Here is a 46,436-nt window from a genome sequence, read left to right as displayed (position 1 = left end):
CCGGTGGGTTGCTGGTGGGTGCGATTGGCCCTTTCTCGATCTGGCGCACCCGCACGGGACGTGGTTGGACCTGGAAAGGCAGGGCTTTGAATTAGGTGTGGTGTCCCTTTTCGCGGGCATCTTCAGCCCGCCGCCGGATTGCCGCATGCCGGAATGCCTTTTCCAGCTTGGTCAATTTGGGTTGTTTGTCTTGCAGGGCAGCTTCGCCGCGGGCTTTGGCTGCGTTGATGAAATCGTCCGATTTGGTACCGCTGAGTCCACCCATTTCCATGCCTCAACTGAATCAAGCCTGGTTCCGTTGCGGCTTCGTTGGGCTCGAAGCAAAGGCTTTCTATCGAATTCAGGTTTGAACGGAATTGTTTGGTAGTCCTTGATCCCATTGATGAGCCATCCCCTCTGAAGGCTCGGCATCAGGCCGCTGTGTGCGAAGGTAAGCAGTCTTGATCAATTCTTTTTTTGACGATCTTTATCGGAAATCTCTCCTGGGACGCTGAGCGGGAGGATCTCATTCATCTGTTCGGTCAGTACGGCGAAGTGAGCAAGTGCTCCTTGCCCCTCGACCGGGAGACGGGCCGCAAGCGTGGTTTCGCTTTTGTTGACCTCAGCAGCGAAGCCGATGAGCAGTCGGCAATCGACGACCTGCAGAACGTTGAGTGGATGGGTCGCGCCATCTCCGTTCGCAAGGCCGAACCCCGCCGCTGAGCTTCACAACAGCTTCGCTTCACCTCACTTTCCAAAACCACGGTCGGTTGTGGATGGTGAGGTTTTGTCGTGCGTTGCGTTGGGCTGTGGCTGTTGAGAGGCCTGCTGTTGAGAGGCCTGGTTGAACCGACTGTCGAGCCAACGCGAAACGATGTAGATCCCAATGAACATCGGGATGTAGATCTGATAGGCACTTTGTTGTTCAATCTCGAGCTGATTGACGACGGTGACAGCAGCGGTGCTGAGCACGAGGTAGATCCCGACGCGCCGAAACAGGGGTGATTTGAACAACGTTGTGAGAGCTCAAGCGTTTGATCATGTTCTCCTGCCGTTGAACTCCCTCAACTGGGGGATGTGCCGGACGTGCCATACCTGCTGAATGGGGAGGCAATGCAACGCTCCGATGCCACCCGCCTATGACCTGATCATTGAGCGTGGAGGCTCGATCGTGGTGGAAACCATCGAGGCCTGTGACGAAGATGCTGCCTGGCGCGCTGGCCTGATGTTGCACATCGAGGCGCTGATGGCCGTGGTCTGCAGGGACGAACACGACCCCGAATCGACGCGGGCTTAGGGTTTTCTTAAGAGTTGGTGCGATGTTGTGATCGGTTTGATCGCCTCAGGTTTGTTCCTGGTGTTTCCCTCAATTCCCGGAGCGGATCTATCCCTGTTCCAACAGCTGAACAGGGAACTCGGTGCCCTCTGTCAGGAGCCACTCGCTCAGGCCATCAGGGTCTGTCGCCTCCATGCCCGCCTGGTGAACGGCTGAGTCAGCGCTCGTCCGGCACTACACCACAGGCAACCCGTGCTCCACCTCCACCGAGGGGGGGCTCGTCCCTGTAGGTGTCGCCGCCTGCATGAACAATCAGGGCTTTCCCCTTCAGGTCAGCGGTGCTGAGCCGAGGCGCCACCACGCTGGTGTTGGTCTTGCCGTCGTCATCCACCACCAGCCTGCTGAGATCGCCCCGGTGACCGTTTCCGAAGGGGCCGAGGTGTTGCCCCGTTTCGTCAGGGTCCCAGTGACCTCCGGCAGCCAAGCCGGCAACAGGTGTGCCTTCGGCGGTTAGGCCCACGTCACAGCTTCCCGTGCTGTGGAGATGGAAGCCGTGTTCACCAGGGCTCAGCCCCGCCAGATCGGGATAAATCACCAGGCCTTGGTCAGTGTCTTGCGCGGTGATGCTGCCGATCGATTCGCCAATGCCGTTGGCATCAATGCGTTGCAGGCTCACCTCCAGGGCTCCGCACCAGCCCGGTGTGAGCGTGAGCAGGCCGATGAGCAGAACGAGCTGGGCGAGCAGGCGACGCATCACAGAACAGCGTGTTCTTGAATTGTCGCTCCCGGTTGGTGCCGTCTGCGGTGAAGATGGTGCGTCGTTCAGCTGATGCTTGGTGATGCGTTGGGAGTACACCCAGTTGCGCTTCGTGCCCCGGGGGAAGTCGTGGACCGGGGAAATCGAGGAGCTCTGGCTGGATGATCGCCAGCTGATCTCCAGAAGTCATCCGCAGCGTGACGTCACCCTGGTGGGCTTGATGAATGAATTGGGAGAGCAGGGGTGGGAATTGGTGACCTACGCCCAACCCTTCACGGGCTACCACGGTGGTTGCTATACATTCAAACGTCAGAAGTGAGCAGCTGCTTCAGAGCGGGTTGGTGCTGATGTGCTGGGCCATGCCCATAAAACCGATCACGAGAAGCGCAACAGCAACGGTTGAGGCAATGGATGCCAAGCCCATTTGTGTTTGATAGCTCAGGCTTTTCATGCATCAACCTCGTTTTTCAGATGCACCAGAATGCATTGCTCGTAACAACTGCCATCATCAAGATTGCAGAGGGTCAGGCATTCAAAATAGGCATTCACCTGTGATTCAGTGACGCAAGCTTGGGAAGGATTCGGTGACTCCAGGTTTGTATTCAGCACGTCTTTCTCAATTCGCAGAGCGACACTATGCCGTTTTTCTTTTTTGGTCAATGAAATTATTGCGGCGGGTAAATACCTAGATAAAATTACCTATATCAGATCAACTTTGATGGTCAGTCTTTGTTTTTGGGTTGATCCCTTGCTTCTTATGGTGAGCCGATGAGCAAGGGCAACCCCGCTGAACGGCTCGAGGACGAGCTCGATCGTGCCAAGGCTCGTGGCCGTTGGCTCAGTGACGATGAGCAGGCTGCGCTTGATCGTGAAGCTGATGCCGAGGTCCTTCTGGTGGAGGCCAAGCAACAGCGTGATCGCAAGCTCATGATCCTCACCGGGGTCTGCTTGTTGATTCCGCCGTTGTGGCCTGTGGCCCTGGGGCTGACCCTGTTTCTTCTTTATCCAGACACCATGGCCAGGATCGGGCTGGCCGCTGCCATCACCTTTCTGGTGGGCGGATTGCTGTTGGCCGGCGTGCTCGGTTTGGCGATGGTTTGGTTGATTCAGTGGCTGTTCTGATCAGATGCTGTTCTGATCAGCTCTGCTGGATCAGTTGCGTGATTTCACCACCGTCATGCCGACGGGAGCCAGAGCAATCAAAGCCAGTTTGATGTGCTGAATGCCGAATGGAATGCCGATGATCGTGACAAAACAGGCCAGGGCACTGCTGAGGTGACCCAGGGCCAGCCACCAGCCGGCCACAAGGAACCAAACACATTGCCGAGCGCACCCAGCGGGCCCGTCCCCAGATCACCTCGTCCTCTCAACTGACGACGGCTCACAGCTTCGGAGCCGAAGGGCCAGAGCGAGAAACAACCGACCACCCAGCACGACCGTGCCCATGGCAGGCCAACGATGGTGATGACGCAGATCAACGCGGCCAGCCACCAGGCCAGAGCCATGGGAAGTCCGCCGAGAACAACCCAGAGCAGGTCGAGGACCATCGAGATCATGTCTCCATTGTCACGGCAGTCTTAAAGCTCGTTCGTTAAATTCTGTAAAAGGTGTTTGACCGGGCATGGCGGGCAGTTTCGGGATTGTGGGTTGTGGATTTGTGGGATCCGCTGTTGCCACTCACCTCAGGCGACAGGGCCATGAGGTTGTCGGCACCACCACCAGCCCCGGACGGTTGGCTGAACTCTGCGATCTGGTCGACCACCCCCGCCTCTACAGCGCTGGCGATCCGATGGCGGATGCCAGTTTCCTGGATCGGCTGGATGGAGTTCTGATTGCAATGGCGCCCACCACCGCCACCTTTGAAGAAGATCAGTACGAGAAGGTTTACGGCCAGGCGGTACCAGCTCTTGTTGAGGCGCTCCGTCAGCGCCAGGGGCGTCGACCGCTGCATGTGACCTACCTGAGTAGTGCAGGGGTGTATGGCGATCAGGCTGGCGCGATCTGCAATGAGCTGACGCCTCCGGATTGTTCCAACAACGCCAACGCTCTTCTGGCCAGCGCCGAGATGTCTGTTCTTTCCTTGAACGACGCTTCAACCCAGGCCTGTGTGTTGCGGCTGGGTGGTATCTACGGCCCTGGCAAGGACATCCCGTCGTACATCCGCAGTGCTGCTGGGCAGCCGGTTCGCAAGAACGGCAACCACATCAATGCCTGGGTTCATCTTCACGACATCATTCGCGGTGTGGATTTCGCCTTCGGCCGGCGGCTCCAAGGCATCTACAACCTTGTGGATGATCTCCAGTTCACCCGGCGTCAGCTTTCCAACGCCTTGTGTGATGACTTCGGATTGCCCCCAGTGATCTGGGACAACCACGATCGCCCCGGCGCACGCATCTTCAATGCCCGTGTCAGCAACGCCCGGTTGCGTGAAATCGGATTCCAGCCCAGCGTCAGCTCCATGCTGGAACCTGTTGCGGCCTGAGGCTCCAGCCCCTCTTAGCGAAGCGGTTCAACGTTCGCGGCGGATTTGATTTTTCGATACAGATTGCGCACCGATTTCTCATTTTTCGTTGTTGATGTAAAGCAGGATTGCGGAATCCACGTTCAACTTGCTGCGTTGATTAGACCCTGCACATTCAACGCGGCGGCGCTGTGAAAGACGAATCGTTCTGCATCGAATTTGCGTCCTCCTTGGCCTTGATGTTGCTGGAGCTCAACGCAGAACTTCTTGAGCTTTCAGACGAAGCCTCCAACGTCACAGCAGAGCTTTCTGTTGTTGAGCTTGAGCGTGCCTGCTGATGCTGGATCGCATTCGTGCCGTCTTTGCTGAAGCCCAAGCCGAGGGCATGGATCAGTTGTACGACGTCATTAATGCGGCGCGTGATCTTGCACCGGATTCAGATTTTCAGGCCTGTTACGACCTTGTGATGGCATCCGGCGGCCCTGAAGTGGAAACCTGGATCAATTTCACGGTGACCACAGCCACCCGCTTCGATCTTGACGATCAACCGGAGCCGGAACAGTTTCTTTCCGTTCTCGAGGAGTGTTGTGATGCCCGTCGGGAAGAGCAGCGGGCTCAGCCTTCGGAATAACGAAGGGCCTTGAGGCCCATCACCAGATGGGTGCGAAAACTTCCCAGCGCCATCACCTGCTTAGGCGATCGCGTGTCGCTCACGGCATCGCCCTGTCCTTCAATCCAGCGCAGCAACTCCTGGGTTTGGTCGGCCCATGCACTCAGTGCTGCGCGGAGCAATTCGTCATCGCTGAGTCGCCCTTCAGGAACGGCGGATGTGTCCATCGCCGCTTTCAGCAAGGCGTTGAGTTGCTGATGGCTCAGCGCGTCAGGAACAAAGGGATCAGGATCGATGCTTAAGAGAATCTTTAGGCTTGCTTCGACCGTAGTTCAGGGGTATCGGTTGCGACCACCCGTGTTTTGGCTCATTGCGTCAGCGTGATCGAGCTTGATCCGGGTCAACGCTCAGCCCGCGGGTGGCAAGGGCCAGGCGCCGAACTGCCAACAGGGCTGGATAAGCCAGTGCTGAACGTTGGTTGTCACTGAACAACTTGGCCAGCAGTCCGAGCAGGGGATCGCTGGGGTTCATGCGCCGGCTGAGTTCCGCAATGGCTTCGCTGCCATGCCACGTCTGCTCTCCTTCGATCAGCACGGCGCCATTGCGCAGAGGCAGGCCGAGGGCATTGAGTTCGCGACGGATCGTGTGATCGGCGCGTCCGTCAACAATGCGCAGGTTGGGAACACCCGCCTGGAGCTCACTGCGGAGGGCGAACTCTCGACAGAATGGGCATCCGCCGTCGTAGATGAGGGTCAACAGCATTGCTTAATTCTGTCGCGAAGGGCCTGGGCCTGGCGTTGTTGATGCTTTGTCTGCTCTTGGCTCCCCAGCCGTCATGGGCCGATTGGATCTGCGATGGGGATCGGCTCAGTGTTGAGATCACGCGGGGAGCCGTTGATCTCACCGGCCTGGCGGAAGGCATTCCCAACACGTTGGAGGGAACCTTGCCGGGGGACGGAGTTCTGCTGCGCTGGCGTGATCTGGAGTTGCAACTACCGCGCACCAACAATGCAGGTGCTCCCAGTTACACCGATGGCCGTTGGTGGTGGCGGGTCGTTGATGAATCAGCGCCGGAATTTTGGGAACGCCGCGGCACGGTGATTCGCCACCAATGTGAACTGATCTGAGCCTTCCTCCAGCTAACGCCGTTTTCGCTTGCGGCGGTTGGCCTTGCGGGTTCCTCCATAGCGATAACCAGCTTGTTCGCGAAAGTTCGGCCAGCAGGTTTCGCACACCAGGATCCAGTCCGCGAGTCGGGCGGTGATCACCCGGAAATGCACGTCCCCCGGCTGTCTGCAGTGATCACAACAGAATCTTTTGTTTTTCCACAGTTTTTCAACCGACTCCTCTGGCGGATCGGTGCCCTGAAGCTTTTCCTGAGGATTGCTTGCTTCGTTCACAGCAGGGAGCGCTTCGTTGCTACTTGAGGCGTGTTCGAAATCACTGATGCATTTATTGCTTGAAATCAATTGCCAGCACAGCATTTTTTACATTGAGCGGAAGGATGTGCCGGGGACTGCCGAGCATCTGAAGCTTGTTTTCCACGCCGATGGCCAAAACCACTGTGCTCGCCAGGATCAGCTGTTTTGGCCCTGTGGAAAAGCTGTGTATAACTCTACGAATCGCTTGGAACTTGGGCGTTGATGGAGGCTTTTAGGGCGGCCATCTCGTGGGCGGTGAGGTGAGCCTCGACGGCCTCAGGGGTGTTGTTCAGATAGTGGATCCATGCCTCGTAGCACTGTTCCTGCGTTGCTGATGGGTTCTGACCTTCACCAGCTCCCGTGCTGACCAGAAGCTCTTCAATCCTGGCCAGCCGAGCTTCGATCCGGCTCAAGCGGCTGCCGATGGCATCGTCCTGTTGCGTCACCTGCGGATGGGCGGTGGTTCCCGTGATTGTTGCGGAGAGCCCCTGGGTTGACGCTGTAGTACATGCGCACTAAAACAGATGTACTGCTCCGAAACCCATGGCTGCGAGTTCTCCATACGCCACCTTCCGCGCTGACGAGTGGATGCGTCATTCCTTGATTCGACCCCGCAAGGCGTTTCCGGCGGCCGCCTCGGCGGTGGCGAAGCCACGTGCCAGGCCCACCGCCCCTGTTCGAGCCTGTGATGCCGTGCAGGGGGAGCTTTTTCTCTTTCCCGTCGTGATCTGCTGAGCCTTGGTCTCTGCGACAAACATTTGCAGGAGTCGCTGTTTGCTCCCTGTTCTGCCAGGGTGATCAGTGGTTTTTATTGCCAGACCATGCTGTTGTTCGCTTCCCAGACAGCTCCAGGCGGCCCGACTGTCATTCTTCCGGCCCTGTTGATCACCGGACTTCTCGTTGCAGCATCACAGGCGTTCGTTCCCAAGGGCGGCGACAAGAACTGAGCCCTGCCGTTTGCCTTATCGAAGGGCTGAGAGAACATCAGCCCCGAAAGCATTGGCATCAAATCCCGGCTTTTTGGGTGTATGTCCCAGTCGCACGATCACCGCGCGCTGGGATGGAGCCACCAGAAGAAGTTGTCCCTGATAGCCCTCAGCTGAAAAGCTGTCATAGGGCAGATCCGGCCTTGATTTGCGGCGGCTGAGCCACCAATGCGCGCCATAGGCCTGTTTTGATCCCCGCGACGCCGTCTGTGCCTGCCGAACCCAGGTTGCGGGCAGAAGTTGCTTGCCATCCCAGCGGCCCTGATCCAAGTACAACTGGCCAAACCGGGCCCAATCGCGGCCGCTGGCCCACACCAGGGATGAGCCCACCAAGGTTCCACTGTTGTCGTTTTCGAGCACGGCAGTTGCCATCCCGAGAGGCCCGAACAATGCCTGCTTGGGAAAGCTCCAGTAGCGCTGATCGTCATCGATGGCATGTCTGAGGATCCGGCTGAGGATGTTGGTGGTTCCGGATGAATAGCTCCACTTTTTTCCCGGTTTTTTGCTGAGGGGTTGGCTGGCGGCGAACCCGGCCATGTCGGCTTCCTGGGTCAGCATCCGCACCAGGTCCGAGTTCAGTGTTCCCGTCGATTCCTCGAACGCCAGTCCGCTGTTCATGCGCAGCAGCTGATCCAGGCTGATCCTTTGGCGTGGATCCTGCGGATCACTCCATTCGGGCACCTTCGGTGGCTTGCCTGGATCCAGAAGCCCTTCTTGGATGGCCCGTCCGATCAGGGCATGGGTGATGCTTTTGCTCATCGACCAGCCAATCAATGGCATGTCGGGCTGGATGCCTTGGGCGTAGCGCTCGGCGATCACCCAGCCGTTCTGCACCACCACAACGGCGCGGGTGCGTTTGGGTGTGAGCGGCTCGTTCTCTTCAAAGGCGCGATCGAGAGCGTCCTTCAGTGCCTGCTCATCGATCTCCGGCGGTTCTGCGGCGGCTGTGTCGCTCAGGGGCCAGGCAGAGCCAATGGGCTGGGGCGTCGCGGAGCCAGGCTGTTTTGGCTTGGGCAGCCGGGGTTTTGGATGCCCATTGATCTGCCAGGTGCAGCCCCGTTCGCCGTTCTGAACCGCTTCAGCACGAATCAGCCCGAACAGGGCGCTGGCTTCAACGCGTCCAGCGTTTGGTTTGATCCGGGTGTGGATCATCCCCTGGCCGGCGGCCAGATCTTCGTTGAGCACCTGCTCTGGATCCATTCCAGCCATCAGCACGCTGCTGCAGAGCTGCTTGGCGCTGAAACTCGCCCCCGCCCTGGCGAATGTGATCAGGTTGCGCAGCGGAGGCTCCAGGCCTGCTGTGGCGCTGAAGGTCACGGCCGCCACGGAGATCACCACCGTCCGCCAGTGCTGCTTTGTCACCCTTGCTTTGTCACCCTCAATGGCCATGAAAAAAGCGGGGGTGTCCCCGCTTCAATCATGGATGGAACGTTGGCTTCAGTAAACGTCGTAGCTGACGCCGCGGTAACGCAGTTCCCGCCCACCGCTTGGGTGCTGTTGTGGGTCGATCGGTTCGTAGGCGACGCCCCGATAGCGCAGCACCTTGGTTTTGCTCCCCACCGGGGTGTGCACCCGGTCGGTGTGGCCCTGGTGGCGGTAGGCCCGTGCCATCTGTGTTCTGGCCGTTTCGATGGCCTGATTGCGCACAGTCCGTGCCTTGATCAGTTGAAGGGTGTTCATCTCTCTCTTGCGCGGTGCCCACGCCCCCGTTGCCTGGCGCGGATCTGACTGCGGCCTGTTGATGAGGCTCAACGTGACCACACTCTAGTCCCAATTGGTATCAACGGCTACTGTTTTTTCTGCTCCCTTTGGGAGGCGTTGTCAGCATGGTTCTGGATGAAGGCGGCGCTTGTCTGGGGCAGTTCCTCTGGTGTGCATCTGCGGGCCGTCTGCGGCCGGCAAGACCACCCTGGCCGCCCGTCTGGCCGAGCAGCTGCGTGCCACGGGGCGTCATCCCCTGCTGATCGCCTGCGACGACTACTACCGCTGTGGTTGGTCGCCCAGCTCGCGCTATGGCTTCGACACGGTGGATGCCATTGACGCGGATCAGCTGAGGTTGCAGCTCAGCGCTGTTCGCTACCGCCAGTTGAACGCGCTGCGCAGCTACGACATGCGCAGCCGCAGGGTGAGCTCCAGGTTGTTGCAGCAGCCCTATGACCTGGTTCTGGTGGAAGGCTCCTACGGGCCACAGCATCTGTTGGAGGCTGTGCCCATCTCGCTGGTTGTGTACGTCGAAACCCCACTGCTTCAGAGGTTGATCAAGCGCCTCTGGCGTGATGTTCGCGACAGGCAGAGGCCGGCTTCCTATGTGATTCGCCAGATGCTGCGCGAAATGCTGCCGGGTGAGCGTCGCTTCATTCACCCTTTGAAGCGTCGCGCAGATCTTGTTGTTCGGGGCTACAACTTCGATCTGGAGCCGATTCTCAGCAGAATTGGGTAGCTGCTTAAGCCTTGATCAGTCTCAGTGGCTTGTTTCTGCGTAGGCCTGTGCGTCTGGAGGCTGATTGATTGATGGTTTAGGTGGTTTGCCCTGGCTGATTCGATCAGCGGGTCTGCTTTTTAGGGCGAGACATCTTCTTTTTAGGGCGAGACAGCAGGCGCGAGATTTTCGCCATCCATCGACCCTGTGCAGCTTGTTGCGTCGAAACAACCGCTGCTCTTTGCTTGGCTGACGCAGGGTTAGGGCCTGAAGGTTCTGATAGCGCCCAGCGAAAATCCATCAAGGATCGTGGCTTGCCTGCCGGGGACTGCGCCAGCACCTGCTGGCGAAGCTGACGTTGAGTGCGCAACAGCCTTCAAAGGCACCTGCTTGCACCATGGCTCAAGCAGGTCCTGTTCCGCCAGCAGTTCTGTCGTTCATCAGAGGCTTCCGATAGTGCCTGCCCAGGGGCGACAGATTCAGACCTTGTTTCCTTCGTCGTCCCAATACTCGATTCTGTTCACTTCAAGATCGTCTTGTTTGAGTTTGGCGGCGATCTCCTTGGCCCTCGCCCTCAGATACAGCTCATCGGTCACCAGGCTTTGGTAAACGATCTCCTCCAGGGTTTCTGCGGGAGCTTCTGAGACGATCTGCTTCACGTCGTCCTTGCTCAGCTTCACGTCAGTTCGAATGCTGACGGTCTGCTCGAAGTTGAACTCGATTTCGTTGATGACCGATTCCATGGGCTCCCTGGCAGACAAAAAGAAACCCCCGCCAAAGGCAGGGGTTCCAAAACGGCTCACAGGAGTGTGTCCTTGTTTCCACCCTGTGAGGCGTTTTTCCTCACAGGTCCAACATGCCAATCCGATGCGTTTGCTGGGATTGCTGATGGACAGCCTCGCGGTTGGCCCCAGCGACCTGTCTCAAAGTTCAACCGCGTCGCCCCAGGCCGGAGATGCAAGGCGTTTCCAGCCCTGGGTCTGCAAGGACGCCCAGAGTTGTTCTGCTTCGGCCTTTCGCAGGTGTCGGCGTTCCTTCAGCAGGGGAGGGCCGTCAGGCAGGCGCCGGCCTCTGTCGATGAAGACCTTTGGCTCGTGGATCCATCCCTTCTGATCGCGATGGAATCGCCAGATCCAGCGGTCGTCGCTGTCGATTAGCCAGCCCTCTCCCATCATAATGCCGCAAGTACATCTGTACTAGCAATGATGGGTCTGGCTGGTCAAGTGGTCTTCTGGATCAGGCCCAGACCAAAAAAAGGAGCAGGCCCCTCAGCCCGCCCCCTCCGTGACGCATGGAAAGCACCACTGCTTTCGTGATGCACTGTCCAAGACGATGGCGCTTTGGCGGGTATCGATCCGCACGTTTTTAGGCATTACTGCTTAGTAAGAACTGTTCTCATCCGCGTGATGATTCCGGAGACGCGAGCATCACTGCCAACGCTTCGGGGAGTTGAACGAGCGCAGGTTCCCTCGCCTGCGCCTCCTCCAAACATTCATGGGAGCAGGGTGAGGATTCAGCTGCTTTGGCGCCGATGGGCTGATCCAGCTACCAACCCTTCAGGATCTTCCGCGTCATGGCCTCTTTCAACATCAGCATCGAGGGTGGTGCCAGCTTTTCGTGCCCTGATGACACATACATCCTCGATGCAGCCGAGGAGGCCGGAGTTGATATGCCTTATTCCTGCCGGGCCGGCGCCTGTTCCACCTGCGCCGGCCGTTTGGAGAGTGGTTCGGTGGATCAGACCGATCAGAGCTTTCTCGATGATGATCAGATCGGCCAGGGGTTTGCCCTTCTTTGTGTGAGCTACCCCACCGCTGATTGCGTGATCAAGGCCAACGCTGAAGAGCTGCTGTCTTGATCAGGGCTTGCGGGTGATCACAGGACGGCGCCGTTTCGGATAGAGCTCACGGCACATGGGGCAGACGGTTCCGTCGCAGCCCCGTGCTGTGCAGAACTCACGGCCCCAGAAGATGATCTGCAGGTGCAGGCGGTTCCAGTGCTCCTTGGGGAAGAGGCGCTTGAGGTCCTGTTCCGTGCGCGCCACACTGCTGCCGTCGCTCAATCCCCAGCGTTGGGCCAGCCGGTGGATGTGGGTGTCGACGGGGAAGGCGGGCACGCCGAAGGCCTGGGCCATCACCACGCTCGCTGTCTTGTGCCCCACGCCGGGTAATGCTTCGAGCTCTTCAAAGCTCTGGGGAACATCGCCGTCGTAGGCCGTCATCAGAATCTGGGCAAGGCGGCGCACGTTTCTGGCCTTGGTTTTGGCCAGCCCGAGCTGCCGGATGAACGCCAGGATCTGCTCCTCCTCGAGTTCTGCCATGGCGGCGGGTGTTGGCCCAGCGGCAAACAGCGCCGGCGTCACCTCATTCACCTTCTTGTCGGTGCATTGGGCACTCAGCAGAACAGCGATCAGCAGGGTGAACGGATCACTGTGATCTAGGGGGATCGGTGTTTCCGGGTACTGCTTGTGGAGGCGCTGCAGAATCACCTCCACCCGCTCAGACCTGCGCACGGGTGTTCAGTGGGTGAGGTGATCTTGGCGCTTCGGTGATTGCATCGCTTCGTTGCAGCCTTTCCCTGCCATTGCCGAGATTGTTTTATGACCAACTGATGCGATCCTTGATCAGGCCGCGTCGGCACGCATTGCCCCTGTTGAATTGGAACCGTTCGGCAGCGTTGCTGCTGGTTGTGGTGGCCGTGATGCTGGCTTCCTGCCGCAGTCGAGATCAGGACGTCAGCACTGATTCACGCCCCCAGGTGCTCACCACCTTCACGGTTTTGGCTGATCTGGCCAGCAATGTGGCGGGTGATCGGTTGCAGGTGGCTTCGATCGTCAAGCCCGGTGCCGAGATTCACGGGTACCAACCCACCCCCAGTGACATCGAGCGCGCCAGCAAGGCGGATCTGATTGTTGAGAACGGGTTGGGGCTGGAGTTGTGGGCCCGGCGTTTCACGGCTGCAGCGGGGGATGTGCCCACCATCACCCTGTCGGAAGGTATGAAGCCTCTGCTGATCACAGAGGACGCCTATTCAGGCAAGCCCAATCCCCATGCCTGGATGTCCCCCCAGCGCACGATGGGCTACGTGGACCATCTGGAGCGGGCCTTCAGCCAACTCGATCCAGCCGGGACCGAGGACTTTGCCGCTAACGCGTCGGCCTACAAAGCCAAGCTCCAGGCCCTCGATCAGGAGCTGCGCACGGCGATTGCCGTGCTGCCGGCTCAGCAACGGCTGCTGGTGAGTTGCGAGGGAGCCTTCTCTTATCTGGCAGCGGATTACGGACTCGAGGAGGCCTACCTCTGGCCGGTGAATGCCGAAAGCGAGATCACACCCAAACGCATGGCACGGTTGATCGACACGGTGCGGGAGCGCGAGGTGCCAGCCATTTTTTGTGAAAGCACCGTGAGCGATAAAGCCCAACGGGAGGTGGCAGCGGCGGCAGGGGCGCGATTCGGTGGAACCTTTTACGTGGATTCCCTCTCGCCTCCGGACGGGCCTGCCCCCACCCTGTTGGAATTGCAGCGGCACAATGTGGGTCTGATCCGCAAGGGCCTGGACCTGTCCAAGAGCAACCGCTGATGCGCATTCAGGCCGACCAGCTCTGTGTGGACTACAACGGCACCGTTGCCCTGTACGACGCCAGCCTGCACCTGCCAGCCGGTTGCATCTGCGGTTTGGTGGGCATGAACGGTGCCGGTAAATCGACTTTCTTCAAGGCTCTCACTGGGTTTGTTCGCCCTTCGCGCGGCAGAATCCGGATCAACGGCAGCAGCGTTGCCGAAGCGCAGCGTCATCAAGCGGTTGCCTATGTGCCCCAGAGCGAAGGGGTGGATGCCCAGTTCCCCGTGTCGGTGTGGGATGTGGTGATGATGGGCCGCTACGGCGCGATGAATGCGTTGCGGATTCCCCGCAGCTCGGATCGTGTGGCTGTGCGGGACGCCTTGACGCGGGTTGATCTGCTGGAGCTGGCCGATCGTCCCCTTGGGACTCTCTCCGGTGGTCAGCGCAAGCGCACGTTCCTGGCTCGAGCCATCGCCCAGCGCGCTGATGTGCTGCTGCTGGATGAGCCCTTCAATGGGGTTGATGTGCGCACGGAGCAGCTGATGGCCCAGCTGTTTCTTCAGTTCCGCGACGAGGGCCGCACGATCCTGATCTCCACCCACGACCTGGGCCACGTTCGTGATTTTTGCGATCTGGTGGTTCTGATCAACAAGACCGTGCTCGCCTACGGGGAAACCTCAGAAGTGTTCACCCCCGAGAACCTCGCCATGACTTTCGGTGGCGTGCCGCCCGATCTGCTGACGGGCAACAGCTCCCCGGAGGAGACGTTCTAATCAGAGCTCTCCCTCGTCCGTTGTCATGGCCCGAGAGGCGTCGGGCATCAGGGCAACGAGAGCCTGCTCCAGGTCTTGCATGAACACCTGCATCGCCTCGCGACGGTTGCTGCGGTACTGATTCAGGCGAGGCCGGACGGGCAAGGCTCGTCCGAGCTGCACCTCCACCCGTTGTGGGCCAAGGCTGGGCAGACCCTTCCAGGGCCTGTCTTCGATCCAGCCGATCGCTTCCTCCACCAGCAGCAACATCTCGGCAAAGCAGTCAAAGTCGGGTCGATCACTGATGTAATGACCACTCACGCTGGTGAAATGCTCCACCAGTCGCATGCGGGTGAGTTGGAGGTCGGCTTCCCGTGCCTCCCAGTCCGCCAGGCTCCGCTCCAGCGGCGGGAGCTGATCAACACTCTCCCTGTAGATCCGATCCCAGGCGGTCTGCTCGATTCGGCGGCAGCGCTCCTGAAGATTGCCGACGGCACGCAGGCCGAAATGGGTCTCGGCTTTGGCCAGGCCATGCCGGCGGTAGGCATCAATCCGTTCGTTGAAGGTCTGAGCTGGATCGGGCTTCAGCCGTTCGAGCCGCTCAAGGGCTTTGAGCAGATTCATGCCGATCTGGATCAGCCGGTCGTGGCTGGTGGTCTCGGGATTGTCCGGGCCGGAGTCGGGGGAGGAGATGCCGAGATGGCGTTCGAGGCAAGCCAACCGCGCTTCGAGAGCGATCCAGTTGGGGTGTCTCCAGCTGTAGTGAATGCCGATAGGTAACACCTCCAGCGGCCGCTCATCGTTGGCTTTCTCCAGATCCTCAGCGGCCCAGAACGCCAGCTGGGCCACCCCCGGCTCCAAAGGAGCCATCTCGCCGGAGAGGTTGTTGGTGGCTCCTTCCGGTGCCACCACCAGCGGGTAGCGCCCCTGGGCCAGAGCCCCGCGGGCCTGGGCCAACGCTGGGCGATCCAAGCGGCCGCGGTGGATGGCGATGCCGCCACTGCGTTGCAACAGCCAGCCGATCACCGGGCCCGCCCAGATCGGAATGCCACGGTCGTAGAGAAACCGCAGCTGGATGGGTCGTGGCAGCTTCAGCTTGAGCCGCCGTGCTGCAAGGGGAATGCCGTTCCAGAACAGATCCGCCATCACCACCGGATCACGGGTGCTGGGGTGACGAAAGGCGATAAGCAGATTGCAGCCCCCCGACTGCTGGGCTGCAAACGCCTTGGCCAGGGCTTCTGCTGCATCACGATGGCTCAGCTCAAGGCCCTGACTGCGGAAGAGCAGCGGAAGCAGACGGCTCACCACGGCCTGAACCATCCGGCTGGGACGGGTGGGCAGCCGGCGCAGTGCGGGACGAGCGTTCTGGGTGGAGGCGCGGGGCATCCAACCGACTGCAGCGCGCCCATACTGGTCCGATGGAGCTTTTGCTGGAACCCCTCAGTCACGCCTTCATGGTGAAGGCGTTGATGATCAGTGCCCTGGTTGGGGGTGTTTGCGGGCTGTTGTCCTGCTTCATGACCCTGAAGGGATGGGCGTTGATGGGTGATGCCGTCTCCCATGCGGTCCTCCCTGGCGTGGTGGTTGCCTATGCCCTGGGCCTTCCCTTCTCCCTGGGGGCGTTCGTCTTCGGTGTGGGCTCCGTTGCCGCCATCGGCTTTGTGAAGCAGAAGTCGAGGGTGAAGGAAGACACCGTCATCGGGCTTGTCTTCACCGGTTTCTTCGCTCTGGGGCTCGTGCTCGTCTCCAAGACGCGCAGCAACATCGATCTCACCCACATCCTCTTCGGCAATGTGCTGGGGATCTCAGCGGGGGATGTGCAGCAGACCCTGGTGATTTCGGTGCTGGTGCTGGTGCTGCTGCTGCTGTTCCGGCGGGACCTGATGCTCTTCTGCTTCGATCCCACCCACGCCCGATCGATCGGGATCAACACCGGCCTCCTGCACTACATGCTGTTGGGACTCCTCTCCCTGGCCGCCGTTGCCGGTCTGCAGACCGTGGGAATCATCCTGGTGGTGTCGATGCTCGTCACCCCCGGTGCCACGGCCTATCTGCTCACCGATCGGTTCGACCGGATGACGCTGCTGGCCGTCACCAGCAGCGTGCTCTCCAGTGTGCTGGGGGTGTTCATCAGCTACTGGACCGACAGCTCCACCGCCGGTTGCATCGTGCTGGCGCAAACCGCGCAATTCGTGCTCGCCTTCCTTCTTGCACCTGGGCAGGGGGTGCTGCGGCGTCTCTGACCAGTTGATGCGTGGATCAGTGGATCAGCGCTCGTCGTCGTCCCAGTCGTAGGTGTCGTTGAAGCGCTGAACGCCTGCTTCTCGAAAGTGAAAGTCCTTGGCGGAACGACCCTGATCAGATGCCGTTTGCTTGGAACCGTCCTGGTCCCACGGCTCGCGGTAATCAAGATCGTCCCGCATGTTCTGGAACGCCTCAGGAGGCTTCGCTGTCATCCCACTTGGCTTTGCCATCCAGCAGTTCGATCAGCTCCTGGAGCTTGCCCATGGTGACGCGCACATCGGCACCATCGGGCAGAACACCATCGGCCACCACGTTGTAGTGGTCACGGCACTGGTTGCGCAGCTCCTGCAGGCGCTTCTTGGTGATGGTCTTTTTCTGTTCTGCCGTTGCCATGGCGATTGCGTGGTCTGGCCCTCATCCCTAGCAGAGCAGGGTGCTGCCTACCGATCTACCCCGGAAGAACCTGGCGAAAGCCATGGGCTTCCACCACGTTGAGCGGGGTGTTGAACAGTTCACTCAGTTCGGCGGGCCGCAGCATCTCCCGTGGGCTTCCATCCCCAACAAGACGTCCCTCTGCCAGAAACAGCACCCGTTCCATCTCCGGAACGATCGTGTCCACCCGATGGGTGACCTGCACCACGGTGGTTCCCGCCTGGATCAAGCGCCGCAGGATCGCCAGCAACTGATGGCAGGCCTGGAGGTCGAGGGCACGGCTCGGCTCATCCAGCACCAGCACCTCGGGTTGGTGAACCAGGGCGCGAGCGATCAACAGGCGGCGCCGCTGTCCGTCCGACAGCTCTCCGCAGCAGCGTTCGCGGATGCTGTGGAGGTGCAGTTGATCGAGCAGATCCCGCGCCTGCTCCCATTGCCGCGCGCTGGGCTTCTGATCCCGGCCCAGTCGGGTGGCCCCAAAAAAATTGCTCACCACCGCCTCTTCAACAGCTGTTTTGGGATGAAGCCGCTGTTCCATGTCGCTCGACACCACCCCAAGGCGGCTGCGCAGCGCCCAGAGGTTCACCGTCTCGCTGCCAAACAACCGCAGATGAGCGTCGGGGCGAACGATGGGATACAGGCTGCGGTCGATCAGTTTCACCAGGCTGCTTTTGCCTGCGCCATTGGGCCCCAACACCGTTGTGGACTGCCGCAGTTTCAGTTGCAGGTTGAGCTTGTGCAGCACTGGGCGATCGCCCAGCCATGCCTCCACATTGCGGAGATCGAGCCAGGTTTCAGTGGTCATGGCCCTCCTTCAGCAACCGATCGATCACGATCGACAGGCGCGGAGCGACAGGCCGGAGCTCCTGCTGCCGGTCACTCCAGATGGCGTCACGCACCAGATCACTGAGAGGGACCAACTTCATCTCCTGGCCCTCCTTCAACTGCAGTTGGCTCACGGGCACGCTGAGCGTTCCGCGGAACACGTGGGCCACCCGGTTGCCGCTGTCATCGCTGAACCATGGTTCGAGCGGCACGCTGGGTGACCAATCGATCTCTTCCTGCAATTCGCGGTGCACGGCTTCGCTGGCTGTTTCTCCCGGATCGAGATGGCCGCCAAACAACCCCCAGTGGCCCGGATAAATGATCGAGTCGATGTCGTCGCGCAGTTGGAGCAGCCATCGGCCTTCCCGCTCGAGCATGGCCAGGGCGACGGCGGGCTTCATGACGCCTCCGGTGTCTTGCGGGACCACTGGGCCAGTCCACCGCCCCGCCCCCGCGCTGTGAGTTTTCCCTGCTGCTCGTTCAGTTCAATCAGGGCAAAGAAGGGCAAGCGTTGGGGTTCCGGTGACGGCAGGCTTCGCTGCAGCAGCACCTGATCGGACCAGCTCAGCTCCAACGACGTGAAGCTGAACATCAGCAGTGGTCTGGAACCCTTCAGCTGGGCCTGGCCGCTGAACCGCAACCGGAAACCGGCCAGGCAGACCTGATTCACGATGCTCAGGCCCTGGTCGCCGTGGCTCAAGGTCAGGCTGGCCTGCAGCCAACGCAGCAGCGTTGCGGTGCCGGGCGCCGGTGGATCCCCGCTGCGCGTCCAGGTCTGCTGCAACATCCAGCAGCCCGACAGCTGCTCGATCTGAATGCCGCTGCCCTCACGGCGGCTCTGGTCTTCCCTCGCCAGAAGAGCTGCGGCAGGAGAACCAGGCAAGGCTGAGATCATGGGGCTCTGCAACACCCCCATCTTTTCGGAGTCGGCCCATGCAGCGCGACAAGCGCCGGACACCTCCCATAACGGACCTGCTTCTACGGGGACTGCGCATCGGGGCCAGCACCGTTGCCCTGGTGGAACTGCTGCGCAGTGATTGGATCGGAGGGGGGCTCGCCAGCTTGGCCTGGCTGGTCTTCGTTCAGGTGGAGCGTCGCCGGGCGCCGCTCAAGCCTCCGTCCTGAGAATCGAATCGATGCAGTTCGGGTGCTGTCGGATATAGGCGTTGAACTCCATGGCCAGCAGACGGGCCTCAAAGGCATCGGTGGCGTAGAAGCAGGATTCCAGCTTTTCTCCATTGGATGTCTTGTGTCGGACGGTGTAGGCAGCCCGTCCCTGAGCAATGCTGGCCATGGACTGATGAAGCAGTGGTTTCAAGCTGGCACTCCTGCCCTGAGGAATTCCATAACCATTCATTCATGTTTGCGTTTCAACGCTTCGTAAAGCTGTTTGAAGCGACCGACAGTCCGTCTCACCTCTCTGCCCGCATCCCGCTGCCCATGGCCTCCCCTGCTCTGGCCTTCAACGTTGCTCTCGCGTCATTCCTGTCCCTGATCGCAGGGCCTGTTCAGGCGGAATGGCAGCCGATGCAGGAGCCGGCGGTTTGGCAATCCCGCCGCGGCGATCTGCTGCCGGGCGACGGCTGGATCTTCATGGAAGCCCTCGACACCCCCGCGATCAAGGCGGCTGAATACATCCGGGCCCCCCAGAGCGTGGACGGTTCCGTTGAGGTGGAAGCAGGCCTGCTGATTCAGCGCGCTGGCCAGGACCGGTGGACCCAACGGGTTCTGCCGATGCGTGCCAACTGTGCCAAAGGGCAGCTGGAGCAACGCCAGGCCGATGGTGCCTGGACCGTCTACCCCGGTCGCGATGGAACCGTGGTTAAGGTCCGCTGGATCTGCGCATTGCGATGAGTCGGCCTGCTTTTCGTTACGAGGAACCGGAACGCTTCGGCGAGTCGCTCACCACAGCACGCCCCTGGAACCGGTCTGCCCTGTCCGATGTGGAGCGGCTCAATGGCCGGGTGGCCATGCTCGGTTTCTTGGCTGCTGTGGTGCTTGAAAAGGCCACGGGCTTGGGAATCGCGGGTCAGCTTGGTGCAGCTCTGCGCTGGTACTTGCAGCTGGGTTGATTGATGACGGTTGTTCCTGTTCTGAAGGACTCCCAACGCTTCAAGTTGGATGCCAACGACGACGCGATCTTCTACAGCGAGCCGCGTTTCGTTCACCATCTGGATGCGGGTTTTCGTGCTCGGCTGACCGCCCTCTACCGCGAGCGCATTCCTCCCTGTGCCCAGGTGCTGGATCTGATGAGCAGTTGGGTGAGCCACCTGCCTGACGACGTCAGTTACGACAACGTCATCGGCCATGGCCTCAATGCTGAGGAGCTAAGTGCCAACCCCCGATTGGATCGGCACTGGGTTCAGAACCTCAACCGCGACCAAACCCTTCCGGTTGAGGATGCATCGATCGATGCCACCTTGATCGTGGCCGGTTGGCAGTACCTGCAACAGCCCGAGCCGATCGCCGCTGAGCTGTGGCGGATCACCCGCCCCCGGGGCCAGGTGATCGTGGCGTTTTCCAATCGAATGTTCTTCACCAAGGCTCCCCAGGTCTGGACCGATGGTGATGACGGTGATCACCTGCGTTATGTCGCTGAGGTGTTGATGGCCCAGGGCTGGCCCCAGCCGGAGATCGTTGCCGAAGACACTCGCGCCGAAGGTGTGATGGGCTTGTTCGGCGGCAAGGGAGATCCTTTCTTTGCCGTCGTGGCCGAGAAACCTCTCTACTGATTCCTCGACTTTCCTTTGCCTTGCAGGGATGGACGTTGTCCTGAATTGCGGCAGCGTGAGGCGAGAACCAGGATCTCCATGAGCTTCACCCTTCCGGGTCTTCTCCCCTGGCGCTTCAGGATTGTGTTGATCGGTCAGCAGGTGGTTCTTGAGGCTTTGTCTGAGGATCAGCAGCTGAGCACGGTTCTTGAACCTGGTGGAAGCCGCATTCGGCGGGGCTACGACCTGATCAAGGCTCCGCAATGTGCGTTGATCCGGTGAGCAGCACGTCTCGCCTCACCCAGCCCGTCGTCATCTTTGGTGGCTTTCTGATCACGCAGGAGGCCTATCGCCCCCTCGCTGATTGGATTGATCAGGCCACCGGCGCTGCGGTGCGCATCGTGCCTGCGTCCAAATTGGATTGGCTGGCCACCAGCTGGGGTTTCGGTTGGCGTCGCCTGCTTGATCGCGTTGATGCCGCTGTGTGTGAACTTCAAAGTCAGTCGCCTACAGGGCGCGTCACGTTGATTGGTCACAGCTCCGGCGGGGTGATGTTGCGGCCCTATCTGGCTGATCAGACCTTTCTAGGACGCCGTTTCAACGGTGTAGCCCGGTGCAATCGTCTGATCACGCTCGGCAGTCCCCATCAGGCCCTGCGTGCCACACCGCTGCGGGCTCGCGTGGATCGTGAGTTTCCGGGTTGCCCTGAAGCCGATCGGGTGGACTACGTCGCGGTTGCGGGTCGGCTTGATCCGTTGGGAGCGAATGCATCCAATTTTTCGCGCCGCAGCGCTGCCCGCAGCTATCGCCAGATCATGGGCGACCCGGATCTGCAGGGAGACGGTCTGGTTCCCCTTCCATCAGCCCTGCTGCGGGATGCCCGTTCGATTGAGCTGGCTGATACGGCCCACGGCGGATTGTTCGGCCAAAGCTGGTACGGCTCCACCGATCGCATCGAGCGCTGGTGGTCGCAGCTCGGAGACTGAACCAGGCGATCAGGCATTGTGGCCTCCTTCGGCGATCAGCTTGTGCAGGAAACGAAAGGGTTTGGGGGTCAAGCCACGTCGGCCAAACGCAAATCCAGCAAGAAGCGCAAGCCGGGAACGTCAAACCATCGCCGTGATCAATGCCCAATGGGGCGCGACCCCGGCCTCGAGGCGATTCAGGCCAGGCAGTGCCTTGGCCTGCCGCTCACTGGGCGGTTAACCGTTGCCCAGGTGAAGCGGGCTCACAAGCTTCTGGCTGTTCAACATCATCCCGATAAAGGGGGCGACCCTGAGGTGATGACACGGTTCAACACCGCCCGCGATGTGCTGCTTGAGCCCGAGATGGAGATGCTTGCTGCTTGACGGCCCTGACGTGCGTCCCAGGGCGTCAGCTGCCGCTGCTGCGGCCCAGCACCAGCCAGGTGATCAGCATCAAGCCACTCAGGCTGACCACGGTGTAGATCCAATCGGCGTATGGCGTCCAGAACAGTCCCGCCACCGGGGCTGTCATCGGTCCCAGACCAGCAGGAGCACCACAAACAAGGCCCCGAATACGAGGAAGGGCGTCAGCAGCGTCAGCAGAGACTGTGTTTCGATCGTTCCGGTTGCAGCAAGCGGATCATCCGGCGGTCTGTTTTGATCTGTCAAATCACCGTTATTCACTGAGATTGAGGCCAGAGCTCGCGGCCAATCAACCTTCATCGGGATCGAGCAGTGGGATGAACAACCGTCAGCGTCAAATTCTTGTTGCTTTTTCAGCCTCGATGGGGCTTGGCTTGCTCGGCGGGTTGGCGTTCAACGTCACGTCCCAACTGATCCGGCCCGGCAAGATTGACTTGGGCCCGGCATCGCCGGGAGGGCCTGGCCAATCTCCTGCGTTGCCCGAGCAGAACACAGGCTCATCCGATCCAGGCTGTGTTGTTCCTCCTGGAGGTGGTCCGCCTGTCACGACGAATTTCCAGCCCTGTTGATTGCATCGTGAGGACGGGTTTTATGGCCAGAGTTTCAAAAGAAAAGATAAAAAAGTGCTCCTGCGATACCTAGAATTGTTTCGGCTGTTCGCTCCGATACCGAAAATGAAGGCCAGCTGAGGTGATTGTTTGTTTCTCTTCCAGCCCATGCATGAACAGCGATCAGCGTCTCAGTTATCTGCACTTGATGAACAAAGCTGCTGAATCGGAAGACAGACAGAGCTATTTTTATTACCTCAAGCTTGCTGAACAAACCCTGCAACGTCAGGATCCCGAGGTGATCTGGAAGCCTGCAGGTTGATTCAGCGAATCATGTTGGCCTTGAAAAAACCGAATCCAAGGCCAAAGGATGATGATTGATCGCGATGCAGCGTGACTGAAACATCGAAATCGAGAAGATCGGATTGTTCGATGTCTTTCCGATTCAAGTTGTGAGCGTTCTCCGCTTCGAAGTCATCGATGATTTCATCGCGATTTCTTTCCAGGTAATCCACCACCTGCTTCAGCACATGGTCGCGCCAGGCCTCGCTGGCGTCTTTGCTGATTCGATCAGACATGGAGGATGACGGGGTGTCTAGAGATGGAACCCGTGCCCAACATGGAAGCGGGTGCCGTGGTGATGCGGGTGAACCGGAACCATCCAAGGCGTTGGTGTGACGATGACGCGCCGGGGCATCGGTGAAACCATTGGGCCGTACAGCGGGGAATAGCTGCGGTGGTGCGTGCGGTAGTGGGGGCGGTAGCTGTTTTCGATGGCCCTTCTGTAGCCATGCTTGTAACCCCTGTTGTAGGCCTTCTTTTTTTTGTTTTGCGGGAGTGGTGGTGATGGTGGTGATGAGCGCTATGGGCTTCAACCGCAGGACTCAGGCCGACACCGGTGATGACCACCACGAACGCAGCGATGCCAAGACGTTGAACAAGCGACATGGGGCGTCGATGGACTGATGAAAACGTATTCCGGCTTTGCCTGGTGAACGTGACAGCATCTCGGCCAGATGTGACTGGATGCGTCTTGAGGTCGTGATTCCCTATTCGGTGTCTGTGCGCTGTTCGAGCACGAAACGCAGGGCCCACAGTCCGGCGTAGGAGCCCGTCAGCACGAGGAGGATCAGGATCAGCACGACACATCCTCAACGTGGTGGTTCGTTGTAGCTGAGCCGTGTTGGTTCTGTGGTCAGATATTCCAGTAGCCGTACCAATCAGGATGGGCTGGGTTGTCGTCAACTTGGCCAATCGTGATCAGTTTCAAGTGCCACTGGCCATTGCCGTGAATCGGCAGCAGATCATCGAGCGCGCTGTCCATTTCGACAGGGTGAAGATCGTCCTTGTGCACCTGCTCCTGTCCGTTCAGCCAACGCTGCCGTGCCCGCGCCTTGGCGGAGGCTGAAGAACGGGCCACGATCACCCCGAAGGCATGCTGTTCTGCCATCGAGGTGGGGTCATAGGCGCCAAGGTTGACGAACCACAGCTGCGGACCGTCAACACTGGATGGATCCTGCGCTTCCTCAACAACCTCAACGCGATAGCCATCGACATGGTCGATGCAGCGGTAGCTGTCGATGTGCAAGCCACGGCGGAGGCCGATCCATTCCTGCCGCAGCGCCGGCAGCGTTGCGTCGATGGTCTCGCCCACGACCCAGCGAACATCGTGTTGCTCCACATGGCAGCCCTTGCAACGGCCCCCCAGCACCACCAGGAACAGCTTCTTGGCGCTGCTCATCGCTGGGCCTGTGATGACGCGTCGGCATGGGCGACGACGGCACGGCAGTGGGCGATGAACTCCTCGCCGTTCCTCTCCCCTTTGGCTTCCTTGGTCTGCAGGCTGAGAATCTCAAAGGTTGCGGTGGTGCTGCTGCTCACCGGGGAGACGGTCGGACTGCGGCTTCCATCATGAAGGCGATTGCCCAGCGGCAGTCCGTCGTAGGGATCGGTGCCGTCACAACGCTGAAAGGCTGCATGGATGGCATCGATGGCCTCCCTCACCTGATACGTCGCCCCTCGCTTCCTGGCGCGCTTGGTGATCGTCACCGCCGTGCGGTTCAGCAGCCGCTTGTAGCTGTCGGGGTCGATGTCCAGCCAGCTGGGGGGCGTGACCGACAACGGATTGCGTTCCATGCACCCCTTTGGTGGCTCCAGGTGTTCAGACTTTTTCGAGCCAGGCCACAAATAACCGGCGGATTTCCTCTTCGTTGGTCACCCGTTCGCTCAGAGATGCCGTGACTGCGCCGGGGTGCTCGCGCTGCACGATCTGCTCAGCCTCGTAGGCATCCGCCGCTTCGACAGGCTTGAAGCCAGCGTCAACGGCCGCTGGAGCGCAAAAGAAGACGGGGTAACGGCTCATCGGGTTGCTGCAACCTCCAACCGATAGCAACGATTCTGCGATCGAGGGAATGGCTGCGTGGAGCTCACCCCCACATCTGTTGAGTTCAGGCATCTTTCTTAAGTCCTGAGCCTCAACAGGTGCTGATCCATACCTTTGGTGGTTCTTGCTGAGGAACCGTGGCTTTTGATTCTGGAGATAAAACGGATCGCTTCATTGCCGCAGCCAAGACACGGGCGGAATCTGCATTGAACGAGCCGGCACCAAAACTGACGGCCTTGGAAAAGGGAATGTTGGAGTCGCTGCGACGGGGTGGACGGCCCGTGCGTCATGGCTGAGATCAGCGCATGAGCAGCCAAACGGCCAAAGCACCGCAACCAAACCCCTTGATGAACTGGGCCCAGGTGAGCCCGTAGGTATCGAGGGAAAGCATTCTCATCATCAGATTCAGAACCTCTTTGTGTTTCCGAATCAAGGGTGAGCTGTTGGCCGTGTTCAGTTGCGGAATCTGTTTGAGTTTGATCTCCCCGAGCTTGGCCAACGTTGCTGTTCGCGTGTGTTGCTGGAGTTTAAGGCGCGCCTGTTGGTCCGAAACGAACAAACCTTTTTTGGGTGGCTGTTCATCGGGTGACACGTTGCTAGGCAGTGGAAGTCCCTCCAATTGATTCATCTTGAAAAAAGTTGTCAGTCTGTCGACGGGATTCCAGGTGAGTGCACTGCTGGTGTCCCCCGCTTTTGCCCAAAAGGTTTCGAAAGAAAACGTCCGTGCGCTGAACACCGCCAGGATGCAAGCTGAGTCCATCAACGGTGGACTCAACAACTACAGAGCTTCGAAATGCATGTATGCCACCGGTAAGGGAGGTGGCAACTGCTTGAAGAATGCAAGCGATGGCTACCTGTTCGTGTTTGATGGTGGCTCTCCAGGCTGGCAAGAGGCTGGTGGTCAACCCACTGTTGAAACTGAAATTCTTGTCTCTCGAGACGGAGCTTCGATTGTTGATGTTGTCTACAACGGTTCACCGCGTTAATTGAAGAATCCTTCAAAGAATGTGGTTTGAATATCCCCGCTGCTCAGGCGGGGCTTTTATGTGGCTTGATTGAGCTCCATATTATTCGGGTATTCGAAGAACTGCAATCGGCCCAATAATAAATCGACCTGAAGATGTGAATCCCAAGAGTGCACAAGATGCTGTAAATATAGAGGTTCAACTCATCAAATACAGCAAGAGAAAAACTCATGCAAATGATAAATATCGGATCTGAGTGCCTCGTTCTCCATCCGCGCCCATTGTGTTGTTGAGCCGTTCCTGCAGAGAAGATGGGGCCCAGCAGCTTCTACGGCCCTTGTCTTCCGGCTCAGCCCTGCCGCCCCTGCGCTTGGCCGTTGTGGGTCACGTCGAATGGGTGGAATTTCTGGCGGTGGATCAGTTGCCCCGCCCCGGGGCCATTGGTCATGCCTTGCGGACTCTGCAGGAACCTGCTGGTGGTGGAGCCGTCGTTGCGGTGCAGATGGCACGGTTGCAGCAGCAACCCGTCCAGTTCTTTACGGCTTTAGGTCGCGATTCGGTTGGTGAAGCCTGCGTCAAGCGACTAGAGGATCTGGGCCTTGAGGTTCATGTCGCCTGGAGGGAGGTGCCAACCCGTCGTGGCGTGAGCATGGTTGATGGTGAGGGGGATCGGGCGATCACGGTGATCGGCGAGCGGCTGACCCCATCACTGGATGACGACCTTCCCTGGAACGCCCTTGGCGAATGCGACGGCCTGTTCGTCACGGCCGCTGATGCTCCTTTGTTGAAAGCCTGCCGTTCTGCTGCAGTTTTGGCGGCGACCCCGCGCGTTCGTTTGCCCGTGCTTCAGCAGGCCGGTGTGCCCCTCGATGCCTTGATTGGCAGTGGCCTTGATCCGGGTGAACGGGTCGAGTCGGGGCAGTTGAACCCAGCCCCCCACACAGTGATTTGCACCGAAGGTGCCGCAGGCGGTGTTAGTCATCCAGGCGGCCGCTATGACCCATCACCCCTTCCGGGGCCCTTGGTTGAGAGCTATGGCTGCGGCGACAGCTTTGCGGCAGGCGTGGTCACGGGTCTTGCGGCGCGATGGCCCCTGGCGGAGGCCATCGCTTTGGGTGCCCAGTGTGGTGCCGCCTGTGCGACGCGATTTGGGCCCTATGGATGAGTGCCCGCCACGCGCGATGGCTCTCTTTATCGACAAAAATGCACTGAAACATCTTTTGTTATGGCGCCCACCAAAAGAGAGATCCTTGCCGCATCGGCAGGCTGGGTTGCCGTCACGTTGAAAGTGGTTCCGAGCTTGGGTGCCGGCTACCTCTACCAGCGCTGCTGGAAGGCGTACTGGATTACATCTGCTTTGGCGACGACCTGGTTCGTGCTGGGTGGAGTGCTGGGACATGGGGCTGAGGCTGCTGAAGAAATCCAAAACCAATGGATTGGCTTTCTTGGGCTCGTTGCTCTCGCAGCTGGAACAGCAGTAGAGGCTGGGCTCGCAGTGAAGAAATCGCGTCAACACAACTGAGGCGGGTTGAGGCCAGAACACTCAGCTTCTGATCAGATCGACGTCAGGGTTTCCGGTCTCCTCGCCTGGGTATCTATGGCCTCAGTGCCACCCGCTCTTGGTGGGGCTTGCAGTGATCGCTACCCCTCGCGCCTGATCGCCTCGTCCTTCATCCGTTGAACCCGCTCCAAAACGGATTCATTGCTCATCCTGTTGTTCAGCCGTTCCACCAACAGTGGAAAGGCCAATGGGCTGGGCCGCGCAGTTTCAACGTGCAGCCATTCCTGGCTTGCAGCGCGCTCCAAGGCCGCCTCCAGGCGTGAGATTTCCAACTGGTCATCGAGCACCTCCTGCTGCGCCTGCAGCAGCAAGCGGTTGTTCGGCTCATGGCGGCTGAACACATCGAACAGCAGCGATGCACTGATCTGAAGCTGACCGGTGCTTTTGCTCGATCCAGGGAATCCCCGGTTCATCAGGCCTGCGATCTGGGCGATGGCGCGGAAGCGTCGCCGTTGCAGCTCGGAAAGATTCAGTGCGTTCTTCAGATCCCGCTCCAGCTTTTGGCGATCGAGCAGCAGATCGATGTGGTCTTCCAGCAACTCCGCCATGGGGTAGCTCTTCGGCGCCAACAGCTCAAAGCCGTAGTCGTTCACCGACACCGTGATCGTGCCCCGCTCCAGACGGGTGAGCCGCGACGCCCAGAGGAAGCCGATGCCCTCATGCACGAACCGCCCTTCAAAGGGGTAGGCATACAGATGTGTGCCTTCCCGGGTGCGACAGGTCTCAATCAGCAGCTGTCCCACCGTCGGCAACACCGAGATGTCCTGTTGCCGATCAAACAGGGGCTTCAGAGCCTGAAGTTCAGCGTTGTCGAGATCACCACGGCTGGCGCGGTCCACCTCAAGACGCAGGTGATGAGTCAGCAGATCGGAGAGAGCCATATGCCCCCCAGCCCAGGCAGGCACCGTGCGCGTTTTCTTGGTGCTCACCTTCACGTAGGCGGTCATGTCGCGCAGCCGCACGAATTCCAGCTGGCGGCCGGAGAAGAAGAACACATCCTTCGGCTTCAGCTGGCTGATGAAGGTCTCCTCTACGTGGCCGAGCACGGCACCACGAACAAAGCGCACGGTGATCGCTGGTGCGGCGGTGATCGTTCCAACGTTGAGACGGTGCAGCCGGGCGATGGCTTTCTCGCGAACCCGGTAGCGCTGGCTTGTGTCCTCCCACTCGAGCTTGCGGTAGCGGGGGTAGGCCCCGAGGCAGTCTCCGCCCTGCTCCAGAAACAGCATGCACCAGTCCCAATCCTCCTGGCTCAGCTCTACGTAGGCCGCACAGCTGCGCACGGCCTGCAAGGTCTGTTCCGGATGGAAGCCAGGGCCGCAGGCCAACCCCGTGAGGTGCTGCAGCAGCACATCCAGAGGGGCTTTCGGCGGTTTGCGTTGTTCCACCAGCCCCTCCGCCAGTCCCCGACGCACTGCACTGAGCTCGAGCAGTTCAAGCGCATTGGTGGGCATGAACAGCACCTGGGATGTTCCGCCGGGTAAGTGCGCTGACCGCCCCGCCCGCTGCAGCAGCCGCGCCAGATTCTTCGGACTGCCGATCTGCACCACCTGTTCCACGGGTTGGAAGTCCACCCCGAGGTCCAGGGAGCTGGTGCAGACCACCCAACGAATGCCGCCGGCTTTCACCGAGGCTTCGATCGCTTCCCGCTCGCTGCGATCAATGGCGCTGTGGTGCAGGGCCAATCCCTCCTCCATTTCCGGGCAGGCAAAGCGCAGACACTGGTGCCACCGCTCCGACTGATTGCGTGTGTTGGTGAACAGCAAGGTGCTGGTCCCGGGATTGAGGCGTGCCACCAGCTCCTCGTACATCCGCAACCCGAGGTGTCCGGCCCAGGGGAAGCCATCGATCGTCTCCGGAAGGATGCTCTGAATCTCCGTGCTGCGGGCAGGAGCGCCCCCGATCAGCTGTGGCTCACTTGCCGTTCCCAGGGCATGGCGCGCCGCCTGGTCCAGGTTGCCGATGGTGGCACTGATGGCCCAGGTCTGGAGCTGGGGGCGCAGCTGGCGCAACCAGCTCAGGCACAGCTCCGTCTGGCTGCCCCGTTTGCTGCCCATCAACTCGTGCCATTCATCGAGGATCACCGTTTCGAGTTGGCCAAACAGCTCTTCGGCCTTGGCGTTGCTCAGCAGCAGGGCGAGGGACTCCGGAGTCGTTACCAGAATCTGTGGTGGTGCCTTGAGCTGTTTGGTGCGTTCGCTGCTGCTGCTGTCGCCATTGCGGATGCCCACCCGAATCGGCCAGTCCATCGCTTCGATCGGTTCGCGGATCGCCAGCGACAAGTCGCGGCTGAGGGCCCGCAAGGGCGTGATGTAGAGCAGTCGTATTCCCTTCAACGGCTCCTCCTCCGCCAACATCCGCGCGATTGGTCCCATCACGGCGGCGAAGGTTTTGCCAGACCCTGTGGGCACTTGGATCAAGCCATTCCGCCCCGACAGATAGGCGTTCCAGGTCTGCTGCTGGAACGGCAGCGGCGTCCAGTTCCTCCGTGCGAACCAGGCATGAATCGGCTCCAAGCGAGGGTCGTTGGTTGTTGGCTTGGCCTTCGCTTTTGCCTTCTTTTCTGAAGCTGCCATCAGCGGTTCTCGATCAATGCCATCGCGGTTTGGAGTGAATCCGCTTCATCGGCAGGTTTGTCGCGTCGCCAGCGCAGGATGCGCGGAAAACGCACGGCGATGCCGGATTTATGGCGTTTTGAGGGGTGGATGCCCTCAAAACCGATTTCAAACACCAGCTCGGTTTTCAGGGACCGTGCCGGCCCGAAGCGCTGCAGGGTGTTGCGTCGGATCCAGCGGTCCAGTTCGAGGATTTCGGCATCGTTGAGGCCGGAATAGGCCTTGGCGAAGGTCACCAACTGCGGCTTTTCAGCGTTGGTCCAGAGGCCGAAGGTGTAATCGGTGAACAGGTTGGCGCGACGCCCACTGCCGGACTGGGCATAGAGGAGTACCGCATCGAGGGTCATCGGCTCCAGCTTGTGTTTCCACCAGTTGCCGCGTTTGCGGCCGCTCAGGTAGGGCGATTCCGCCTGTTTGAGCATCAACCCTTCGGCGTTGTGCTGACGGGCCTGGTTGCGCTGTGTCTCCAGTTCCTCCCAGGAGTCGATCGACCAGGACGGGCTCTGCTTCAGCCGCCACGACTCGGGATGCTCGATGCCGCCCAGCAGCGCAGCCAGCTGCTGCTGGCGCTGCCGTAATCCCTGCTGGCGAATGTCCACGCCCTGATGTTCCAGCAAGTCGTAGGCGATGAACCGCATCGGGCAATCCCGTTTTAACGTTGCTCCAACGCTTTTGCGGCCCAGCCGTCGTTGCAGCTGATCAAAGCCAAGCGGCGCGGCGGCGTCCTGTTGCCAGCAGATCAGCTCGCCGTCCAGAACGCTGCCGGATGGCAAGGCCTTGGCCACCTCCACAAGCTCAGGGAAGCTCTCGTTGACCAGCTCTTCTCCACGACTCCAGAGGTAAACGCCGGAGCCGCGATGAATCAGCTGACCGCGGATTCCATCCCATTTCCACTCCAGTTGCCAATCCCTCGCCGATGTCTCCAGCAGTCGGTCGGGTTCCAGGGGACTGGCGAGATAGAAGGGGTAGGGGGTGCCGCTTGAACGGTGTTCATCCGCCGTCGCGCAGGCGGTGAGTTGCCTGAAGCGCTCTGCGGAGGGCTCAAAGCCGCCCATCAGCCGTTGCACCACAAGGCTTTCTTCGAGATCAAACGCTTCGGCGATGGCCCGGCTGATCAGCCCTGTCGACACGCCGACACGGAATCCCCCCGTGAGCAACTTGTTGACGATGAAGTGCTGGTCGAGCGGGGTTCGGTGCCAGAGCCAGATCACGGCATTGGCCTGATCATCGTCGCTTCTGGTGCTGATGGCCGGAAGCAGGGTGTCCATCCACCAGCTCAGGGGCATGTCTCCATCACCGCTGGGCAGATCCGGATCGCTTGCTTCGACGTGCTCTTGCACAGCGGGCCAGAGCAGGCTGATGGTTTCAGCTGAGTCGCCTACCTGGCCGTAGCAGTCGTCGATCAGCCAATCCGGAAGACCACCGCGGTCCCGCAGGATGTCGCGGAGTCGGCGACCGGTGATCAAGCGCCTGCGGCGCTTGCCCAGCAGCAGCGTCAACGCCCAGGCCGCCTCCCCTGGTTCGACCCCCTGAAAGTGATCCACCAGCGCTTGCACCTTGGCCTTGGTGCCCATGACCTGATCCAACTGATTGAACAGGTTCTGAAAGGCACGCATGCGCGCTGGAACGGGATGGATGGAAAGCCCCGCCATCCTGACAAGACATTTTGTGAGCAGTGCTGGAAATCCGGCGGAGACCTGTGTTGATCTGAGCCACAGATTCCTGAATTAGCCGGATGGCACTCCTCTGGGACAACCTCGCGCAACAACTCAGCAGTGTGCGCGCTACCGCCTCAGCCACGGCCGTCGTCACCCCCGTGGCTGGCTCCGGCACATCGGATGATCCATCCGACCGTCGTCGTCGTCTTCAGAAGGCGCTCGAGGCCGTGAAAGACAGCGGCAACGCCATGATGATCGAATCGCTCACAGCCGCGATCGAAGGTCGCGAAGCAAACCTCAACCTCCCCGAGCTGCCGGACGGCATCGCCAAGTTCTAGTCCGACTCCCCTTCGAACAGGGTGTCCAGCGGTTCCGCATCCACACCCTCCACCTCCCGCAGATAACGGGCCAGAACATCACTTTGTCCATGGGTGACGTACACCTTGCGGGCGCCGCAGTCGCGAACGGTCTGGATCAGTCCAGGCCAGTCGGCGTGATCACTGAGCACGAATCCCCGCTCGTAGCCCCGCCGTCGACGGGCTCCGCGCACGGCCATCCAGCCGGAGGCAAAGGCTGTTTGGGGTGACTTGAAGCGGCGCATCCAGCTGGAGCGATGGGCCGACGGTGGCGCCAGGATCAACCGCCCTTCGAGCGGATCCTTGCGGGGCAGTTCACTGACGGGACGACTGGGGGTCATCGGAACCCCTGCCTCGCGGTATTGGCGGGTAACGGTTTCAACGGCGCCGTGCAGCAGCACCTCCTCCTCCACGCCGATGGCCTTCAGCTCAGCCAGCAAGCGTTGGGCTTTGCCGAAGGCGTAGCAGAACAGTAGGGATGGTCTGCTGTGATCACGGCTCCACCAGGTATGGATCTCCTTGGCCACCTGCTCACCGCTTTGCCAGCGATAGATCGGCATTCCGAAGGTGGCTTCGGTGATCAACACATCGCAGCGCACCGGTTCAAAGGGTTCGCAGCTGGGGTCGTCATCCCGTTTGTAATCCCCACTGACCACCCACACCTCACCCTCTGATTCCAGACGGATCTGCGCCGAACCGAGCACGTGTCCGGCGCTGTGAAACGACACCTTGCATTGCCCCAGCCAGTGTTCTTCGCCGTAGGCCACTGGGTGAAGGGTGATGTCTTTGCCGAGCCTCTGGCGCAGCACCCCTTCACTGGAGGCCACAGCCCAGTACTCCCCGCATCCGGGGCGGGCGTGGTCGGCATGGGCGTGTGTGATCAGGGCCCGGGGAACCGGACGCCATGGGTCGACCCAGGCCTTCGCGGCACGGCAATACAGCCCCTCTGGTGTGCGTTCGATCAAGCTCCGCCACTGATCGCTGCGAACAGTCTGAAAGGCCCATACCTTGAGCGCGTTCGACCCGCTTGCCACGAAGCTGCTCGCTGCCGCTCTGTTTGTTTCAGCCCTGGCTGTGCACAGTTCCGCTTTGGCTCAGAAAAAGATTCCCAAGGCCAAGGCCACAACCAATGCCCCCTGGGTTACGTCAACACCCTGGGCACCACCTGTGTTTCTCCGATCTACTACGAGATGAAGCCCACCAACGGTGAAGCCTGCCCCTCCGGTTGGATGAATGTTGGCGCTGGCTATTGCCGTAAGAAGTAATCAATTCAGTGGCTGAGGCCTTAGGCCACTCCAGAGCTCCAGGGTGTTGATCGATTGAACACCCTGGAGCCGCGTCGATCCCGGCCGTGTCCAGGTGGGGATGGATCGAATGTTTTCATCCCTGCACTGCCTGAGCTGGTCGGGGTACTTGTCGGGCAGACCGCATTCCACGTAGTTCAGGTTGGCTCCGGCCTGTTTGCCGAAGAGCTTCATCTGTTCTTTGCAGGCGGGGCACCAATGGGCTCCAAAAAACCTGGCGCCCACCGTGTTGAGTTGCTCGGCCAACTTGATTGTTTGTTCTGTGGACTCCGTTGCGGGTTCAGGAATCGGTTGGTTCCACGGTTGTGCAGTCGCTGCGGTGCACAACGTCCCCGCCAACGCTGCCATCAAGGTCAGAACCCTGATGCCCTCGGGCTGGATGACGGGGGCCATGAATCACAGGGGCTGGATTATCGAAAATTTATTCGCATACCGCGTCGTTCTTTGATCTGTTGGCGCGTCACCGGCTCATTTCGAGCATGCGCTGCATGGGTTTCATGGCCTTCAGACGCATCGATTCATCCATCTCGATTGCAGGAGTGAGGGTCTCCAGGCATGCCTTCAGTTTTTCAAGGGTGTTGAGCCGCATGTAGGGGCAGGCATTGCAGCTGCATCCATCGATCCCTGGAACGTCGAGCAGGGTTTTTTCAGGAACCCGCTGCTGCATCTGATGCAGGATCCCCGGTTCCGTCAGAACGATGAAGCTGTCGCAGGAGCTTTGTTCGGCGTAATTCAAAAGCTTGCTGGTGGATCCAATGAAATCCGCCAGGTCCAGCAGATTCTGCTGGCACTCGGGGTGGGCGATCACTTCAGCCCCGGGATGTTCGTGCTTGAGGGCCAGCACGGCTTCTTCGCTGAAGGTCTCGTGAACGATGCAGCGTCCCGGCCAGAGGGTCAGCTCGCGACCGCTCTGTTGCTGAACCCAGCGCCCCAGGTTCTGATCGGGTGCGAACAGAACGGGCTGATCGGCAGGCAGCTGATTCACCAGATCAACGGCATTGCTGCTGGTGCAGATCAGATCGCTTTGCGCCTTCACTGCGGCCGTGCAGTTGATGTAGCTCACCACGAAGTGGTCGGGGTGCTCTGCCCGGAAGCGGGCGAACTCATCGGCGGGGCAGTCGTCCGCCAGGGAGCATCCGGCCTCTAGATCCGGCAGCACCACAGTCTTTTCCGGACAAAGAATCTTGGCGGTCTCCGCCATGAAGTGCACGCCGCAGAACACGATCACGTCTGCATTGGTGCTGGCGGCCTTGCGCGACAGCTCCAGGGAGTCACCAACGAAATCGGCGATGTCCTGAATCTCCGACTCCTGGTAGTAGTGCGCCAGGATCACGGCATTGCGGTCCTGGCGAAGCCGGTTGATCGCCGCAACAAGGGCGGTGTCAGCGCTCATCAGGACCGGTTCGGGGCAGGATGGCCACAGCCTAGGCATTCGCTCTGAAGCACCTGCGACTTGCCATTGCCGGTGATCTGCACGGCGCCTGGGGCGACGCCGATGAGCAGCTGCTGCAGCGGCTCAAGCCCGACGCTGTTCTTTTCGTTGGTGATCTTGCTGATGGGGATCTGCGTCTGACGCGCCGGATCACGCGGCTTTCCTTCCCCGTGGCCGTGATCCTGGGGAACCACGACCGCGGGCGTGATCGCAGTGGCGGCATCCTCGAGCAACAACGCGCTGTGCTCGGCGATCTCCATTGCGCTTGGCGCTCAATTCAATGGCCGGAGCTCCCGTTGACGGTTGTGGGTGCGCGTCCCTGCAGTGCTGGTGGAGGTTTTCACCTATCGAAAGCGGTGGAGGCGGTGTACGGCCCGGTGTCGCTTGAGGCTTCGGCCGAGCGGATTGTGCAGGCCGCCGCTGATGTACCCGCTGATCAGCCCCTGATCGTCATGGCCCACTGCGGTCCCTCAGGCTTGGGATCCGAGGCCGCCAGTCCCTGCGGACGCGACTGGAAGACGCCGGCAGTGGACTGGGGGGATCAGGATCTGGCCCTTGCCCTGGACCGCATGGCCAAAGACCGACCTGCCGATCTGGTGATCTTTGGGCACATGCACCATGCCCTCAAGCGCGGCTCTGGTTTCCGCCAGACCCTGTTGCGTCATCGCCATGGAACCGCGCTGATCAATGCCGCCTGTGTGCCCCGTTCAGGTGTGGATGGGCAAGGTCGATCGCTTCTGCATCTCTCCTGGGCTGAATTCCAGGGGGCCCGCCTCACGCAGCTCGCCCATCGCTGGTATACCCCCGATGCTGAGTTGATCCATCAGGAGCAGTTGCCGATCGATGCTCCGTCGCCGTGCTGATCTATTTCTGCAGCAGCAGCCATGGCTTCGGCCATGCGGCTCGCGATGCTGCGGTGCTCCAGCACCTGCGTCGTTTGCGTCCTGAGTGGACCTTGGTGATGAGCTCGGGTCTGCCCTCCCCCGTACTCAACCTGCTGTTGGGGGATGCAGCGATTGAGCAGCGGTCCTGTCAATGGGATGTGGGCATGGTGCAGGCCGACGCGCTCGGTGTGGATTGCGCCACCACCCTCATGGCCCTGGATGAGCTGGAGCAACGGCTGCCGGCTCTGATCGAGGCTGAGGCTCTCTGGCTTGCGTCGCAGGGGCAGCCGGTGTTGATCATCGGGGACATTCCACCGGCCGCAGCCGCCCTGGCCCAGCGCCTCGATGCACCTCTGGTGTGGATGAGCAATTTCGGGTGGGATGACATCTATCGCCCCTTGGGCTCTGCCTTCCAACGCTGGGCCGATGCTGCCGCTGAGGCCTACCGCTGCGGTGATCTGTTGCTGCGCTGCCCGTTTGACCTCGCCATGCATTGGGGGTTGCCTGAACAGAGGCTCGGTTTGGTTTGCGCCAGCCCGCGTCCCATTCCGGCGGATCTTGAGGCTTGCCTTGATGCTCAGGATTCTCCCCTGGTGTTGGTGGGGTTTGGAGGCCTGGGCTTGTCCCTTTCGCGGGATGTGTTTCAGCTCTGGCCCAACCACCATTTCCTGCTTCCGGCGTCAGCAGATGCCTCGCAAGCGCCTGAGTTGGCGGCGCTCCCCAACCTCACGTTTCTGCCGGATGGGCTGCGCCCCGTCGATGTGCTCGGCCGTTGCTCCCGTTTTCTGGGCAAGCCGGGTTTCAGCAGCTTCTGCGAGGCGATGGCCCAACGGGTTGGGATGCACGTCGTGGAGCGCAGCGGATTTGCCGAAGCTTCGGCGCTGATGGATGGTTTGCGTCGCCACGGCCAGCACCGTTGCCTCAGCCGTCAGGAGCTGGACACCGGCGCATGGCAGCTGGACCAGCCGTTGTTGGCGCCAAGCGAAGCCCCTCTTTCTGCATCAGGGGCTGAAGAAGCCGCTCTGGCACTGGTGGGTTGGGTTGCAAGTCGTTTTTAATTTTTGGTCTTTTTCATCATCTTTTTGAGCTGATTTGCCTGCCTGTTAGTGGTCTGGCCGATTATTTGACTGGCATATATACCTATTGATTTGAGCCTTTAATTCGAGAAGGTCATCTCGTGTGGATTTTTTTTCCGCTCGAGCATTTCATCCGCTTCTGATCTGCTCATCGTCCTCTTTCGAGGGCATGCTCCTTGAACGCTCTTTATGGCTATCTCTGCATTCATCGGTCGTCAGACGCTTCATGCGGCCGTGATCGTCGGAGTTCTGCCTGCCCTCAGTTCCCTTCTTCCTGCCCAGGCGAGCCTGCTCCCCCCCGCCTCTCGGGCGCAGCTGATCCATACCTCTGACTTCCAGCCCAGCCGGGCCATTCCCTACGTGATTACGCCCGAACGTCGGGCGATGCTCAACACGATCCGTTTTGCGGAAGGCACCTGGAAAGGTGGTCTGGATGTGGGCTATCGGGTGATGTTCGGCGGTGGCTTGATGCCATCGCTCGACCGGCATCCCAACCGGGTGATCTACAGCTCCCGCTACGCCAGTGCAGCCGCGGGGGCTTACCAGTTCATGCCCTTCACCTGGAATCTGGTTCAGCGCAGCATCGGCGTGCGCGGTTTCGGCCCTGAGGCTCAGGATCAGGGCGCGTTGTTTCTGATTCAGCGGCGCAAAGCCCTGGGTCTGACCGATACCGGCGTTCTCAGCCCGCTGCTCGCCGCCATGCTGGCTCCGGAATGGGCGTCGTTTCCAACCCTCGCCGGTCGCAGCTACTACGGCCAACCCGTCAAGAAATACGCACGACTGCGTTCTTTCTATGACGTGAACCTGGCTGAGTTGCGGCGTCTGCGTGACGTCAAGCGCCAGGCGCTCGTCACTCCCCCTCCGGCTCTCTGCACCGGGTCGCGCATTGAATGCGCCACCCTGCTCTGACGGCATTCACGTTTCTCGACGTTCCTCAGCCTTCGGCGTCGTTCTGAAGCTTTCGACCAACCGTGGCCTGGGCGATCAGATACGCGGCGATGCCTCCCGCCAGGAAGCCGACTCCATTGCGTAGCAGGGGCATCACTTCAGACGTGCGTGTGATCACAGGGGCAACGCCGAAGACGCCGAACAGCATCACCCACAGCGGTGAGAGCAACAGCAACCATGCCCAGGCGATGGTTTCGCCCTCCTTGCGGGGATAAGCCGCAAAGCCAGCAATCAAACCGCCAAAGATTGAGGTGGTCAGCGTCCAAAGCCACTGTTCCTGGGGAAGGCCAGGCACCACCTGACAGCCACCACGGTCCAGACAGATTTCCACCGCATTGAGGGCATCCAGCACGGCTCCGTCTTCGCCGTGATCCTTTACGTAGTACTGGTTGCCGTAGCGGGTCTGCAGCTCCACCCAGTAAGTGCGCGGCATCATCGCGAAGTAGGCATCGCCAACGTTGAAGTTCAGCAGGTTCCCGCCGCGGGGGTCGGCCACCAGCAGCAGGCTGCTTTCATCCAGCCCCCAGAACTCGCGAATGGCCAGACCTGGTGTGCGTTCGTACTGGGTCAACACCCGCATCTTCCAGCCGGTGCGTTCCTCCACATCCGCCAGGGATGCTTCCAGCTGGGCCCGCTGGTTGTCACTGAACACCTTGGCGAGGTCGATCACCGGGGTGGGGTGATCCGGCAGCAGCTCCGGGTTGTCGTAGGCCTCAGCCGGGGTCACCAGAACACCCAGGCTGACCAGAGCCACCACGACGAGGCTCCACAGATGTCGGATGTGATGTGTTCCCATGGAACTGCTGCAGCGACCGGCATTCTCTCCAATGGAACCGATGGCTGCGTCCTGTCCCGACTGGTTGGCAACGCATCTGCATCAGGCGGGGGGTGCCTTTCCGTTTTCCCGGTTCATGGATCTGGCTCTGAATGAGCCGGAGCACGGGTATTACGGCTCAGGCCGTGCACGCATCGGAGCCCAGGGTGATTTCGTCACCTCCCCCTCGCTGGGCAGTGATTTCGCAGCCCTTCTGGCTCCTCAGATCCTGGCCTGGCTGACGTCGATGTCCCGAAGTGATCCGGATCAACGCCTGTCGATCGTGGAAATCGGCCCTGGCGAAGGCCATCTGGCCCGGGATCTCGTTGCTGCGTTGCGTGGTGCTGATCCAGAGCTGTTGGCTCGGATCGAATTGGTGTTGGTGGAGGCCAATCCCGGCATGCGACGGCGGCAACAGGCTCTGCTGCAGGAGGCAGACGATCTGCCGATGCGCTGGTGTTCCTTGGACGAGTTGCGCCGCGCTCCGGTTCATGGGGTGGTGATCGCCCATGAGTTGCTGGATGCCCTCCCGGTGGAGCGTTTGAGCTGGCGGGAGGGATCCCTCCAGCAGCAGTGGGTGGAGCTCGCTTCAAACGGTGGTTTGCGAACGACGCATCGGCCTCTCCCCGATGGTTTGCACCAGGAGATCAGGCGTGTGTGCAGCCAAGGCGGCATTCAGTTGCCGCCCCCCGATGCCGAAGAGGGGTGGACCACGGAGTGGAACAGTGCATTGCCCGACTGGTTCGCTGCGGCGGCGGCTGCCGTGGATGCGGGCGTGCTGCTGGCGATTGATTACGCCCTGGAGGCCCAGCGCTATTTCACCGCCCGGCGCTCCGACGGCACCTTGATGGCTGTTTGCGCTCAGCAGGCGGGGCTGTCGCCCTTGGATCAGCCCGGCGAGCAGGACCTCACGGCCCACCTCTGCATTGAGCTTGTGGATGAGGCGGCTCAGCGCAACGGCTGGATGGTGGGTGATCAGGCGAAGCAGGGCGAGGCCCTGCTGGCCTTGGGGCTTGCAGAGCGTCTGCATGGACTGCAGCAGCTACCGGGCCAACAGCTGGCAGAAGCCCTGCAACGGCGTGAAGCCCTGCTTCGCCTGGTGGACCCCGCGGGGCTCGGTGCGTTCCGCTGGCTCACCTACCGGCGCGGATTGCCTGAAGATGGCTTCAGCCTTTCAGGCGCTCAAGGCAGCTGAGGATCTCGTCGCGACTGACGTCATCGCGAATCTCAACGGTTCCGATGCTGGTGGGCATCACGAAGCGCAGGCGACCGTCGCGCACCTTTTTGTCCCCCTGCAAGCTGTCCAGAACCGCATCGGCGGCGAGATCGGGCCAGGCGGTGGGCAGTCCAGCGCTGTCCATCAGTCGGTGTTGGCGCTCGGCGTCGTCGCGACTCCAGCTGCCCCGCAGCACGCCAAGTTCACCCACGGCCACCATGCCAATGGCGACCGCCTCGCCATGCAGCCAGGTGCCATAGCCGCAGAGGGTCTCCACCACATGGCCGAAGGTATGCCCGTAGTTGAGGATCGCGCGTAAGCCACCCTCCTTTTCATCGGCTGCCACCACCCGGGCCTTGGCCGCGGCCGATCGCTGCAGGATCGAGCTCAGGCGTTCCGATCCAAGCCCAGCGGGCGTGCTCGGGTCGGGGCAGGCCTCCAATTCCTCGAACAGCGCCGTGTCACCGAGGATTCCGTATTTGATCACCTCAGCCATGCCGGCCCGGAACTCGCGTTCGGGCAGGGTGTTCAGGGTGGAGGGATCGATCAACACCAGCCGCGGCTGGTGAAAGGCGCCGATCAGGTTTTTGCCGCGGGGATGGTTGACCCCGGTCTTGCCACCGATTGACGCGTCCACCATGGCCAGCAGGGTTGTGGGCACCTGCACCACCTGGATGCCCCGCAGCCAGGTGGCTGCCGCAAAGCCGGTCATGTCTCCCACAACGCCGCCGCCGAGGGCCACCATCAGGGAGCTGCGTTCGAGCTTGGCGTTGTAAGCAGCATCGTGGATTTCCGCCACCGTGGCTGGTGTCTTCTGGGTTTCGCCGGCGTCAATCACCAACAACTCCACGCTGAAACCTGCCGCTCTGAGGCTGTTCAGGCAGGTGTCGCTATAGGGGCTGGCCACATCCGGATTGCTGACCACCAGCACACGCCGACCCGCCTGCACTCCAGCGTCCAGCATCTGCTGACCAAGCCTGGCCAGGCCGCCGTCTCCAATCACCACGTCGTAGGGGTTGCGCTCCAGCGCAACGCGGATGTGATGCAACGGGGTGATTGTGGTCATGAAACCGTTGGAACCCACCTACTCTCGCAACAGTGTCGCTGGTCCTGTGCGCGAAAGATCAGTGCGCAACTCCCTTTCGGCCTGGGCGTTCCTTTTGCCGGCTGTGGTGCTGATCAGTTTGTCGGTGCTGGTGCCGGCCCTGATGGCTCTGGTGATGAGTTTCACCGCCACGGGGCTGGATGTCAGTGAACCCCTGCGTTTTGTTGGTTTGGCCAACCTGGAGCGCCTGCTGTCGGATCCGATGGCGCGGCAGGTGCTGGTCACCACCTTCCTTTATCTGGTTGGTGTGGTGCCTCCCATCGTTCTGGGGGCGCTGGCGCTGGCGGTGCTGGTCAACCAGGGGCTGCCCGGTCGGTCTTTTCTGCGGGGCGCCTTCTACACCCCGGTGCTGGTGTCGATCGTTGTTGCAGCCATCGCCTTTCGCTGGCTCTATGCCGAGAACGGACTGATCAATGGATGGTTGAGTGCCCTGCTCGGTGATGCCTTCAGCCCGATTGGTTTTCTCACAACGCCGCAGCTGGCACTGCCCGCCGTGACGTTAGTGACCCTCTGGAAGGGGCTTGGCTATTACATGGTGATTTTTCTGGCGGGTCTGCAGGGCATTCCCCAGGAGCTCTATGAGGCTGCGGAGCTGGATGGCAGCGAGGGCTGGAGAAAGCATCTCGACATCACCCTGCCCTTGATGAGTCCCTACGTGACCCTGGTCGCCGTGGTGTCGTCGATCGCGGCCACGAAGGTATTCGAGGAAGTGTTCCTGATGACCCAGGGAGGTCCTGCGGATGCCACCCGAACCATCGTTTATTACGTGTACGACCAGGCCTTTGCCGAATTGGAGATCAGCTACGCCTGCACCCTGGGCCTGGCGCTGTTCCTGTTGGTGTTGCTGTTCACCATGATCCGGTTGGCCTTTGCCGGCGATCGCCCCCTGATTTGACGCTGTCAGCGACCCTGCAAACTGGCAAGCTGCGGACATCAGCTCGGACACGATGATCGGCGTTGTTGGAGGTGGTCAGCTGGCACGGATGCTTGTGCAGGCCGCCGCGCAACGCGATGTTCCCATCGCTGTTCAAACGACCGATGCAGCTGATCCCGCGGCTGGTTTGGCCTCGCGCCTCGTGGCAGCGGATCCCCGGGATGTGGCAGGAACCCGGGAGCTGGTGGTGGGTTGTGACGGCATCACCTTCGAGAACGAGTGGGTCAATATCGATGCCCTTCTGCCGCTGGAGCAGCAGGGGGTTCGTTTCCAGCCCTCGCTGGCGGCGCTTTCGCCCCTGGTCGACAAGTTGTCGCAGCGCCAGCTGCTCGACGAACTGGCGATCCCGAGCCCGCCCTGGTGTCCGCTCAGTTTGATTTCACCGGCCCAGCCCGCGCTTCCTCAGGGCTGGACCTTTCCGGTGATGGCCAAGGCCTCCCGTGGTGGTTACGACGGCAAGGGCACGGTGGTGTTGCGCGACATCGATGGCCTGGCGCAGTTGTTGCGGGCGGTCCCTGCCGACGACTGGTTGTTGGAATCCTGGGTGGACTACGAGCTGGAGTTGGCTCTCGTGGTCAGCCGCGATCAGCGCGGCCGCATCCGCCATTTTCCGCTGGTGCAAACCCACCAACATCAACAAGTCTGCGACTGGGTTCTGGCCCCTGCTCCCGTGGATCCTTCGGTGGCTGCCCTGGCTTACAACGTGGAGGCCTCTCTGATGACGAAGCTCGGCTATGTGGGGGTGCTGGCTCTGGAGTTTTTCTATGGGCCCGCTGGCCTGCAGGTGAATGAAATTGCTCCACGCACCCACAATTCCGGGCATTACTCAATCGAGGCCTGCACCAGCAGTCAGTTCGATCAGCAGCTCTGCATCGCGGCTGGTCTTCCCGTGCCTGATCCCGAGCTCAAAAGCCGTGGTGCCTTGATGGTCAACCTGCTCGGCCTCGACCCCGAGCGTCATCCTCCTTTGGATCAGCGGCTTGAGGCCCTGCAGGCCATGTCGGGGCTTCACCTGCACTGGTACGGCAAGTCACCGGAAACACCGGGCCGCAAGTTGGGGCACGTGACGCTGCTGCTTGAGGGTGACACGCTCCTCAAGCGGCGCGATGAGGCTGAGTCAGCACTTGCCGCCATTCGCCGGATCTGGCCCCTCGAGAGCGAGAGTCAGGACTAGGGTTGGTAGCGAACTGCTGTGTTGGTGACGGCCTTTTTCTAGTGCTCTGATCTGACTCTCTTTCGACTTGGGGAGACTGTCGTGACGGTGACGTAGACCGGCCATGCAGCCGGAAACGAAACCCCACTTTGTCGCCCCTTCTGGTTCTTCCAGGTCGACCACTGGGGCTCGCACGGCATGGCGGTTCACCCCCTTCGCTTGATGAATGTGGTGGGTGCCTTGGACTTCGCCAAGCCATCACACAATCAATATCTCCAAGTTTCTGCGTCAATATTCTGAAACTTTGTTTTTTGGGCTTGGTTTACCGGATGACTTTTTTGCCTTCTCTCTAGGTGCTGCTTTAAAAGGTTTCAGCTTCGTTAGTGGGGCAGGCCCCTCATCAGCCAAGACTCGACCACAAAAAACAGAAGGAAGAATGAGCCGATGCTAATCACCAGTAGTTTGCCATTCATGCTGAAATTTTTCGCTCTTATTGCACTCTAGATACGTTCGTCTGGGTTGGAGTGGAGATTTTTGGTGGAGCTAGTTTTCGGAGTGGTTGAACTCCTGGAGCGCGTACTGGGCGAGGCATTTGTTTTTATCGGTGTCGGTCAGCGAGATGGTGGTCACGCTCTGATGCCAGTTTCGACGGTTGATCAATTCGTTGAATTCGGTCAAAGCGTCTTCGAGGTCTTCGAAACTGCCCATGCTCTCCATCGTTTGTTGCCCTTGTTTGACGGCAATTTCGAGGGGCATGGATCGATCGCTGCAGCTTTCAAGGCTACCCCTGTGCTGTTGTGTAGTCGATGATGCTTACGGCTGTGTGAACAAAGCTTGTCAGCGCTTTTCCTGTCCTTAGCGTTTGTTTGGTTGCAGTGCTGAGATGCGTGATCCACGCCTGGACGAAATGATCCAAATGCAAACCTGGGATTGGTGGAAAGCTCAGGTTTTTTATTTGCGCGAAAAGAAAGATTATGCTGATGCGGAGGCGCTGTTCATGGAATTCAAGATTCCTGCATCTGACTCCAATGATTAATGCCGCTGGTTGATCTCAATTGTTGATACCACTTTGCATGAACCGAGGGAACCCAGTTGTCTCTCCCATTGAGTTGGTTGGCTGTCGGTGTTGTTGAGAATCACTTTTCCGCATCGCTTCATTGTTCATCCTTCCGTGCTGGTTTCTTTCTTTTCATCTGTTTTCGGCCTGGTGGTAAGCGCACCGCTTGTGGGTTGTTTCGGCAGCCCCGCGGCTGACGCTGTCACCTTTTTGCCGGATGACGCTGAAGTCGCATGCCGGGCCATCCTTCCCCAATGTTTCCGCCGATCCGATTGCGCTGAACTCTGTGCCCGAGATCCCAGCGTTGCCGATGGTCATCCTCAGGCCTGTCGTGCTGCTGGATTTGAGTCAGGCAATCGCCTTCAGGGGCGGTGATGCAGGACGGCCTGTTCCAGGTCTGGCCGACTCATTGAGGTCACCACAAAGACTTCCTGGGCGGATGTCCCCTTGCGGGCCACCAGCTTGTATCCCCCTGTGATCGGGGTGGACACCCTCAGCTGTAGTTCAGGACTGCGGCCACGCACCCGGCTGATCACGGCAGGGGTGATCGTCTGGATCTCCGTCTCGTGGGACAGGGCCTTCAGCCATGGGATCAAGCCGTCCACATAGGTGCTGTGGGTGATGACGACCCGGCCCAAAGCTGAATGAAAACCCGAGAACTGGTGAAAGTTAGCCACTTTGGCTATGCCAGAGAGAGCGCTCCGGGGCTGTGATGCTGAAATCAGTAGACGCTCTCCGCCACGTGATCAGCGGACCGCTGCAGGATGCCTGCGGCCCCCAGGCCCGCATGCTCACCGCTGAGGTGCACGGAACGGAGGTTCGGGGCCTGGCCTTGTGCCCTGGCCGGGTGGTCCGTTTCGTGATGGACGAGCAGCTGCAGCGTTTGCAGGTGGCTGATCTGCTGCGCCTCACCAAAGCCAGCCGTAAGCCGGCGGCCTGACTCAGCAGCGTTCCAGAGGGGCCATCGTTAAGCCCTCGGCCTGAAGCTGCTGGTGGTAAAGCTCGGCCTGCTCCAGGGGGCCGCACCAAACTTCAGCCGCACCCTGCCCATCAATCTTGTTGGCGAGGTTCCATGCCTTGTCCTCACTCATGCCGGGAATGATCTTGCGCAGGCAATCCACCACGTGCTGGAAGGTGTTCACATCGTCGTCCAGAACGATCACGCGAGCCTGGGGGTAGCGCTGTGTTGTTCCCTGACGCTCCAGCACTGCTGATGAACCTGGGCTGGAGCTGGTCATGACAGATGCCTTCGGGCGGACGAAAAGGTGTCGAACTCTAGGTAGGATCCGGACAGTCAAGTGGTCAAGCGCATGTTGTTCACTCTGGGTTGGGCGTCCTTGGCCGCCATGTTCAGTTTCTCCATCGCCATGGTCGTCTGGGGACGCAATGGTGACGGCACCCTGAACTTCTGATCGAATCTGTGCTTCAAGACGCACCCCTTCTCAGCCAGACCCTGGCGGTCACGGCAGCTGTGCTTCTTGTCTTCGTCAGCGTTGCCGTGATCTATCTCTCAACGATCGAATGGAGAGATCGTCGACGCCGTCAAGGTTCAACCAAGTCATCCTCCTGATTCCGTCCGTCCGACGTCAAATTGGACTTCATCCCTGCACAGCCCTTCTCCTGGGGTTGTGCTTTTTTTTGCCCGCCCTGCTGCTGGGCACCTCCAGCCTGAAGACGCCTTCCCTGAATCGCCGTGGAACAGCAGAGCTGTTTGAGATCAGTCGGCGGGCATGGTTGGTTCAGAGTTTTGAGGCGGACCCCGCCGCACTGGTGCCGAAGCTCTGGCAGCAGCGGCTTGGTTCTTCGGAAGCTCCTGATCGCTGGGCCCGTCATGGTCGCGGCACCTGGTGGCTGATCTGGCTGGACGACGGTGAACCCCTTCTGGCTCTTCCGTCCGCACCGCATTCGTCTGCTCTGGATCTGCTGTTCGCTGATGAACTGCACCGCAGCAGTTTTGATCAACTTCCGTCGCTGAAACGACGGGAGCCCTCGGTTCTGGAACAGCGCTGCTTGCGGCTGCTGACCAGCGGATCGGCCGTTCAGTGGCAACCCTCAGGCTTGGCTTCGATCAGCGGTTCCCTTTTTCCCGCCTTGGCGAGCGTGTCGCATGGCTGTCTGCGTGTTGCGCTCCGGGGCGATCGTCTGATGGCTGAAGGGCCTGTGGCCTCAAGCCCTTTCGCGGCCCTGCAGGTTCACCACCCGGAACGCCAAGCCAATTTCGTTCGCTTCGATCCGCCGTCGGCTTACCTGGAGCTCAACAGCGTTTCCCAGCAGCTGCTGCTGGGATCCTTGTTCAACAATTCACTATTCGCCCAACAACTCGACAGCCGCTAGGGATTGCCGAAGCAGTTGTGCGACGTTTTGCTCAAGGCACCTGTCCTTGTGCGGTTGGATGCGCTGGAGGGTGGTCGTTTCCAGGCTGCGATTCAAGCCAGGTTGATGCTGGCTGCTGGTGAAATCGACATGACCAAGCGAGGTCTTGATGCCGTTGACACCGCCTTGTTGAAGCGCGGGTTTCAACGGGTTGAAAGTCCCCTGTTGTCTCCCGATGGTCGGTCCTCAAACCATGTGGCCGTTGTTTGGTTGGATCCCCAGGGTCATCCCC

75 protein-coding genes, 1 other RNA gene and 2 pseudogenes (2 of these 78 running past the window's edge) are annotated in these 46,436 nt (G+C 60.2%); 40 read left to right on the top strand and 38 right to left on the bottom strand.

What is annotated here, in order from left to right; genetic code table 11:
• On the top strand, positions 1–95 hold the end of the coding sequence (locus tag DXY02_RS10650) for a glycosyltransferase family 2 protein (protein ID WP_114989315.1). 1,099 nt of this gene lie to the left of the window's left edge; only the last 95 of its 1,194 coding nucleotides appear in the window; its start codon lies beyond the left edge, outside the window; the stop codon is at positions 93–95.
• Here DXY02_RS10650 and DXY02_RS12680 read toward each other — a convergent pair.
• Complete coding sequence (locus tag DXY02_RS12680; protein WP_170951562.1) at positions 92–265, bottom strand: hypothetical protein; 174 nt, start codon at positions 263–265, stop codon at positions 92–94. The genes DXY02_RS10650 and DXY02_RS12680 overlap by 4 nt on opposite strands.
• Positions 266–456: 191 nt before the next feature.
• On the opposite strand from DXY02_RS12680, the gene DXY02_RS10640 reads away from it, so the two are divergent.
• The gene (locus DXY02_RS10640) at positions 457–702 is read left to right on the top strand and encodes an RNA-binding protein (RefSeq protein WP_006850138.1); all 246 of its coding nucleotides are present in this window, start codon (positions 457–459) and stop codon (positions 700–702) included.
• A 24-nt stretch (positions 703–726) separates the two neighbouring features.
• Here DXY02_RS10640 and DXY02_RS10635 read toward each other — a convergent pair whose 3' ends face one another.
• A complete protein-coding gene (locus DXY02_RS10635) occupies positions 727–993 on the bottom strand; it encodes a hypothetical protein (protein ID WP_114989313.1) in 267 nt (88 codons plus the stop codon).
• A gap of 112 nt (positions 994–1,105) precedes the next feature.
• On the opposite strand from DXY02_RS10635, the gene DXY02_RS12675 reads away from it, so the two are divergent.
• Positions 1,106–1,276 (top strand): hypothetical protein, encoded by a 171-nt coding sequence (locus tag DXY02_RS12675; RefSeq protein ID WP_170950615.1) that lies wholly within the window; start codon positions 1,106–1,108, stop codon positions 1,274–1,276.
• 27 nt (positions 1,277–1,303) lie between these two features.
• Positions 1,304–1,471: a hypothetical protein gene (locus tag DXY02_RS12670; RefSeq protein WP_170951561.1), complete on the top strand. Its 168-nt coding sequence runs from the start codon at positions 1,304–1,306 to the stop codon at positions 1,469–1,471.
• Between the two features lies 1 nt (position 1,472).
• Here DXY02_RS12670 and sodC read toward each other — a convergent pair whose 3' ends face one another.
• Positions 1,473–2,009 carry a superoxide dismutase family protein gene (sodC, locus tag DXY02_RS10630; protein ID WP_114989312.1) on the bottom strand — a complete coding sequence of 179 codons (537 nt, stop codon included), beginning with the start codon at positions 2,007–2,009 and terminating at the stop codon, positions 1,473–1,475.
• Positions 2,010–2,094: 85 nt separating this feature from the next.
• Here sodC and DXY02_RS10625 point away from each other — a divergent pair, with 85 nt between their 5' ends.
• A complete protein-coding gene (locus tag DXY02_RS10625; protein WP_006851383.1) occupies positions 2,095–2,331 on the top strand; it encodes a hypothetical protein in 237 nt (78 codons plus the stop codon).
• Positions 2,332–2,340: 9 nt separating this feature from the next.
• Here DXY02_RS10625 and DXY02_RS13115 read toward each other — a convergent pair whose 3' ends face one another.
• The gene (locus tag DXY02_RS13115) at positions 2,341–2,463 is read right to left on the bottom strand and encodes a hypothetical protein (RefSeq protein ID WP_256377320.1); all 123 of its coding nucleotides are present in this window, start codon (positions 2,461–2,463) and stop codon (positions 2,341–2,343) included.
• Positions 2,464–2,780: 317 nt separating this feature from the next.
• On the opposite strand from DXY02_RS13115, the gene DXY02_RS10620 reads away from it, so the two are divergent.
• Positions 2,781–3,134 (top strand): hypothetical protein, encoded by a 354-nt coding sequence (locus tag DXY02_RS10620; protein ID WP_114989311.1) that lies wholly within the window; start codon positions 2,781–2,783, stop codon positions 3,132–3,134.
• Between the two features lie 30 nt (positions 3,135–3,164).
• Here DXY02_RS10620 and DXY02_RS10615 read toward each other — a convergent pair.
• A pseudogene (locus DXY02_RS10615) lies at positions 3,165–3,568 on the bottom strand (YccF domain-containing protein).
• A gap of 65 nt (positions 3,569–3,633) precedes the next feature.
• Between DXY02_RS10615 and DXY02_RS10610 the strand changes: the two are divergent.
• Together DXY02_RS10610 and DXY02_RS10605 are read left to right on the top strand one after the other, a co-directional pair.
• Positions 3,634–4,494 carry an SDR family oxidoreductase gene (locus tag DXY02_RS10610; RefSeq protein WP_114989310.1) on the top strand — a complete coding sequence of 287 codons (861 nt, stop codon included), beginning with the start codon at positions 3,634–3,636 and terminating at the stop codon, positions 4,492–4,494.
• A 316-nt stretch (positions 4,495–4,810) separates the two neighbouring features.
• Positions 4,811–5,104: a hypothetical protein gene (locus tag DXY02_RS10605; protein WP_114989309.1), complete on the top strand. Its 294-nt coding sequence runs from the start codon at positions 4,811–4,813 to the stop codon at positions 5,102–5,104.
• On the opposite strand, the gene DXY02_RS10600 is transcribed toward DXY02_RS10605, so the two are convergent.
• Entirely contained in the window at positions 5,089–5,310 is a 222-nt protein-coding gene (locus DXY02_RS10600) for a hypothetical protein (protein WP_244272250.1), read from the bottom strand. The two genes, DXY02_RS10605 and DXY02_RS10600, sit on opposite strands and share 16 nt — an antisense overlap.
• A 148-nt stretch (positions 5,311–5,458) precedes the next feature.
• Positions 5,459–5,845 carry a DCC1-like thiol-disulfide oxidoreductase family protein gene (locus DXY02_RS10595; RefSeq protein WP_114989307.1) on the bottom strand — a complete coding sequence of 129 codons (387 nt, stop codon included), beginning with the start codon at positions 5,843–5,845 and terminating at the stop codon, positions 5,459–5,461.
• On the opposite strand from DXY02_RS10595, the gene DXY02_RS10590 reads away from it, so the two are divergent.
• Positions 5,845–6,210 (top strand): hypothetical protein, encoded by a 366-nt coding sequence (locus DXY02_RS10590; RefSeq protein WP_114989306.1) that lies wholly within the window; start codon positions 5,845–5,847, stop codon positions 6,208–6,210. The genes DXY02_RS10595 and DXY02_RS10590 overlap by 1 nt on opposite strands.
• Before the next feature lie 12 nt (positions 6,211–6,222).
• Here DXY02_RS10590 and DXY02_RS10585 read toward each other — a convergent pair whose 3' ends face one another.
• Positions 6,223–6,567, bottom strand: a complete 345-nt coding sequence (locus DXY02_RS10585) for a hypothetical protein (RefSeq protein ID WP_137024521.1) — start codon at positions 6,565–6,567, stop codon at positions 6,223–6,225.
• 131 nt (positions 6,568–6,698) lie between these two features.
• A complete protein-coding gene (locus DXY02_RS10580) occupies positions 6,699–6,950 on the bottom strand; it encodes a hypothetical protein (protein ID WP_114989304.1) in 252 nt (83 codons plus the stop codon).
• Between the two features lie 97 nt (positions 6,951–7,047).
• Between DXY02_RS10580 and DXY02_RS12285 the strand changes: the two genes are divergently transcribed.
• Entirely contained in the window at positions 7,048–7,239 is a 192-nt protein-coding gene (locus DXY02_RS12285; protein ID WP_137024519.1) for a hypothetical protein, read from the top strand.
• Between the two features lie 227 nt (positions 7,240–7,466).
• On the opposite strand, the gene DXY02_RS10570 is transcribed toward DXY02_RS12285, so the two are convergent.
• Together DXY02_RS10570 and DXY02_RS10565 are read right to left on the bottom strand one after the other, a co-directional pair.
• Positions 7,467–8,879, bottom strand: coding sequence for a serine hydrolase (locus tag DXY02_RS10570; RefSeq protein WP_114989302.1), 1,413 nt, complete (start codon positions 8,877–8,879; stop codon positions 7,467–7,469).
• A gap of 48 nt (positions 8,880–8,927) precedes the next feature.
• Positions 8,928–9,170, bottom strand: coding sequence for a hypothetical protein (locus tag DXY02_RS10565; RefSeq protein ID WP_170951559.1), 243 nt, complete (start codon positions 9,168–9,170; stop codon positions 8,928–8,930).
• A 190-nt stretch (positions 9,171–9,360) separates the two neighbouring features.
• Here DXY02_RS10565 and DXY02_RS10560 point away from each other — a divergent pair, with 190 nt between their 5' ends.
• Positions 9,361–9,930, top strand: coding sequence for a nucleoside kinase (locus tag DXY02_RS10560; RefSeq protein WP_371640147.1), 570 nt, complete (start codon positions 9,361–9,363; stop codon positions 9,928–9,930).
• 458 nt (positions 9,931–10,388) lie between these two features.
• Here DXY02_RS10560 and DXY02_RS10555 read toward each other — a convergent pair whose 3' ends face one another.
• Together DXY02_RS10555 and DXY02_RS10550 are read right to left on the bottom strand one after the other, a co-directional pair.
• Positions 10,389–10,652, bottom strand: coding sequence for a hypothetical protein (locus DXY02_RS10555; RefSeq protein ID WP_114989377.1), 264 nt, complete (start codon positions 10,650–10,652; stop codon positions 10,389–10,391).
• A 180-nt stretch (positions 10,653–10,832) separates the two neighbouring features.
• Positions 10,833–11,081 (bottom strand): DUF1651 domain-containing protein, encoded by a 249-nt coding sequence (locus DXY02_RS10550; RefSeq protein ID WP_114989376.1) that lies wholly within the window; start codon positions 11,079–11,081, stop codon positions 10,833–10,835.
• A 401-nt stretch (positions 11,082–11,482) separates the two neighbouring features.
• Here DXY02_RS10550 and DXY02_RS10545 point away from each other — a divergent pair, with 401 nt between their 5' ends.
• Positions 11,483–11,767, top strand: a complete 285-nt coding sequence (locus DXY02_RS10545; protein WP_114989300.1) for a 2Fe-2S iron-sulfur cluster-binding protein — start codon at positions 11,483–11,485, stop codon at positions 11,765–11,767.
• On the opposite strand, the gene nth is transcribed toward DXY02_RS10545, so the two are convergent.
• Positions 11,768–12,421, bottom strand: coding sequence for an endonuclease III (gene nth, locus DXY02_RS10540; protein WP_114989299.1), 654 nt, complete (start codon positions 12,419–12,421; stop codon positions 11,768–11,770).
• A gap of 188 nt (positions 12,422–12,609) precedes the next feature.
• Here nth and DXY02_RS10535 point away from each other — a divergent pair, with 188 nt between their 5' ends.
• Positions 12,610–13,488, top strand: a complete 879-nt coding sequence (locus DXY02_RS10535; RefSeq protein WP_244276299.1) for a metal ABC transporter substrate-binding protein — start codon at positions 12,610–12,612, stop codon at positions 13,486–13,488.
• The gene (locus DXY02_RS10530; RefSeq protein ID WP_114989297.1) at positions 13,488–14,243 is read left to right on the top strand and encodes a metal ABC transporter ATP-binding protein; all 756 of its coding nucleotides are present in this window, start codon (positions 13,488–13,490) and stop codon (positions 14,241–14,243) included. Before DXY02_RS10535 ends, DXY02_RS10530 begins: the two co-directional genes overlap by 1 nt.
• On the opposite strand, the gene DXY02_RS10525 is transcribed toward DXY02_RS10530, so the two are convergent.
• The gene (locus DXY02_RS10525; RefSeq protein WP_114989296.1) at positions 14,244–15,608 is read right to left on the bottom strand and encodes a 1-acyl-sn-glycerol-3-phosphate acyltransferase; all 1,365 of its coding nucleotides are present in this window, start codon (positions 15,606–15,608) and stop codon (positions 14,244–14,246) included.
• Between the two features lie 32 nt (positions 15,609–15,640).
• Between DXY02_RS10525 and DXY02_RS10520 the strand changes: the two genes are divergently transcribed.
• Entirely contained in the window at positions 15,641–16,465 is an 825-nt protein-coding gene (locus DXY02_RS10520) for a metal ABC transporter permease (protein ID WP_011364450.1), read from the top strand.
• A gap of 24 nt (positions 16,466–16,489) precedes the next feature.
• Here the strand turns inward: DXY02_RS10520 and DXY02_RS12660 are convergent, their stop codons facing one another.
• The 5 genes from DXY02_RS12660 to DXY02_RS10495 are packed head-to-tail and all read right to left on the bottom strand — an operon-like array spanning position 16,490 to position 18,606.
• Positions 16,490–16,645 (bottom strand): hypothetical protein, encoded by a 156-nt coding sequence (locus DXY02_RS12660; protein WP_170950613.1) that lies wholly within the window; start codon positions 16,643–16,645, stop codon positions 16,490–16,492.
• Between the two features lie 13 nt (positions 16,646–16,658).
• Complete coding sequence (locus DXY02_RS10510; RefSeq protein ID WP_006851769.1) at positions 16,659–16,859, bottom strand: hypothetical protein; 201 nt, start codon at positions 16,857–16,859, stop codon at positions 16,659–16,661.
• Between the two features lie 55 nt (positions 16,860–16,914).
• Positions 16,915–17,703, bottom strand: a complete 789-nt coding sequence (locus DXY02_RS10505) for an ABC transporter ATP-binding protein (protein WP_114989294.1) — start codon at positions 17,701–17,703, stop codon at positions 16,915–16,917.
• The gene (locus DXY02_RS10500) at positions 17,693–18,124 is read right to left on the bottom strand and encodes an NUDIX hydrolase (protein ID WP_114989293.1); all 432 of its coding nucleotides are present in this window, start codon (positions 18,122–18,124) and stop codon (positions 17,693–17,695) included. The genes DXY02_RS10505 and DXY02_RS10500 overlap by 11 nt, the downstream gene beginning before the upstream one ends.
• A complete protein-coding gene (locus DXY02_RS10495) occupies positions 18,121–18,606 on the bottom strand; it encodes a hypothetical protein (protein WP_244276273.1) in 486 nt (161 codons plus the stop codon). Before DXY02_RS10495 ends, DXY02_RS10500 begins: the two co-directional genes overlap by 4 nt.
• A gap of 50 nt (positions 18,607–18,656) precedes the next feature.
• Here DXY02_RS10495 and DXY02_RS10490 point away from each other — a divergent pair, with 50 nt between their 5' ends.
• Positions 18,657–18,848 carry a hypothetical protein gene (locus tag DXY02_RS10490; protein WP_114989292.1) on the top strand — a complete coding sequence of 64 codons (192 nt, stop codon included), beginning with the start codon at positions 18,657–18,659 and terminating at the stop codon, positions 18,846–18,848.
• Here DXY02_RS10490 and DXY02_RS10485 read toward each other — a convergent pair.
• Complete coding sequence (locus tag DXY02_RS10485; RefSeq protein WP_114989374.1) at positions 18,832–19,017, bottom strand: hypothetical protein; 186 nt, start codon at positions 19,015–19,017, stop codon at positions 18,832–18,834. The genes DXY02_RS10490 and DXY02_RS10485 overlap by 17 nt on opposite strands.
• A gap of 146 nt (positions 19,018–19,163) precedes the next feature.
• Here DXY02_RS10485 and DXY02_RS10480 point away from each other — a divergent pair, with 146 nt between their 5' ends.
• From DXY02_RS10480 to DXY02_RS10455, 6 genes are all read left to right on the top strand, one after another.
• The gene (locus DXY02_RS10480; RefSeq protein ID WP_114989373.1) at positions 19,164–19,577 is read left to right on the top strand and encodes a hypothetical protein; all 414 of its coding nucleotides are present in this window, start codon (positions 19,164–19,166) and stop codon (positions 19,575–19,577) included.
• The gene (locus DXY02_RS10475) at positions 19,574–19,795 is read left to right on the top strand and encodes a chlorophyll a/b-binding protein (protein ID WP_114989291.1); all 222 of its coding nucleotides are present in this window, start codon (positions 19,574–19,576) and stop codon (positions 19,793–19,795) included. Before DXY02_RS10480 ends, DXY02_RS10475 begins: the two co-directional genes overlap by 4 nt.
• A gap of 3 nt (positions 19,796–19,798) precedes the next feature.
• Positions 19,799–20,455 (top strand): methyltransferase domain-containing protein, encoded by a 657-nt coding sequence (locus DXY02_RS10470; RefSeq protein ID WP_114989290.1) that lies wholly within the window; start codon positions 19,799–19,801, stop codon positions 20,453–20,455.
• Positions 20,456–20,533: 78 nt separating this feature from the next.
• Entirely contained in the window at positions 20,534–20,716 is a 183-nt protein-coding gene (locus tag DXY02_RS10465) for a hypothetical protein (RefSeq protein ID WP_114989289.1), read from the top strand.
• Entirely contained in the window at positions 20,698–21,420 is a 723-nt protein-coding gene (locus DXY02_RS10460) for an esterase (RefSeq protein ID WP_114989288.1), read from the top strand. Before DXY02_RS10465 ends, DXY02_RS10460 begins: the two co-directional genes overlap by 19 nt.
• Before the next feature lie 18 nt (positions 21,421–21,438).
• The gene (locus DXY02_RS10455; protein WP_114989287.1) at positions 21,439–21,783 is read left to right on the top strand and encodes a molecular chaperone DnaJ; all 345 of its coding nucleotides are present in this window, start codon (positions 21,439–21,441) and stop codon (positions 21,781–21,783) included.
• Positions 21,784–21,808: 25 nt separating this feature from the next.
• Here the strand turns inward: DXY02_RS10455 and DXY02_RS13110 are convergent, their stop codons facing one another.
• From DXY02_RS13110 to DXY02_RS12965, 7 genes are all read right to left on the bottom strand, one after another.
• Positions 21,809–21,931, bottom strand: a complete 123-nt coding sequence (locus tag DXY02_RS13110) for a hypothetical protein (RefSeq protein WP_006849913.1) — start codon at positions 21,929–21,931, stop codon at positions 21,809–21,811.
• Positions 21,928–22,122 (bottom strand): hypothetical protein, encoded by a 195-nt coding sequence (locus tag DXY02_RS10445; protein WP_006850620.1) that lies wholly within the window; start codon positions 22,120–22,122, stop codon positions 21,928–21,930. Before DXY02_RS10445 ends, DXY02_RS13110 begins: the two co-directional genes overlap by 4 nt.
• A 571-nt stretch (positions 22,123–22,693) precedes the next feature.
• On the bottom strand, positions 22,694–23,245 hold the full coding sequence (locus DXY02_RS12970) for a hypothetical protein (RefSeq protein ID WP_244276271.1): 552 nt from the start codon (positions 23,243–23,245) through the stop codon (positions 22,694–22,696).
• A 320-nt stretch (positions 23,246–23,565) separates the two neighbouring features.
• Positions 23,566–24,111 (bottom strand): DUF1543 domain-containing protein, encoded by a 546-nt coding sequence (locus tag DXY02_RS10430; RefSeq protein WP_114989284.1) that lies wholly within the window; start codon positions 24,109–24,111, stop codon positions 23,566–23,568.
• Positions 24,108–24,506: a hypothetical protein gene (locus tag DXY02_RS10425; RefSeq protein ID WP_114989283.1), complete on the bottom strand. Its 399-nt coding sequence runs from the start codon at positions 24,504–24,506 to the stop codon at positions 24,108–24,110. The genes DXY02_RS10430 and DXY02_RS10425 overlap by 4 nt, the downstream gene beginning before the upstream one ends.
• Positions 24,507–24,531: 25 nt before the next feature.
• Positions 24,532–24,732: a hypothetical protein gene (locus DXY02_RS10420; protein WP_244276269.1), complete on the bottom strand. Its 201-nt coding sequence runs from the start codon at positions 24,730–24,732 to the stop codon at positions 24,532–24,534.
• Between the two features lie 319 nt (positions 24,733–25,051).
• Positions 25,052–25,489, bottom strand: a complete 438-nt coding sequence (locus tag DXY02_RS12965) for a hypothetical protein (protein ID WP_244276267.1) — start codon at positions 25,487–25,489, stop codon at positions 25,052–25,054.
• 7 nt (positions 25,490–25,496) lie between these two features.
• Between DXY02_RS12965 and DXY02_RS10410 the strand changes: the two genes are divergently transcribed.
• From DXY02_RS10410 to DXY02_RS10400, 3 genes are all read left to right on the top strand, one after another.
• A complete protein-coding gene (locus DXY02_RS10410) occupies positions 25,497–25,739 on the top strand; it encodes a hypothetical protein (protein ID WP_244276266.1) in 243 nt (80 codons plus the stop codon).
• Positions 25,740–26,055: 316 nt separating this feature from the next.
• Positions 26,056–26,883, top strand: coding sequence for a PfkB family carbohydrate kinase (locus DXY02_RS10405; RefSeq protein WP_114989369.1), 828 nt, complete (start codon positions 26,056–26,058; stop codon positions 26,881–26,883).
• 60 nt (positions 26,884–26,943) lie between these two features.
• Positions 26,944–27,240 carry a hypothetical protein gene (locus DXY02_RS10400; protein ID WP_114989281.1) on the top strand — a complete coding sequence of 99 codons (297 nt, stop codon included), beginning with the start codon at positions 26,944–26,946 and terminating at the stop codon, positions 27,238–27,240.
• Between the two features lie 119 nt (positions 27,241–27,359).
• Here the strand turns inward: DXY02_RS10400 and DXY02_RS10395 are convergent, their stop codons facing one another.
• Together DXY02_RS10395 and DXY02_RS10390 are read right to left on the bottom strand one after the other, a co-directional pair.
• The gene (locus DXY02_RS10395) at positions 27,360–29,855 is read right to left on the bottom strand and encodes a ligase-associated DNA damage response DEXH box helicase (RefSeq protein WP_114989280.1); all 2,496 of its coding nucleotides are present in this window, start codon (positions 29,853–29,855) and stop codon (positions 27,360–27,362) included.
• Complete coding sequence (locus DXY02_RS10390) at positions 29,855–31,510, bottom strand: ATP-dependent DNA ligase (RefSeq protein WP_114989279.1); 1,656 nt, start codon at positions 31,508–31,510, stop codon at positions 29,855–29,857. The genes DXY02_RS10395 and DXY02_RS10390 overlap by 1 nt, the downstream gene beginning before the upstream one ends.
• A 119-nt stretch (positions 31,511–31,629) precedes the next feature.
• Here DXY02_RS10390 and DXY02_RS10385 point away from each other — a divergent pair, with 119 nt between their 5' ends.
• Entirely contained in the window at positions 31,630–31,890 is a 261-nt protein-coding gene (locus DXY02_RS10385; protein WP_114989278.1) for a hypothetical protein, read from the top strand.
• Here DXY02_RS10385 and DXY02_RS10380 read toward each other — a convergent pair.
• Entirely contained in the window at positions 31,887–32,873 is a 987-nt protein-coding gene (locus tag DXY02_RS10380) for a ligase-associated DNA damage response exonuclease (protein ID WP_114989277.1), read from the bottom strand. The genes DXY02_RS10385 and DXY02_RS10380 overlap by 4 nt on opposite strands.
• Positions 32,874–32,946: 73 nt before the next feature.
• On the opposite strand from DXY02_RS10380, the pseudogene DXY02_RS12960 reads away from it, so the two are divergent.
• Positions 32,947–33,173 (top strand): annotated as a pseudogene (locus tag DXY02_RS12960) (hypothetical protein).
• Here DXY02_RS12960 and DXY02_RS10370 read toward each other — a convergent pair.
• Positions 33,174–33,605, bottom strand: a complete 432-nt coding sequence (locus DXY02_RS10370) for a hypothetical protein (RefSeq protein WP_114989276.1) — start codon at positions 33,603–33,605, stop codon at positions 33,174–33,176. It abuts the pseudogene before it with no gap.
• Positions 33,606–33,672: 67 nt separating this feature from the next.
• Positions 33,673–34,605, bottom strand: a complete 933-nt coding sequence (gene nadA / locus DXY02_RS10365; RefSeq protein ID WP_114989275.1) for a quinolinate synthase NadA — start codon at positions 34,603–34,605, stop codon at positions 33,673–33,675.
• Positions 34,606–34,658: 53 nt separating this feature from the next.
• Between nadA and DXY02_RS10360 the strand changes: the two genes are divergently transcribed.
• The 3 genes from DXY02_RS10360 (at position 34,659) to DXY02_RS10350 (ending at position 37,513) form a co-directional block, all read left to right on the top strand.
• Positions 34,659–35,507 carry a TIGR04168 family protein gene (locus tag DXY02_RS10360; RefSeq protein WP_170951572.1) on the top strand — a complete coding sequence of 283 codons (849 nt, stop codon included), beginning with the start codon at positions 34,659–34,661 and terminating at the stop codon, positions 35,505–35,507.
• Positions 35,501–36,586 carry a hypothetical protein gene (locus DXY02_RS10355; RefSeq protein WP_114989273.1) on the top strand — a complete coding sequence of 362 codons (1,086 nt, stop codon included), beginning with the start codon at positions 35,501–35,503 and terminating at the stop codon, positions 36,584–36,586. The genes DXY02_RS10360 and DXY02_RS10355 overlap by 7 nt, the downstream gene beginning before the upstream one ends.
• A gap of 207 nt (positions 36,587–36,793) precedes the next feature.
• Positions 36,794–37,513 carry a glycoside hydrolase family 104 protein gene (locus tag DXY02_RS10350; RefSeq protein WP_114989272.1) on the top strand — a complete coding sequence of 240 codons (720 nt, stop codon included), beginning with the start codon at positions 36,794–36,796 and terminating at the stop codon, positions 37,511–37,513.
• 25 nt (positions 37,514–37,538) lie between these two features.
• On the opposite strand, the gene DXY02_RS10345 is transcribed toward DXY02_RS10350, so the two are convergent.
• Positions 37,539–38,348: a TPM domain-containing protein gene (locus DXY02_RS10345; RefSeq protein ID WP_114989271.1), complete on the bottom strand. Its 810-nt coding sequence runs from the start codon at positions 38,346–38,348 to the stop codon at positions 37,539–37,541.
• Between the two features lie 40 nt (positions 38,349–38,388).
• On the opposite strand from DXY02_RS10345, the gene DXY02_RS10340 reads away from it, so the two are divergent.
• Complete coding sequence (locus DXY02_RS10340; RefSeq protein ID WP_244276264.1) at positions 38,389–39,561, top strand: class I SAM-dependent methyltransferase; 1,173 nt, start codon at positions 38,389–38,391, stop codon at positions 39,559–39,561.
• On the opposite strand, the gene aroB is transcribed toward DXY02_RS10340, so the two are convergent.
• Positions 39,533–40,648, bottom strand: coding sequence for a 3-dehydroquinate synthase (aroB, locus tag DXY02_RS10335; protein ID WP_114989269.1), 1,116 nt, complete (start codon positions 40,646–40,648; stop codon positions 39,533–39,535). The two genes, DXY02_RS10340 and aroB, sit on opposite strands and share 29 nt — an antisense overlap.
• A gap of 61 nt (positions 40,649–40,709) precedes the next feature.
• Between aroB and DXY02_RS10330 the strand changes: the two genes are divergently transcribed.
• From DXY02_RS10330 to ssrS, 3 genes are all read left to right on the top strand, one after another.
• Complete coding sequence (locus DXY02_RS10330) at positions 40,710–41,582, top strand: carbohydrate ABC transporter permease (RefSeq protein WP_170951571.1); 873 nt, start codon at positions 40,710–40,712, stop codon at positions 41,580–41,582.
• A gap of 52 nt (positions 41,583–41,634) precedes the next feature.
• Complete coding sequence (locus tag DXY02_RS10325; RefSeq protein ID WP_114989267.1) at positions 41,635–42,795, top strand: 5-(carboxyamino)imidazole ribonucleotide synthase; 1,161 nt, start codon at positions 41,635–41,637, stop codon at positions 42,793–42,795.
• 7 nt (positions 42,796–42,802) lie between these two features.
• A non-coding RNA gene (gene ssrS / locus DXY02_RS10320) (6S RNA) lies at positions 42,803–42,986 on the top strand.
• Positions 42,987–43,317: 331 nt separating this feature from the next.
• Here the strand turns inward: ssrS and DXY02_RS10315 are convergent.
• Positions 43,318–43,530: a hypothetical protein gene (locus DXY02_RS10315; RefSeq protein WP_114989266.1), complete on the bottom strand. Its 213-nt coding sequence runs from the start codon at positions 43,528–43,530 to the stop codon at positions 43,318–43,320.
• 127 nt (positions 43,531–43,657) lie between these two features.
• Here DXY02_RS10315 and DXY02_RS12650 point away from each other — a divergent pair, with 127 nt between their 5' ends.
• Together DXY02_RS12650 and DXY02_RS12850 are read left to right on the top strand one after the other, a co-directional pair.
• Positions 43,658–43,810 carry a hypothetical protein gene (locus tag DXY02_RS12650; protein WP_170951557.1) on the top strand — a complete coding sequence of 51 codons (153 nt, stop codon included), beginning with the start codon at positions 43,658–43,660 and terminating at the stop codon, positions 43,808–43,810.
• 171 nt (positions 43,811–43,981) lie between these two features.
• Positions 43,982–44,206 carry a hypothetical protein gene (locus DXY02_RS12850; protein WP_206749641.1) on the top strand — a complete coding sequence of 75 codons (225 nt, stop codon included), beginning with the start codon at positions 43,982–43,984 and terminating at the stop codon, positions 44,204–44,206.
• Here the strand turns inward: DXY02_RS12850 and DXY02_RS10305 are convergent.
• On the bottom strand, positions 44,194–44,469 hold the full coding sequence (locus DXY02_RS10305) for a DUF2103 domain-containing protein (protein ID WP_006851066.1): 276 nt from the start codon (positions 44,467–44,469) through the stop codon (positions 44,194–44,196). The two genes, DXY02_RS12850 and DXY02_RS10305, sit on opposite strands and share 13 nt — an antisense overlap.
• 74 nt (positions 44,470–44,543) lie before the next feature.
• On the opposite strand from DXY02_RS10305, the gene DXY02_RS10300 reads away from it, so the two are divergent.
• Complete coding sequence (locus DXY02_RS10300; RefSeq protein ID WP_114989264.1) at positions 44,544–44,771, top strand: hypothetical protein; 228 nt, start codon at positions 44,544–44,546, stop codon at positions 44,769–44,771.
• A 1-nt stretch (position 44,772) separates the two neighbouring features.
• Here DXY02_RS10300 and clpS read toward each other — a convergent pair whose 3' ends face one another.
• On the bottom strand, positions 44,773–45,069 hold the full coding sequence (clpS, locus tag DXY02_RS10295; RefSeq protein WP_114989263.1) for an ATP-dependent Clp protease adapter ClpS: 297 nt from the start codon (positions 45,067–45,069) through the stop codon (positions 44,773–44,775).
• 72 nt (positions 45,070–45,141) lie between these two features.
• On the opposite strand from clpS, the gene petN reads away from it, so the two are divergent.
• The 3 genes from petN to DXY02_RS10280 all read left to right on the top strand — a co-directional run.
• Positions 45,142–45,243, top strand: a complete 102-nt coding sequence (petN, locus tag DXY02_RS10290) for a cytochrome b6-f complex subunit PetN (protein ID WP_011364412.1) — start codon at positions 45,142–45,144, stop codon at positions 45,241–45,243.
• 226 nt (positions 45,244–45,469) lie between these two features.
• Positions 45,470–46,165 (top strand): hypothetical protein, encoded by a 696-nt coding sequence (locus DXY02_RS10285; protein ID WP_137024517.1) that lies wholly within the window; start codon positions 45,470–45,472, stop codon positions 46,163–46,165.
• A gap of 15 nt (positions 46,166–46,180) precedes the next feature.
• On the top strand, positions 46,181–46,436 hold the 5' end (the start) of the coding sequence (locus tag DXY02_RS10280; RefSeq protein WP_206749640.1) for a hypothetical protein. It continues 275 nt past the right edge of the window; the window shows 256 of its 531 coding nt (coding positions 1–256); its start codon is at positions 46,181–46,183; its stop codon lies off the right edge, out of view.

Origin of the sequence: Synechococcus sp. N19, assembly GCF_900474045.1 — a bacterium.
Classification (GTDB): Bacteria; Cyanobacteriota; Cyanobacteriia; order PCC-6307; family Cyanobiaceae; genus Parasynechococcus.
Note: the sequence above shows the minus strand (reverse complement) of the source record. Positions and strands in the feature narration are given on the sequence as shown.

Coding starts and splice junctions, on each gene's coding strand:
- DXY02_RS12680 (WP_170951562.1), bottom strand. CDS start 265: ATGGGTGGACTCAGCGGTACCAAATCGGACGATTTCATCAACGCAGCC.
- DXY02_RS12675 (WP_170950615.1), top strand. CDS start 1,106: ATGCCACCCGCCTATGACCTGATCATTGAGCGTGGAGGCTCGATCGTG.
- sodC (WP_114989312.1), bottom strand. CDS start 2,009: ATGCGTCGCCTGCTCGCCCAGCTCGTTCTGCTCATCGGCCTGCTCACG.
- DXY02_RS10625 (WP_006851383.1), top strand. CDS start 2,095: ATGCGTTGGGAGTACACCCAGTTGCGCTTCGTGCCCCGGGGGAAGTCG.
- DXY02_RS13115 (WP_256377320.1), bottom strand. CDS start 2,463: ATGAAAAGCCTGAGCTATCAAACACAAATGGGCTTGGCATCCATTGCC.
- DXY02_RS10620 (WP_114989311.1), top strand. CDS start 2,781: ATGAGCAAGGGCAACCCCGCTGAACGGCTCGAGGACGAGCTCGATCGT.
- DXY02_RS10610 (WP_114989310.1), top strand. CDS start 3,634: ATGGCGGGCAGTTTCGGGATTGTGGGTTGTGGATTTGTGGGATCCGCT.
- DXY02_RS10605 (WP_114989309.1), top strand. CDS start 4,811: ATGCTGGATCGCATTCGTGCCGTCTTTGCTGAAGCCCAAGCCGAGGGC.
- DXY02_RS10600 (WP_244272250.1), bottom strand. CDS start 5,310: ATGGACACATCCGCCGTTCCTGAAGGGCGACTCAGCGATGACGAATTG.
- DXY02_RS10595 (WP_114989307.1), bottom strand. CDS start 5,845: ATGCTGTTGACCCTCATCTACGACGGCGGATGCCCATTCTGTCGAGAG.
- DXY02_RS10585 (WP_137024521.1), bottom strand. CDS start 6,567: ATGCTGTGCTGGCAATTGATTTCAAGCAATAAATGCATCAGTGATTTC.
- DXY02_RS12285 (WP_137024519.1), top strand. CDS start 7,048: ATGGCTGCGAGTTCTCCATACGCCACCTTCCGCGCTGACGAGTGGATG.
- DXY02_RS10570 (WP_114989302.1), bottom strand. CDS start 8,879: ATGGCCATTGAGGGTGACAAAGCAAGGGTGACAAAGCAGCACTGGCGG.
- DXY02_RS10565 (WP_170951559.1), bottom strand. CDS start 9,170: ATGAACACCCTTCAACTGATCAAGGCACGGACTGTGCGCAATCAGGCC.
- DXY02_RS10555 (WP_114989377.1), bottom strand. CDS start 10,652: ATGGAATCGGTCATCAACGAAATCGAGTTCAACTTCGAGCAGACCGTC.
- DXY02_RS10550 (WP_114989376.1), bottom strand. CDS start 11,081: ATGGGAGAGGGCTGGCTAATCGACAGCGACGACCGCTGGATCTGGCGA.
- DXY02_RS10545 (WP_114989300.1), top strand. CDS start 11,483: ATGGCCTCTTTCAACATCAGCATCGAGGGTGGTGCCAGCTTTTCGTGC.
- DXY02_RS10535 (WP_244276299.1), top strand. CDS start 12,610: ATGCTGGCTTCCTGCCGCAGTCGAGATCAGGACGTCAGCACTGATTCA.
- DXY02_RS10530 (WP_114989297.1), top strand. CDS start 13,488: ATGCGCATTCAGGCCGACCAGCTCTGTGTGGACTACAACGGCACCGTT.
- DXY02_RS10525 (WP_114989296.1), bottom strand. CDS start 15,608: ATGCCCCGCGCCTCCACCCAGAACGCTCGTCCCGCACTGCGCCGGCTG.
- DXY02_RS10520 (WP_011364450.1), top strand. CDS start 15,641: ATGGAGCTTTTGCTGGAACCCCTCAGTCACGCCTTCATGGTGAAGGCG.
- DXY02_RS12660 (WP_170950613.1), bottom strand. CDS start 16,645: ATGCGGGACGATCTTGATTACCGCGAGCCGTGGGACCAGGACGGTTCC.
- DXY02_RS10510 (WP_006851769.1), bottom strand. CDS start 16,859: ATGGCAACGGCAGAACAGAAAAAGACCATCACCAAGAAGCGCCTGCAG.
- DXY02_RS10505 (WP_114989294.1), bottom strand. CDS start 17,703: ATGACCACTGAAACCTGGCTCGATCTCCGCAATGTGGAGGCATGGCTG.
- DXY02_RS10500 (WP_114989293.1), bottom strand. CDS start 18,124: ATGAAGCCCGCCGTCGCCCTGGCCATGCTCGAGCGGGAAGGCCGATGG.
- DXY02_RS10490 (WP_114989292.1), top strand. CDS start 18,657: ATGCAGCGCGACAAGCGCCGGACACCTCCCATAACGGACCTGCTTCTA.
- DXY02_RS10485 (WP_114989374.1), bottom strand. CDS start 19,017: ATGGCCAGCATTGCTCAGGGACGGGCTGCCTACACCGTCCGACACAAG.
- DXY02_RS10480 (WP_114989373.1), top strand. CDS start 19,164: ATGGCCTCCCCTGCTCTGGCCTTCAACGTTGCTCTCGCGTCATTCCTG.
- DXY02_RS10475 (WP_114989291.1), top strand. CDS start 19,574: ATGAGTCGGCCTGCTTTTCGTTACGAGGAACCGGAACGCTTCGGCGAG.
- DXY02_RS10470 (WP_114989290.1), top strand. CDS start 19,799: ATGACGGTTGTTCCTGTTCTGAAGGACTCCCAACGCTTCAAGTTGGAT.
- DXY02_RS10465 (WP_114989289.1), top strand. CDS start 20,534: ATGAGCTTCACCCTTCCGGGTCTTCTCCCCTGGCGCTTCAGGATTGTG.
- DXY02_RS10460 (WP_114989288.1), top strand. CDS start 20,698: ATGTGCGTTGATCCGGTGAGCAGCACGTCTCGCCTCACCCAGCCCGTC.
- DXY02_RS13110 (WP_006849913.1), bottom strand. CDS start 21,931: ATGACAGCCCCGGTGGCGGGACTGTTCTGGACGCCATACGCCGATTGG.
- DXY02_RS10445 (WP_006850620.1), bottom strand. CDS start 22,122: ATGAAGGTTGATTGGCCGCGAGCTCTGGCCTCAATCTCAGTGAATAAC.
- DXY02_RS10430 (WP_114989284.1), bottom strand. CDS start 24,111: ATGAGCAGCGCCAAGAAGCTGTTCCTGGTGGTGCTGGGGGGCCGTTGC.
- DXY02_RS10425 (WP_114989283.1), bottom strand. CDS start 24,506: ATGGAACGCAATCCGTTGTCGGTCACGCCCCCCAGCTGGCTGGACATC.
- DXY02_RS10420 (WP_244276269.1), bottom strand. CDS start 24,732: ATGAGCCGTTACCCCGTCTTCTTTTGCGCTCCAGCGGCCGTTGACGCT.
- DXY02_RS10410 (WP_244276266.1), top strand. CDS start 25,497: ATGCAAGCTGAGTCCATCAACGGTGGACTCAACAACTACAGAGCTTCG.
- DXY02_RS10400 (WP_114989281.1), top strand. CDS start 26,944: ATGGCGCCCACCAAAAGAGAGATCCTTGCCGCATCGGCAGGCTGGGTT.
- DXY02_RS10395 (WP_114989280.1), bottom strand. CDS start 29,855: ATGGCAGCTTCAGAAAAGAAGGCAAAAGCGAAGGCCAAGCCAACAACC.
- DXY02_RS10390 (WP_114989279.1), bottom strand. CDS start 31,510: ATGCGTGCCTTTCAGAACCTGTTCAATCAGTTGGATCAGGTCATGGGC.
- DXY02_RS10385 (WP_114989278.1), top strand. CDS start 31,630: ATGGCACTCCTCTGGGACAACCTCGCGCAACAACTCAGCAGTGTGCGC.
- DXY02_RS10370 (WP_114989276.1), bottom strand. CDS start 33,605: ATGGCCCCCGTCATCCAGCCCGAGGGCATCAGGGTTCTGACCTTGATG.
- nadA (WP_114989275.1), bottom strand. CDS start 34,605: ATGAGCGCTGACACCGCCCTTGTTGCGGCGATCAACCGGCTTCGCCAG.
- DXY02_RS10350 (WP_114989272.1), top strand. CDS start 36,794: ATGGCTATCTCTGCATTCATCGGTCGTCAGACGCTTCATGCGGCCGTG.
- DXY02_RS10345 (WP_114989271.1), bottom strand. CDS start 38,348: ATGGGAACACATCACATCCGACATCTGTGGAGCCTCGTCGTGGTGGCT.
- DXY02_RS10340 (WP_244276264.1), top strand. CDS start 38,389: ATGGCTGCGTCCTGTCCCGACTGGTTGGCAACGCATCTGCATCAGGCG.
- aroB (WP_114989269.1), bottom strand. CDS start 40,648: ATGACCACAATCACCCCGTTGCATCACATCCGCGTTGCGCTGGAGCGC.
- DXY02_RS10325 (WP_114989267.1), top strand. CDS start 41,635: ATGATCGGCGTTGTTGGAGGTGGTCAGCTGGCACGGATGCTTGTGCAG.
- DXY02_RS10315 (WP_114989266.1), bottom strand. CDS start 43,530: ATGCCCCTCGAAATTGCCGTCAAACAAGGGCAACAAACGATGGAGAGC.
- DXY02_RS12650 (WP_170951557.1), top strand. CDS start 43,658: ATGCGTGATCCACGCCTGGACGAAATGATCCAAATGCAAACCTGGGAT.
- DXY02_RS10300 (WP_114989264.1), top strand. CDS start 44,544: ATGCTGAAATCAGTAGACGCTCTCCGCCACGTGATCAGCGGACCGCTG.
- clpS (WP_114989263.1), bottom strand. CDS start 45,069: ATGACCAGCTCCAGCCCAGGTTCATCAGCAGTGCTGGAGCGTCAGGGA.
- petN (WP_011364412.1), top strand. CDS start 45,142: ATGTTGTTCACTCTGGGTTGGGCGTCCTTGGCCGCCATGTTCAGTTTC.